The following is a 55,821-nucleotide window of genomic DNA, read 5'->3' as shown; positions in this document are numbered from 1 at the left end:
CCACATCGCCTTTGCCGTGTCGCGCGTGACCTTCCTGCAGGCGGTCGCCCGGCTTGACGAGCGCGCCATCAAGCACAGTGGCGTCAAGGACCGCGGTTTCATGGATTCGATCTATTTCGAGGATCCGCTTGGCCTGCTGATCGAACTTGCTTCCTACCGTTTCGAGCCGCCGGCCGGCTTTAGCCATGCCGACGTGTTGATGGAAGCGCACAAGCTCCGCGTCGCGCGTGGCGACTACAACATCGCCGAGGCGCATCTGGCCGACGCCATCCAGGCGCTGGTCGAGCGCTCGCGCGCGACATTGTCGGCCGACAGGACGCCGCGCAATCCATATTGATTTTTGAACAAGCAAAGGGAGGAACACATGGCAAAGACAGCGACGAAGGGTGCGAGGAAGCCGGCGGCCAAGGGCACACCAAAGGCTATGGCAAAACCAGCAGCAAAAGCTTCAGCCAAGCCGGCACCAAAAATATCGGCAAAGCCTTCGGCCAAGGCGACGTCAAAAGCAGCAACCGCCGGCAAAGCCGCGTCCAGGACCAAGGGGAAGTCGGCGAAGAAACCCGCCCTGATGATCAGCATGCTGAAGCCGAGCGTCAACAACATGACGGTTCGGGTGTTTGCCCGCGCCGCCGGGCTGGACCATGCCGAGGCCGACGCCTGGGGCAGCACGCGTTCGCCCGAATTCATGGCGCGCAACCCGGCCCATCTGACCCCGATGATCGAGGACAAGGGCCTGCCGCGCGGGGTGCTTTGGGAAAGCTGCGCCATCATGCAGTATCTCGCCAACAAGCACGGGCTGGAGAAATTCCACCCCAAGGCGCCTGCCAAGCGGGCGATGATCGACAGCGCCATGTTCTACCTGATCGGCACGCTCTATCCCTATGTGGCGCGCGCCACCTATCCGGCGCTCGGTTTCCCGCAATATGCCGGAGAGGTCGGCCACAGCGACGCTCATCCCGACAGGAAGGCCGAGGCGCAGAAGGCGGCGATCGCCGCCATCTCCGAACCGCTGGAGGTGTTCCACTCTTTCTTCAGGGATGGCAAGCCCTTCATCGGAGGCAAGAACCCGTCTATCGCCGACATCCGCCTGGCGGCGACACTCGAATTTCTCGCCGTCATCGACTATGCTCTGCCCGAATGGGCCAGCGACTACATGGCCGCGATGGAGAAGAAGCTCGGCAAGGCCTATGCAGACCCGGCCAGCGACGTGCGCAGCTACATTGCCCATGTGAAGTCACAGCCACGGGTGTGAGATCGCTTCGGCGCCGCAGGCCGGTTGAAGGCGGCCGGCCGCCAAGATGAACTGCAATGTCCTTCGCGGCTCCTTTGCCTGGAGGACAGAGGAGGGCACTGTCCCGCCAGCGTGTCGCGGACTGCCGGTCACTCCGGTGCTACCAAGCGACGCTTACTGCGTCGCTTGGTAAAGCTCCGCCGCCGCTGCCTTGAGCGCCCGCCTTCCGTCCGGCCTGAAATACATCATGTGTCCTCCGTCCAGCACATCGACGCGGATGGGCTTTGCACCGGCCAGCGTCGGTACCTGGTTCACCAGATAGCGAGACGCCAGATAGGGCGTGACGAGGTCGGTGTAGCCGTTGACGATGACGACGCCGAGTGCGGGATTGAGCGAGCGCGCCCGCTGCAGATCGTTCATCACGCCGGCATAGCCTTGCCGCGATGTGCCGTAGTCCCAATTGCGGCTGATCTCGCCATTGAGCAGCCGGTAGCTGACATCGGTGTGGTAGTTCAATTCGTCCCGGGCATAGCCGACAAAAGCCGAGGTCAATGCTGGAACGCTGCGGTCGAGCACCGGATCGGGTCCGGCGGTGCGAGCGCTTTCAGGAGCGATGTCGGCCGTGCCGATCATGGCGTCATAGGGGCTGAGTACCTTGCTTTTCGAGCGGGCGAACTCCCTCGCGAAAAGGCTGGTCGGTATACGCGCGAAATTCCGCTGCACGAGGTCGAGGGGCAGGCCGGTGATCTCGGCCACCCGCTGGCTCGCCAGCCGCCCGCCTTGCTCCAGCCCGCTGGCCAGCGCCGTGAGGTAGTCGCCAAGCGCATAGCGCTCGACCGCGGCCAACTGCGCCCGCAGCGCCTCGCCGGTAACGCCGTCGGCACTGAGCCGCACCGACGCCAGCGAGGGGAGTTCGAGAGCCCAGTGCAGCGGCTCGAATTCGTCGGGTTGCACCAGCATGAATTCCAGCGCCGGCGAGATCAGCACGATGCCGCTCGGGCTAAGGCCGACATCTTCCTGCAAAGTCCTGGCGAGCAGCGCCGCGCGAAACCCGCCATAGCTCTCTCCGGCCAGGAAAAGCGGCGAGCTGCTGCGGCCGTTCTGGGCCAGATAGAGCCGGATGAAGGCGCCGATCGAGCTGGCGTCCTGGTTGACGCCCCAGAAGTCGTGGGTGTTCTGCCCGGGAGCCTCGCGGCTGTAGCCGGTGCCGACCGGATCGACAAACACGAGGTCGGTCATGTCGAGCCAGCTGTCTGGATTGTCGACGATCTTTTGCGGCGGCGGCAGGAATTCGCCATCGGCTCCGGTCGTGATGATGCGCGGACCGAGCGCACCGAGATGCAGATAGGCGGAAGCCGCCCCGGGGCCGCCATTGAAGACGAAGGTAATGGGGCGTGGTGCCGTTTTTGCCGCGTCAGCCGGTGGCCGCAGCGTATAGGCGACATAAAAGATCTCCGCCGTGACGTCGGCCTTGCCTGAAAGCAGCGACAGCGTGCCGGTCTTGGCCTGATAGTCCAGCTTGCGTCCGGCAACCGTGATCGAATGGCTGGTGACCTGCGGCGGCGGCAGCAGCGACAGCACACCGCCGGTCGGCGCCGGCCTCTCCGGCGTTTCAGCCAGGACAGGCTGTGCGAAGGCAGCAAGCATCAGCAGGATGAGAGAGATCAGTTTCAACTTGAACGGCATGACGCCTCCGCGAGAACGCTTGTCGCATAGCTATAGCCGATGCGATCGAAGTCAAAGGAAAGGCTTGTCCGGCAACGAATCCGGGTCAGCGGGTTCCGTGCAAGCCTTCTCGACGCGCTATTGAGAGAGCATTGAATGAAAAAAACCGCCTGTACGGCGGGTCCGTGGCGCAACTCAGCACCATAACCAGAAATGTACCATAGCTGCCTTCACCCTGTCAAGAAAAAATTCCTATCAGGAGAAACCGTTGGCACACCCGACTGCCCATCGCCAGCCTTGTTGACCCGAGTCGGTCACCAGAAAATGGGACGACGGCACTCGCACGGCTCAGACGGTCTTTGAGACCTCGTCCGTCAATGTCCATTTGGGATAGTGATTGCGCGCCTGTGTCCCAACGCGATGATTATGTTTGCTTTCCGGTGTGATCGGGTCAAATCTCGGTGGGTTGACGCATGCCAGCGCCAGAAACGATCGTCGAAAGGGGCAGCGAAATGGACGCCACCGCACTGAAGGCCATGCAGGCGCCGCTGAAAGAGACCTATCGCGATGATGCTTCGCGCGCGCTCATCACGCTCAGGGCCAGAGGCAGTCTCGATGACCAGTCGATCGCCTGCAAGGTCGAGACGGGCAGGGCTCTCGCGATTGCCGGTCTGCATCCCGCAACCGGCGGCTCGGGGCTCGAGCTTTGCTCGGGCGACATGCTGCTGGAGGCACTTGTGGCCTGCGCCGGCGTGACGCTCAAGGCGGTGGCGACGGCGCTCGAATTCAAGCTCGGCGCCGCCACGGTCGAGGCCGAAGGCGACCTTGATTTTCGCGGCACGCTTGGCGTTGCCAAGGATGCGCCGGTCGGTTTTCGCGCCATCAGGCTGAATTTCAGTCTCGACACCGATGAGCCGCAGGAGCGCATCGATTCCTTGCTGAAGCTGACCGAACGCTACTGCGTGGTGTTCCAGACCATCAACCAGAAGCCGGAACTGACGGTCAGCGCACGGCGCTGACGCCGCATCGCGCCTTACTGCGCTGCCGGTTCCTCCGCGTCGCCCTCATCGGTGAAGGGTGACGCGCTCGGCACGCATTGCAGCGACCAGCCGGTCGGGGCCGGCTGCTTCTGGTATTCGGTGATGGCGGCGGTGCATTGTTCGCGCTTGTCGAACGTGCTGGGCAACACGACCATGCCGCCTTGCGGGCCGGCGATTACCAGGTACCAGACCAACGCTACGCTCGAAGCCATGGGAATTTCCTTGCTCTGCCCAGCCGGGCTTGTTGTGGGAATCTATGCGATCCTATCAACTCTGCGGAAATGACGAAAGCATGACCGCGACTCAGCTTTCCGCCGCCACATCACAGCCGCGTGATGTGGCGGGGCGGGCGAGGTCCGGTCAATTCGTTGCGAAACAATAGAACAGGCCGTCGCCGCCGGTGCCTTTCAGCGCCTCCTGGCCGCAGCCGCCGCGCGAAGCATGCGAAGAGTTCCAGGATTTGGCGGCAGCTGAATCGTCGAGCCCGGTGCGGTCGTGATGGCCCATCATGGCTGCCCCTTCCGTGCCGCTCATCGTCCAGTCACCGCAGGTCTGGTCGGCGATCCTGGTGCCGTCGGGTTTCGAGCCGGTCAGCATATCGTGGCGGTTCGGCGTGTCGCCGCGGCCGTTGACCATCTCGCCTTTCTCGGTGAGCGCCGTCTGCTTGGTGATGCCGTTGGCATCGCCGTGCAGCGAGGCGACGTCGTCGGCTATCTTTACGCCCTTGGCATTCACCCACGGTCCCTTGCCGATGCGGTCGCGCGCATCCTCGGTGCTGGTCGACAGATATGCGGCCCAGGTCTTGCCGGTGACGCCGGCTGCTTCCGCCAGCGAGGCGCAATGCGCGTCGGCGCCCTTCAGGCCGCCGAGGTCGGCCCCCTTGCCCGAGCCGACGCTGGTGACGAAGAAACTCATCTTGGCATCTTGTGACAAGGCTGTGCCGGCGGCCAAGGCGGAGATAGTGGCGGTGGCGGCGATGAGAATAAGTCTGCGCATGTCGGTCCTCCGGGTTTGAGCTTCGAATGTACATTCGAGGAACGCCGCCCGGAGCCGAATTCTTCCGACAAAAAAGATGCGGCTATTCCGGCTGTCGGTAGGCGACGAAACGGTTGTGCTTGGCCTGGAAGATCAGTCCTGTCTCTTTCAGGTCGGGGCTTGCCAGCGGCACGATGCGTTTGGCGATCTCGGAAGGATGCGGCAGCGTTTCCGGGTCCTCGCCGGGCACGGCTTGCGCGCGCATCACGGTACGGGTGGCGCCGGGGTCGGCGGCATTGACGCGCAACGGCAGGCTCTGCGTCTCATGTGCCCAGGAGCGCATCATCGTCTCGACCGCCGCCTTGGAAGCCGCGTAGGGCGCCCAGAAGGCGCGCGCCGAGTGAGCAGCGTTGGACGACAGGATGATGGCCCGGCCGGCGTCGGAGAGCCGCAGCAGTGGGTCGACCGAGCGGATCAGCCGCCAGGTCGAGGTGACGTTGATGGTCATCACCTTCTCGAAGGTTTTCGCCTCGACATGGCCGATCGGCGAGATCACGCCGAGCACGCCCGCATTGGCGACGAGAATGTCGAGCTTGCCCCACCGCTCATGGATGGCGCCGCCCAGGCGGTCGATGCCGGCCATGTCGGCAAGGTCGAGGGGCACCAGCGTCGCTTCGCCCTTGCCGGTTTTGGCGCGCTCGGCCTTGATCTGGTCGTCGAGTTCTTCCAGCCCGCCCACGGTGCGCGCCACGGCAATGACGTGGGCGCCGGCGGCAGCCAGTTCCCTGGCGATGAAGTAACCGATGCCGCGCGAGGCGCCGGTGACGACCGCAACGCGGCCGGAAAGGTCGAAGGTCATGCGATAGATTCCGGAAATATGGCTATGGCAACTGGCAGTGCGGCAATCCTATGCGCCGCTCGTCGCCAGCAGCGACAGCGTGCGCACATTGTCGTGGCCTTCGAAGTCGAGCAGGCGGGTCGGATACTGGCCGGTGAAGCAGGCGTCGCAGAATTGCGGCTGCTCGTTGTCGCGGTTGGCCTCGCCGACGGCGCGATAGAGTCCGTCGATCGACAGGAAGCCGAGCGAATCGACGCGGATGAATTCGGCCATCTCCTCGATCGACATACGTGATGCCAAAAGCTTCGATTTTTCCGGCGTATCGACGCCGTAGAAGCAGGAGGCGCTGGTCGGCGGCGAGGCGATGCGCATATGCACTTCCTTGGCGCCGGCGTCTCGCACCATCTGCACGATCTTCTGGCTGGTGGTGCCGCGCACGATGGAATCGTCGACCAGCACGACGCGCTTGCCCTCGATCATGCGGCGGTTGGCGTTGTGCTTCAGCTTGACGCCCATGTGGCGGATCGAATCGCCGGGCTGGATGAAGGTGCGGCCGACATAGTGGTTGCGGATGATGCCGAGCTCGAAGGGGATGCCCGCGGCTTGCGAAAAGCCGATTGCCGCCGGCGTGCCGGAATCCGGCACCGGCACGACGATGTCGGCCTCGACGGGATTTTCCTGCGCGAGTTCCGCGCCGATGCGCTTGCGCACCTCGTAGACGTTGCGGCCTTCGACCGAAGAGTCCGGGCGTGCGAAATAGACATATTCGAAAATGCAGAAGCGGGTCTTCTGCGGCTCGAACGGGAACAGGCTCTCGATGCCCTTGGAGGTAACGACGACCATCTCGCCTGGCTTCAGGTCGCGCACGAAACGCGCGCCGATGATGTCCAGCGCGCAGGTTTCGGAGGCCAGGATCCAGGCACCGTCGAGGTCACCCAGTACCAGCGGGCGGATGCCGAGCGGGTCACGGCAACCGATCATCTTCTTGGCCGTCATCGCCACCAGCGAAAAGGCGCCCTCGACCTGGCGCACCGCATCGATGAAGCGCGAGTTGAGATCGCGCTCCTTGCTGGTGGCGACGAGGTGCAGAAGCGTCTCGGTGTCGGAGGTCGAGGAGAAGATCGCGCCTTGCTTCTGCAGCGCGCGCTGCACGGTCATGGCGTTGGTCAGATTGCCGTTATGGGCCACGGCAAAACCGCCATCGGCCAGTTCGGCGAAGAAGGGCTGGATGTTGCGCATGCCGGCGCCGCCGGTCGTGGCGTAGCGCGTGTGGCCGATGGCGCGATTGCCTTGCAGGCTGTCGATGACGCGTTGCTTGGTGAAGGTGTCGCCGATCAGGCCGACATGGCGTTCGACATGAAACTGGGTGCCGTCGTAGGAGACGATGCCGGCCGCTTCCTGGCCGCGATGCTGCAGCGCGTGCAGGCCGAGCGTGACGATGGCCGCCGCGTCCTGCCGGCCGAAAATGCCGAACACGCCGCATTCGTCGTGGAAGTGATCGTCAGCTTCCGCGGAAAGCACGTGGTCTGCGTCTGCCATGGGGCTCAAGCTCCGCTAAAATCGCCATATAAGGCGACAGCGCCGTAAAAGCAACGCGCCCGGCGATGGTTCACGATCACCGCCAGTCTCGGGCGCCTGTTCTGCGGCGCCCGATCACTCATCAATTCGCCGGCGCCGCCGGGGCCGGATTGGCCGGCGCGTTGTCCGCGGGAGGCGTTCCGGCATCGCTGTCGTCAGGAGCCGGCGCATTGGCATCGTCCCCTCCCGCCGGGGCATCCGTCGCCGGTGCGTCCGGTGCGGCGGGCGTTTCGGCGGCCGGCTGATTCGGATTGAGCTTCTTGAGGATGGCGTTTTCCGGATCCTCAGGCAGCAGGCTTTCGAGCTTGGCGCCGATCTGCTCCAGCAGCGGCCGCGACTTGGCTTCCGTGACCCAGGCCGGTGCCTTGGCGCCGGCCAGCCAATTGAAGAACAGCAGGGCCACGGCGACCACCAGAATGCCGCGGGCGGCGCCATAGAGGAAGCCGAGCGTGCGGTCGAGCGCGCCGATGCGGGAATCGATGATCCAGTCGGCGAGCTTCATGGTGATGACGCTGACGACGATCAAAGCGATGATGAAGACGACGCCGGCGGAGGCCGCCATGGCGATCTTTTCATTGTCGATGTAGGGCTTCAGATAGGGCAGGACGGGCTTGTAGAAAAAGAATGCCGCCGCGGCCGCCGCCGCCCAGGACACGATGGACAGGACCTCGCGTGAAAAGCCGCGAACCATGGCGAGCATCGCCGAGACCAGGGTGAAGCCGACGAGAATTCCGTCAAGCAGCGTTATCGGCATCTTTGTCGCCCCACTCCCTGTCGCTCACCACCAGGTGAGCCCGTCATTCTTCGTCGTTGGCGCGGCTGCGCCGTGAGCCGGCTATGCGCGCCACGAGGTCGGCGAGCTCGGTGGGCTGGAAAGCGCCGGCCCCGATTCCTCCGGCAAGTTCCTCGCTGCCCAAGGGCAGAACCGCGCTTGCGAAACCCAGCTTTTCGGCCTCCTTGAGACGCTGCTGCGCATGCGCAACCGGCCTCACGGCGCCAGAAAGGCTGATTTCGCCGAAATAGACGCAATCGGCGGGAAGGGCAAGACCGGTGAGCGAGGAAACCAGTGCGGCCGCCACCGCCAAGTCGGCCGCGGGCTCGGAAATGCGGTAGCCGCCGGCTACGTTCAGATAGACGTCCTGTTGGCCGAAGCGCACGCCGCAATGCGCCTCGAGCACCGCCAGGATCATCGACAGCCGGGCGCCGTCCCAGCCAACGACGGCGCGGCGCGGCGTGCCGAGCGAGGAGGGCGCGACCAGCGCCTGGATTTCGACCAGCACCGGCCTTGTGCCTTCCATGCCGGCGAAAACCGCCGCTCCCGGCGATTTCGCATGGCGCTCGCCGAGGAACAGCTCGGAAGGATTGGCAACCTCGCGCAGGCCCTTGTCCGACATTTCGAAGACGCCGATCTCGTCGGTCGGGCCGAAACGGTTCTTGACGGTGCGCAGGATACGGTAGTGATGGCCGCCTTCGCCCTCGAAATAGAGCACGGCGTCGACCATGTGCTCGACGACGCGCGGGCCGGCGATCTGGCCTTCCTTGGTGACATGGCCGACGAGCACGATCGCAGCACCCGTGGATTTCGCATAGCGGATCATCGCCTGGGCGGCCGCACGCACCTGGGTGACGGTGCCGGGCGCCGAATCGGCGAGGTCGGTCCACAGCGTCTGGATCGAATCGAGGATCACCAGGTCCGGCCGCTTGCCGTCGGCGATCGTGGCAAGGATATCCTCGACATTGGTCTCGGCCGCAAGCTCGACCGGTGTGGAAGCGACGCCGAGGCGCTGCGCGCGCAGCCTGATCTGGGCGACCGCCTCCTCACCCGAGACATAGACGATGCGGTGGCCCCTCGAGGCAAGGGCAGCAGCAGCCTGGGTGAGCAGCGTCGACTTGCCGATACCGGGATCGCCGCCGACCAGCAGCGCCGAGCCGCGCACGAAGCCGCCGCCCGTGGCGCGGTCGAGCTCACCGATGCCCGACACGATGCGCGGCGCGTCCTCGATATCGCCGGAAAGCGTGGTCAGCACCACCGCGCGGCCCTTGCGTGCGTTGCGCGTATTGGCCGGCCCGGAACCGATGCCGCCGGACGTACCTTCCTCGACCAGCGTGTTCCATTCGCCGCAGGCGTCGCATTTTCCGGCCCAGCGCTGATGCACCGATCCGCAGTTCTGGCAGATGAACTGGACGCGGGATTTAGCCATTAGCGAGGCCTGCTTCGGGATCGCCGATGCTGGATAGGTGGGCGGGACAGAGGGGGTTTGACGGAGCGTGACGGTGAGTCAAAAAAGCTACTCAAACCTTTCCGCGATATGATGTTCCTCCGCCAGATCCGAGAAGCGGGTAAATTCGCCGTGGAAGGCTAGCGTGACCGTGCCCGTCGGTCCGTGACGCTGCTTGGCCACGATCACCTCGGCCTTGCCGCGCATCTCGTTCATCTCGTTTTCCCACTTGATGTACTCGTCGGTGCCGAGCTTCGGCTCGCGGTTCTTGAGGTAGTATTCCTCGCGGTAGACGAAGATCACGACGTCGGCGTCCTGCTCGATCGAGCCGGATTCGCGCAAGTCCGAGAGCTGCGGGCGCTTGTCGTCGCGGCTTTCAACCTGTCGCGAGAGCTGCGACAGCGCGATGATCGGCACCGCGAGCTCCTTGGCCAGTGCCTTGAGGCCGGTGGTGATCTCGGTGATTTCCTGCACCCGGTTCTGCGAGGCCCTGGCGCTGGAGCCCTGCATCAGCTGGATATAGTCGATGACGATGAGGTCGAGGCCGCGCTGGCGCTTCAGGCGCCGGGCGCGGGCCGAGAGCTGGGCGATCGAGATGCCGCCGGTCTGGTCGATGAACAGCGGAATCTTCTGCATGGTCTGCGAACAGGCGACCAGCTTTTCGAAGTCCATTTCGGTAATCTCGCCGCGGCGGATCTTCGAGGAGGAGATTTCCGTCTGTTCGGAGATGATACGGGTCGCGAGCTGTTCCGACGACATTTCGAGCGAGAAGAAGCCGACGACACCGCCATTCGCCGCCTTGAACGACCCGTCGGCCTGCTGCGCCGGCACATAGGCCTCGGCGACGTTGAAAGCGATGTTGGTGGCGAGCGACGTCTTGCCCATGCCCGGACGGCCGGCAAGGACGATCAGATCGGACGATTGCAGGCCGCCCATGCGGCGGTCGAGGTCGCGCATGCCGGTGGCCAGCCCCGACAGGTGGCCGTCGCGCATGTAGGCGGCATTGGCCATATCGACCGCGGTCTTGACCGCATCGGTGAAGCTCTCGAAGCCGCCGTCATAGCGTCCGGTTTCGGCCAGCTCGAACAGGCGCCGTTCGGCATCCTCGATCTGCTCGGACGGCGACATGTCGACCGGCGCGTCATAGGCGATGTTGACCATGTCCTCGCCAACGGTGATCAGGGCGCGACGCGTCGCAAGGTCATAGATGGCGCGACCGTAATCTGCGGCGTTGACGACCGTGACGGCTTCGACCGCCAGGCGCACGACATATTGTGCTACCGTCATGTCGCCGACCTTCTCGTCGGCCGGCAGGAAGGTCTTCAGCGTGATCGGCGTTGCCACCTTGCCCATGCGAATGAGCTCTGCCGCGATCTCGAAGATCTTGCGATGCAGGGGTTCGTAAAAGTGGCTGGCCTTCAGGAAGTCGGAGACGCGATAGAAGGCATCGTTGTTGACCAGGATCGCGCCGAGCAGCGCCTGTTCCGCCTCGATGTTGTTCGGCGCCTCGCGATAGAGCGGTTGCTCCGCCACGCCGAATTTCCGCGCTGCCTCTGCCATGATGTCCCCGATTTCGATCCCGGTCTCTCGATATCAGAATCGGAAAATTGAGTGCTGACTTATCTGCAACAGTTATCACCCAAGCAGATTTGATGCCCACTGTTCACAGAAACAAAAAACCGTCCACAGGACAGTATTCCCGTGCCCTGATTCCGATTGACTCGACAAGGTGCTGATTCTACGCGACGGTTTGGAACAAAGCAAGAACGATCGTCACCCGAATCCCTACGCTGTATCGAGCACATCGCCCCAGTCCGACCGTCGTGCCGCCTTGAACAGTTCACCGTCACGCTTGCTGAAAAGCGTCTCGCCCGCACTGCCGTCCGGCCGGCAAAGCTTGAGCGCCGCCTTGCCCGAGCCGGTTTTCGGTGGCGCGATCACCCGCGCCGCGCGGACTGGCGCCGGCTGCCTCGAAGCCGCGACATAGATGAACTTCTCGTCCTCCCATGGTACTTCGGCGTCCTTGGCCAGCCGGTGCAGGCGCGAGCGGGCGACGCGCCGCGAAAAGTGGCACCAGTCGGGCGGAATGAGCGGGCAGGGGGCTTCGTGCGGGCAAGGTGCCAGCACATGCGCGCCCGCTTCCATCAGTTGCCGACGAACCGCGAGAACACGCTGCCAGCCCGCCGGCGTGCCCGGCTCCACGATCAGCAGCGTGTCTGTCGTGAGCTGCCACAGCCGATCGACCATTTTGGACAGGGATGCCGGTGCGATCTCGTCCAGCACATAGGCGCAGGTGACCAGGTCCGCCGGCTGCAAACCGTCAAGGTCGATGGTCACGTCGCCGGCCTGCCAGGCGATCCGGGCAGCGATCGCATCGGCGGCAAGCGCCTCGCCGACCTTGCGCACCGCAGCACTGGCCTCCAGCAAAACGGCACGCTGAAGATCGGGCCACAGGTCCGCCGTGGCCCAAAGCACGGTGCCCGGGCCGGCGCCGACATCGAGCAGGGTTTTCGGCGCGAATTCCGGCTGGGCTTCGTTCACCGCGTCAAGGCTGGCGCGGACGGCGGCATAGGTCGCCGGCAGCCGCGTCGCCAGATAAGCCTTGACCGCCATATCCTGCGCCATATGCAGGCGACCGTCGCGCATCTCGGCGCGGTAACGGTCCGACAGGGTTTTCGCCGCCTGCCTGAGCACCGGCAGCGGCACGTTTTCGAGGGCACGGTCGACGGCCTGCCGAAGCGGGGCGGGCAGTTCCACGGCTCATGCCCCTCGTGGTGCGAGCAGGATGACAGAGGCACCCAGTATGCAGAGCGCCGCCCCCGCAAGGTCCCACCGGTCGGGACGCACGCTTTCCACCAGCCAAAGCCAGGCCAGTGACGCCGCGATGTAGATGCCGCCATAGGCGGCATAGGCGCGGCCGGCCGCGCCGGTGTCCACCAGGCCCAGAAGCCAGGCGAACACAAGCAACGAAACGAACCCTGGTAGCAGCCACAGCGGCGATTTCTCCAGCCGCCACCACGCCCACACCGAAAAACAGCCAGCGATCTCGGCGAGCGCCGCGGCTGCATAGAGGAGGTAGGTCATGAAAAAGGCCTCGCGACGATCACGAGGCCTTTTTCAGGGCACGAGCCGGGAATGGCAAGCGCCAATGCGGCAAAGCGGTCTGTTCCTACTCCGCCACCTTGCGGCGCCGGGCGGGCTTGGCGGGCTCTTCGACCGGAGCCGCTTCGCGATGGCCCATGTCGCGCATTTCGAGCGCCTTTTCACATTTGACCATATAGTCGCGCGCCATCGGCAGGGTGTCGTTCTTCCTGGCAAGCTGGATCTGGAAGATGACCAGATCCTGCCAGCGGAAGGCGGCTTCCGAGGCTGCCAGATAGAATTCCCACATGCGGCAGAAGCGTTCGTCATAGATCGCCTTGGCCTTGTCGCGGTTGACGGCGAAGCGCTGGCCCCAATGCTTCAACGTGTCGGCATAATGGAGCCGCAGGATTTCGATGTCCGTGACGACGAGGCCTGACTTCTCGATCGCCGGCATGACTTCGGAAAGCGCGGGAATGTAGCCGCCCGGGAAAATGTACTTGCGGATGAAGGCGCTGGTCGCCCACGGCACGCCGGAGCGGCCGATCGTGTGCAGGAGCATGACGCCATCAGGCTTCAGCAACGTCGCGCTCTTGTCGAAGAAGGTGCGGTAATGGTTGACCCCGACATGTTCGAACATGCCGACCGAAACGATGCGGTCGAAGCGTTCGTTGAGTTCGCGGTAATCCTTCAGCTCGAAATGAACGTGGTTTTCCAGGCCCTGGGCATGCGCCCGGTCGGTGGCGACACCGTGCTGCTCGGTCGACAGTGTCACGCCCTGTACGTCGACGTCGAAGGCCTTGGCGAGGTAGAGGCCTAGCCCGCCCCAGCCGGAGCCGATGTCGAGCACCGTCTGCCCGGCCTTCAGCCTGAGCTTGGCGGCAATGTGGCGCTTCTTGGCTGCCTGCGCCTCGTCCAGCGTCATGTCGGGCTGCTCGAAATAGGCGCAGGAATACTGCATGTCCTCATCGAGGAAGAGCCGGTAAAGGTCGCCCGACAGATCATAGTGGCGCTGCACGTTGCGGCGCGAACGCGACGCGGTGTTGATCTGCTGCAGGCGGCGGAAAGCGTGGCGCAGGCCTTCGATGGCTTTCGACCACGTCGCGTCGATGCCGCCGCTGCCCATGTTCTGGAAAGCGATGCGCATCAGGCCAAGAACGCCGCCCTCGAGGATGTCGAGTTCGCCATCCATGTAGGCTTCCGGCACGGCCAGCATCGGATCGAAGGTAATGGCGCGCTCGGCGTGCCTGGTTTTGATGTGCAGGTGCACCGGCTCGCCGCTGCCGTCACCGAACACGAATGTCGTGCCCTGTGGGCCGGTCACCTTGAGATTGCCTGTGCGCACCAGGCGGTCCAGAACGCGTTTCAACAGAATATTCATGACCCAAATGTCCCCTCTCGGTCAGACAGGCTGTCCTACTCTGCATCAATATATAGGGTTTCGAAAAGTTCCTTTTGGCACAAAAATGCCCAGGTGGTGAACCCGGGCATTGGTCCAGTCTGGCTTGAACTGCCAGTCTGATTGGAGCTGCCAGTCTGATTGAACTGATTGAGGCCGAAGCCGAATGCGGCGCGCCGGCAGGCGCGCCGCGCCGATGTCAGGCGTTCTCTTCGCCGCCCTCGAACTCGGCGTTCGGGTCGAAGAAGTTCTCCGGCCGGGCATTGTCGTTGATGTCCTCGCCATAGATGGCCTCGGCGGTGGTCAGCGTCTCGCCCTTGGCCTGCCGCTCGGCTTCGTCGGCCGTGCGGGCGATGTTGAGCGTGATCGTGACCTCGACTTCCGGATGCAGCGCGATCGCCACATTGGTCACGCCGATGGTCTTGATCGGCTGGTTGAGCTGGATCTGGTTGCGGTTGACCGAAAAGCCCTCTGCCGTCAGCAGGTCGGCGATATCGCGCGTCGACACCGAGCCGTAGAGCTGGCCGGTCTCGCCGGCCGAGCGAACGGCGATGAAGCTCTTGCCGTCGAGCTGTTCGGCGACCTGCGAGGCTTCGGACTTCCGCTCGAGGTTGCGGGCTTCGAGCTGCGCGCGCTGGCCTTCGAACTTCTTCTTGTTGGCTTCGTTGGCGCGCAGCGCCTTGCCCTGCGGCAACAGGAAATTGCGGGCAAAGCCGTCCTTGACCTTGACGGTGTCGCCCATTTGGCCGAGGCGGGAAACGCGTTCGAGAAGAATGACTTCCATGGTTTTGTTCCTTTTGGTTAGGGCGCCAATCACGGGATCGGTGCGAAATTCTTTGGAACAGGTCAGGAAGCAAAAGGGCGTTGCCGCCGGTGTCGCTGTCCTGCCTGTCGCGGCAGTTAGAGGCTTTTGGCCTCAACTCGGGATTTGATGCGCAACCCAGCGGCGCCCGTCGCCGTGGAAGAGAAGCGGGGGGGGGGGGGGGGGGGGGGGGGGGGGGGCCCCCCCCGCGTCAAGGATTAGCGAACCACGTAGGGCAGCAGGCCGAGGAAGCGGGCGCGCTTGATCGCCTTGGCGAGCTCGCGCTGCTTCTTCTGGCTGACGGCGGTGATGCGCGACGGCACGATCTTGCCGCGCTCGGAAATGTAGCGCTGCAGGAGGCGCACGTCCTTGTAATCGATCTTGGGCGCGTTGGCGCCCGAGAACGGGCAGGTCTTGCGGCGGCGATGGAACGGGCGCCGGGTCGGGATCTGGTTAATGTCGACCATTATTCTGCACCCCCTTCAAAGCCTTCGCGCGGACGGCGCGGACCACGATCGCCACCAGCGTCGCCGCCGAAGCTGCGTGGCGGACGATCGCCGCGATCACGGTCGCCGAACGAGCGCGGACCACGGTCGCCGCGGTCGCGGTCGCCGAAGCCGCCGCGTTCCGAGCGCTCTTCGCGCTTCTGCATCATGGCGGAGGGACCTTCCTCATGCGCATCGACCTTGATGGTCAGGAAACGCAGCACGTCCTCGGACAGGCCCATCTGGCGCTCCATTTCGTTGAGCGCTGCCGGCGGGCAGTCAAGATCCATCAGCGTGTAGTATGCCTTCCGGTTCTTGTTGACCCGGTAGGTGAGGGACTTCAGTCCCCAGTTCTCGACCCGGCCGACGGACCCGCCATTGGCGGAGATGACGCCCTTGTACTGTTCGACAAGCGCATCGACCTGCTGCTGCGAGAGGTCCTGCCGGGCAAGAAACACATGTTCGTAAAGAGCCATTATGTCTTTTCGCCTTTCTTCGTTTCTCTCCCGGTTCCCGGCGGCAAAAGCCTCTGCAACTTCTCTGACCCGCCAGGAGCGGGGAAGAAAGGAGCATGACGAGACGGTCGAGAGCGGAGACACGGGAGGCGGAAGCGCTTCTGGCTTCACGCGAAGGTTTTCGAAAACCTCCGGCCCTCCGTTCAGCCCCCAGCTGGGACCGGCAGATTGGCGGCGTCTATATAGCAATCCACGTGGAAGGCAAGAGCAGGCGGCAATCCCGGATGTCGCAGGGCCGGAAAACCGGCATATGCGGCGATAGGACTCCGTGGTTCCCGGAAACCAGGCCTTAACCACCATGACAGGTTGTATGGGGTTGCGGCCCCGGCATCAACCGCCGATTCATCATGTCTGGCGCAAAAAGCGGCATCCCGCTGTCAGCAACGGGCTAGGCATTTCCGGGGGTAAGGATGCTTCTCAAGAAATTCTGGCGCTCGAAAAGCGGCAACTTCGCGCTTTTGCTCGGGATCGGCTTGCCGGCCATCCTGTCGGCGGTGGCCTTCGCAGCCGATGTCTCCACCATCATGCGGGCCAAGAGCAACCTGCAGAATGCGCTCGACGCGGCAAATCTCGCCTCCTCGCATCTCGGCGATCTGGACATCACCCGCACCGACGCCTTCAACCGCTATTTCCAGGCCAACGTAGCCGGACATGGCGAACTCACAAATGCGCGGGCCACGTTGACGGTCGACAGGGGCGTCAACTTCGTCAAGACGAAGGCCGTCGCCTCGGCTGACGTCGATTTGAACTTCGCCTTCCTGCTCGGTGAGAGCAGGCACATCGTGGTCGATGCCTCGGCGGTCGAATCGAACAACCAGCTCGAAGTCGTGCTGGTTCTGGACAACACCGGCTCGATGGCCGGCGCCAAAATTGCTGCCCTCAAGACAGCGACGGACAATCTGCTCAAATATCTGGAAGCGGCGCAATCACCGACGCGGAAGGTCCGCGTGGCGCTGGTACCCTTCGTCACGGCTGTCAATGTCAACGGCGACGGGTTCGACCCGTCCTGGATCGACATGGACGGCAAGTCATCCACCAATGGAATCAATTTCCCCGTCATCAACGACAAGCGTCCCAATCATATGGCGCTGTTCAGGCAGTTGATGAAAGATCCGGCCTCTGCCGCCAAATTGACGGGGTGGAAGGACGGCAAGGGGGAGGATACGGGTTGGAAAGGCTGCGTCGAGGCGCGGCCTGGTGTCCTTAATATCGCCGATACGCCGCCTGATCCACGTTACCCTGACACTCTGTTCGTGCCTTATTTCGCGCCGGACAGTCCGGGAAAGGGGACGAGACCTTCCAGCGGCTATTCAAACGATGCCTATCACTACAACAATTCCTTTATCGACGACGCCCCTGATGAGGCCAAACTTGCTCGGAATGGCGGACTGAATATTCTCGGAATAGACCTGAGCGGCCTGCTTGGAAGTGCTGCCGGGCTTTTGCGGGGTGATCTTGAAACAGTCGCCAAATATGTGGCGCCGCAGAACACCGCCATTGCCACCGCGGTCACAAACGATCCAAACGCCTTGCAATTGACGGTGGGGCCAAACCGGTCCTGTCCCTCGCCAATCGTCCCCTTGACCGAAGACTTTACAAAACTTCGCAACGAGGCCGCCAAGATGCTTGCATGGGCGGGGTCCGGCACCAATGTTTCCGAGGGCCTGGCCTGGGGCCAGCGAGTGTTGTCGCCGAGTGCGCCATATGCCGAGGGGACGCCTTGGAAGACGCCTGGGGTGAGCAAGATCGTCATGTTGCTCACCGACGGCGAGAATGTCGTCTACGGCGCCAGCAACGAGACGACCAAGTCCGACTATACGTCCTATGGTTTTCTCGCGGGCTCAGACTATGGCGCTGCCGGTCGGCTTGGATCGGACAACCAGACGACCGCCGCGCGCAATGTCGACGGATGGACCAAAAGCGTCTGCACGCAGCTGAAGAAGCAGGGCGCCGAAATCTACACGATGGTGCTGCAATCCGACACCGCCGCCAACCGCACGCTCTACAGCGCCTGCGCCTCGGATCCCAGCGACTACTATGCCGTCAACGATCCAAACAAATTGCCGAACGTGTTCCAGCAGATCGCCAACAAATTCTCGAAATTGCAACTGACGAATTGAACGCTCGACCCCGCTGGGCGGCATCCTGGAAGGATGCCGCGAATTTCAGCTCATATGGGCGACGACCTTGTCCACCGTTTCGGGGAAGAAGTCGGGCGCCGCGTGGCGTTTGCCGAACATCATGTCGTATTGCAGCAGCCGGAAGTCGCGGATCGCCGGGTCGATCTGCTTTTGCCGCGCCCAATCGGGCGTGGCTTCTCCCGCCGGCGTCAGCAGCAGATTGCGGTCGACTACGCGGTAGCGTTCGCGCATCTCGCCCAGGAAGCCGGTATAGTAGGGGTGGGTGATGCCGGCCGTTTTCAGGATGTGATAGGGCAGGAAGGCGGGGCTGACGGCGCCCATGTCCTTGGCAGGGCCTGTGCGGTTTGACCAGATGACCAGTGGCGTCTGATGATGCTCCAGCGCCGCCTCGGCGGAAGCCTCCTTGCGCGGCGCGACATTGTCCTTCATGAACCCGGTCTCCACATAGACAGGCCCAAGCGGCGGCAGATGGTCGCCGAAGAAGGCGATGACGGTGGGGCGAGAGCGTTTCTTTGCCCATTCGATCAGGCGTTCGAGACCGCGGTCCGCGTCGGCCGAGCCCTCGGTGTAACTCAGCAGCGATTCACGCGCCCATTGGCTGATCGGCGCCTGCACGGTGTGGGTCGGGTTGTAGTAGCGGTTCGGCTCGTAAGGGCCGTGGTTCTGCAGGCTGACGGCAAAGAAGAACACCGGGGCATCGCTGGCATCGGCCTCGCTGATGATCTCGTCCGTCATCGCCGCGTCGGATGCCAGCGGCCCGCGCTTTTGCATCGGCGGCAGCGTCTCTTCCGATCTGAAGTCGTCGAAGCCGAAATCGGCATAGACCGCGCCGCGGTTCCAGAACCAGTTGGTGCCCGGATGGATCGCGCGCGCCCTGTAGCCCTCCCTCTTCAGGAAGGTCGCCAGCGATGGCGTCGGCGTGCGCACATATTGCTGGTAGGGGATGCTGCCGGCCGGCAGGAAGGCGTTGGAGAAGCCGGTCAGTGCCTCGAACTCGATATTGGCGGTCATGCCGCCGAATTCGGGTGAGAACATGGAGCCCGAACGCAGCGCCCGCACATTGGGGATCGGATCGGGCGTGATGGTGACCCCGGGCAGCTTGGTCGGATCCCAGAAGGATTCGCTCATGACGACGATGATGTCGGGCTTTTCCTGTGGCACCGAGGCGGTCACCTGCGGCCTGTCGATGGCCGCGATCGCCTTTTCCGAATAGCCTGGCGGCGCCGAGACATGCGCCATCGGCACGTTGAGCGCGAAGGCGAGCGCAAAGCCGTTGGAGGCGTAATTTTCCTTCTGGTCCCACATAATCGGGATGATCTGCAGCCGGTCCCGGGTCCACGAGAAGGTGGCATAGTCCATGATCGAGACGAAGAAGGCGAGCAGCGGCACCGCCAGCGTCAGCCGGGCGAGACGGCCCTTGCGGCTGAGTATCGGCACCTTTCGACGCCAGACCCGCCAGCCATAAATGAGCAGCGACAGGCCGGCGACGATGCCGACAACCATGGCAAGCGCAGTCATCGGGCGGTCACGCACCAGAAGCGGCAGCAGCGCCACGATCTGGCGGGAGTAGAGGAAATCGGTCGGGTAGAGGGGATCGCCGAGATAATGCGATTTCTGGTGACCGATGAAAGCCAGGGAGAGCGTCAGCGGCGCGACGATCATCAGGCTTTGATAGCTGCGGCCGAAAACGGCATCGAGGCCGACCAGAACCAGTGCGAACACCACGATCGTGGTCCAGCCCGGCTTGAGCGGCTGCAGGAAGAAGGAAACCGTGCCGGCGAAGTCGCCGCGCACGATCAATTCGATGGCGAACACCAGGACGGCCGCGATCAGCAGGCTGGTCAGCCCATAGCGTATGGTCGGCCACTTCCGTCCCGGCAGGTAGCCGGTGGAAGGATCGTCTTCCAGAAACTGTGGCGCGGCTTTGCCTGCGCCTTTCGAAATCCTAGCCACTTTAACTTCCCCACCCAGCGACAGACCCGTCACTCGATTGTCATGGAATTGTCACGCAAAGCTAGCGCCTGTGGCGGAAATAAGAAGAGCCAGCAAACGATTCGTGAGCGGTTTTCATCAGGAGTGATCGCCAAAAAGCCTTTTGGAACAGGCACTCGGCCGGCAAAGCTGCCAAGGGGCCGGGTCGAACCGGGCTTGACTTGGCAGGCCGCGTTGCGTCACAGGCAGGAAAATTCGTGTATCAGGCAAGCAGAACCGAGCTTTGGGAGCCCACACATGGCCGTTGCATTCACCTTTCCGGGACAAGGCAGCCAGGCTGTCGGCATGGGCAAGGACCTCGCCGATGCCTTCCCCGAGGCGCGTAGGGTTTTTAGCGAAGTCGACGACGCGCTCGGCGAAAACCTGTCGAAGCTGATCTGGGAAGGGCCGGAAGAGACGCTGACGCTCACCGCCAACGCGCAGCCGGCGCTGATGGCCGTATCGCTGGCCGCGATCAGGGCCTTGGAAGCGCGCGGCTTCTCGCTGAAGGACAAGATTACCTACGTCGCTGGCCATTCGCTGGGCGAATATTCGGCGCTTGCCGCCACCGGCTTCGTCTCGGTTGCCGATGCCGCCAGGCTGCTGCGCATCCGCGGCAATGCCATGCAAGCGGCGGTGCCCGCCGGCGAAGGCGCCATGGCGGCGATCATCGGACTGGAGCAGGCCGATGTCGAAGCCGCCTGCGCCGAGGCTGCCAAAGGATCGGTCTGCCAGATCGCCAACGACAATGGCGGTGGCCAGCTGGTGATTTCCGGCGCCAAGGCAGCGGTCGAACTGGCTGCCAAACTGTGCACGGAAAAAGGCGCCAAGCGAGCGCTGATGCTGCAGGTCTCCGCGCCCTTCCATTCGGCGCTGATGGCGCCCGCCGCCGAGATCATGCGCGAGGCGCTGGCCGGGGTAACCAAGAACGCGCCTGTCGTGCCGCTCGTCTCCAATGTCACGGTCACTCCGACCAGCGATCCCGAAATCATTGCGCGCCGTCTGTTCGAACAGGTGATCGGCCGCGTGCGCTGGCGCGAGACGGTGGAGTGGTTCGGCGCGAACGGCGTCACCACGCTCTATGAAGTCGGCGCGGGAAAAGTGCTTTCAGGGCTGGCCCGGCGCATCAACCGCGAAATCGCCACGGCATCGGTCGGTTCCGCGGCCGAGGTCGAAACCGCACTGGCGGCGCTCGGGTGAGGCGCCGCGTGTGAATTTGATGGCGCGGCTTGTATCGCTGAAGATATTCTGGTGATGGCAATCGGATACCCGCGAGACGTATACAGATAAGGTTGCTCGCTGAGCTTCCGAAACCAAAGAGGAAAACACATGTTCGAACTGACCGGCCGCAAGGCACTTGTCACCGGCGCGTCGGGAGGCATCGGCGAGGCGATCGCCAGGGTGCTGCATGCGCAAGGCGCCATCGTCGGCCTGCACGGCACGCGCGTCGAGAGACTGGAGGCGCTGGCCGCCGACCTGGGCGACCGGGTGAAGCTGTTTCCGGCCGACCTGTCGAACCGCGACGAGGTCAAGGCGCTCGGCCAGAAAGCGGAGGCCGATCTCGAGGGCGTCGACATCCTGGTCAACAATGCCGGCATCACCAAGGACGGGCTGTTCGTGCGGATGTCGGACGCCGACTGGGACAGCGTGCTCGAAGTCAATCTGACAGCCGTGTTCAGGCTGACGCGTGAGCTGACCCATCCGATGATGCGCCGTCGCCACGGCCGCATCATCAACATTACCTCGGTGGTCGGCGTCACCGGCAATCCCGGCCAGACCAACTACTGCGCCTCCAAGGCCGGCATGATCGGCTTTTCCAAATCGCTGGCGCAGGAGATCGCCACCCGCAGCATAACCGTCAACTGTGTCGCCCCGGGCTTCATCGAATCGGCGATGACCGACAAGCTCAACGACAAGCAGAAGGAGGCGATCATGGCCGCTATCCCGACGCGCCGCATGGGCACCAGCGCCGAAGTGGCGTCCGCCGTCGCTTATCTTGCCTCCAACGAGGCCGGCTACGTCACCGGCCAAACCATCCATGTGAACGGCGGCATGGCGATGATCTGATCGGGTCGGCCAAAGCATGCATTTCGGGCCGGGCCCGGGCATTCGCGGTGGCTTTGAGACGGCGACAGGCAACGCCTGGGCGGGCTGTGAAAAGCGACCATTTCGGCTTGGACGCCCACGATTTTTCGTGTAATGCGGCCCGCAACCCGGCGGTTCGGGCAAAAACCGGTCTGCGGCCATTGCGTTTCCGGCGGGACCATCTTTCAGCTTGATTAGCGGCATTCCGCCCGCTAACGAAGACAGACAACCAAAAGACGAGGATGCCCCAAATGAGTGACACCGCAGAGCGCGTCAAGAAGATTGTCATCGAGCACCTGGGCGTCGATGCCGACAAGGTGACGGAGCAGGCGAGCTTCATCGATGATCTGGGCGCCGACAGTCTCGACACGGTCGAACTCGTCATGGCGTTTGAAGAAGAATTCGGCGTCGAGATCCCCGATGACGCGGCTGAAACCATCCTGACGGTGGGCGATGCCGTGAAGTACATCGACAAGGCTTCGGCCTGACGCTTTCCGCAGTCATCACCGGGGAGGACCTGCGATGAGGCGTGTCGTCGTCACGGGCCTTGGGTTGCTGTCGCCGTTCGGCATGGGCTTCGAGCACAGCTGGAAGGAACTTCTGACCGGCCGCAGCGCCGCCAAGCGCATCACCGAGTTCGAGGTGGAGGATCTTGCCTGCAAGATCGCCCATGTCGTTCCGCGTGGTGACGGCAGCAACGCCACCTTCAATCCCGAGGCGGTGCTCGAGCCGAAGGAACTGCGCAAGATCGGCGACTTCATCCTGTACGGGATCGCAGCCGCCGACGAGGCGCTGAAGGATTCCGGCTGGCAGCCGAAGACCCATGCCGAGCAGTGCGCCACCGGTGTCCTGATCGGTTCGGGCATTGGCGGCATCGAAGGCATCGCCGAGAACGCGATGATCCTGAAGGAGCGCGGCCCGCGCCGCATCAGCCCCTTCTTCATCCCCGGCCAGATCATCAATCTCGTCTCCGGCCAGGTTTCGATCCGGCATGGGCTGAAAGGTCCCAACCATGCCGTCGTCACCGCTTGCTCGACCGGCGCGCATGCAATCGGCGATGCTGCCCGGCTGATCATCTGGGGCGATGCCGACGTCATGGTCGCCGGCGGCGCGGAAGCGCCGGTGACGCGACTGTCGATCGCTGGCTTCGCTGCCTGCCGTGCGCTGTCGACCGAGCGCAACGACGCGCCGCAAACGGCTTCGCGGCCCTATGACCGCGATCGCGACGGCTTCGTCATGGGCGAGGGCGCCGGCGTCGTCGTGCTTGAGGAACTCGAGCATGCCAAGGCGCGCGGCGCGAAGATCTATGCGGAAGTGACCGGCTACGGCCTGACCGGCGACGCCTATCACATCACCGCACCGGCTGAAGATGGCGACGGCGCATTCCGTTGCATGACGGCGGCGTTGAACCGGGCAAAGCTGACGCCCGCCGATGTCGATTACATCAACGCGCACGGCACTTCGACCATGGCCGACACGATCGAGCTCGGCGCTGTCGAGCGGCTGGTCGGCAATGCCGCATCGAAGATTTCGATGTCGTCGACCAAGTCGTCGATCGGCCATCTCCTCGGCGCGGCAGGGGCTGCCGAAGCGATCTTTTCGATCCTCGCCATCCGCGACAACATCGCGCCGGCGACCATCAACCTTGACAATCCGGAGCGTGAGACCGCGATCGACCTGGTGCCGAACAAGCCGCGTGCCCGCCAGATCGACGTGGCGTTGTCCAATTCCTTCGGCTTCGGCGGCACCAACGCTTCACTGGTCTTCCAGCGCTACAATGGCTGACCGTCCGCCTGCCGGACGGCGCTTCGGCGTGTCGTCAATTTTGCCATATTCGCCCCTACTCTGCCGCAGGGGATTCGTTGAGAGATCAAACGGTAGGGCGAAATGAACACAAATCCGGCCGGAAACGGAGAGTTCGGGCAAGGGCAGGCGACATCGGGACCGATCGTACCGAAGACAGCCGCCGAAGCCTTGCGGCCGGAGGCCGGCACGCCGCCGCCGAAGCGCTCGCGTGCTTCGCGCAGTCAGGTCGTCGTGTTCATGAACTTCGTCATCTCCTTGGTGATGCTGATGGTTCTGGCGGCGGGTATCGCGCTTTACTTCGGCAAGCAGGAATTCACCGAGCCCGGCCCATCGGCCAATGGCGACACCTTCCTGGTCAAGCCGAACACCGGCGTCCAGGATATCGCCGACCAGCTCGAGCGGCGCGGCCTGATCAGCGACGCCCGCATATTCCGTCTTGGCGTTAGGGCCTTCGGCAATGATTCGGCGCTGAAGGCCGGCGAATACGAGATCAAGCCCCGGGCGTCCATGCGCGACATCATGGAATTGCTGAAGAGCGGCAAGTCGGTCATGTACTCGCTGACCATTCCCGAAGGTCTGACAGTCGAGCAGGCGCTGGCGCGCATCGCAGGCGAGCCCGCCTTGAGCGGCGACATGCCGGCCACCGTGCCTCCAGAGGGCAGTCTCGCCACCGATACGCTGCGCTTCACGCGCGGCGCCACGCGCCAGCAGATGATCGACAAGCTGCTGGCCGACCAGAAGAAGCTGGTCGAGGAGGTCTGGCAGCGGCGCGCCGCCGACCTGCCGCTCGCCAGCATTGACGAGTTCGTCACGCTGGCCTCGATAGTCGAGAAGGAAACAGGCAAGGGCGATGAGCGCTCGCGCGTCGCCGCGGTCTTCCTGAACCGGCTGGCCAAGGGCATGCGCCTGCAATCCGATCCGACCATCATCTACGGCCTGTTCGGCGGCAAGGGCAAACCCGCCGACCGGCCGATCTATCAGTCGGACATCCAGAAGCCGACGCCCTACAACACCTATGTGATCAACGGCCTGCCGCCGACGCCGATCGCCAATCCCGGCCGCGCGGCGCTGGAGGCGGTAGCCAATCCATCAAAGACCGACGACCTCTATTTCGTTGCCGACGGCACTGGCGGACACGTCTTCGCCGCCACGCTTAACGAGCACAATGAAAACGTCGCGCGCTATCGAGCCCAGCAGAAGAAGCAGGTCGACGACGCGGCCAAGGCTGATGCCAAGGTGGAGGGGCAGACCGACGCGCCCATTGACGGCGACGCGGGGGCGGCCCAGTAGCGGCGCACGGTTTTTCCAGCTCGTCCACGCTGGTTGAAGGCAGGAGCGTTTGGATTTATCGGGGCGCCTCGTAAGCCGATTGGCAGGCGGGCATTCGGCTTTCTGAAGGTGCGCGAGGCCGGATCACGCAGTATCCGTAATACGCGCCAGGGGGTATGCAGGCACCATGAATTTGCAGAGCATGACCGGGTTTGCGCGTGCTGTCGCCGAGCATGACGGCACCTCGATTGCCTGGGAGGTCAAATCCGTCAACGGCAAGAGCGTCGAGGTGCGGCTGCGGCTGCCGCAGGGCTTCGAGCGGCTGGAGCCGGCCATCAGGCAGACGCTTCAGAAACGTTTCGCGCGCGGCAATTTTCAGGCGACGCTGACCATCACGCGCGCCGCCGGAATGCAGTCCCAGCCCGTTGTCAACGAGGCCTTCCTCAAGGACCTGGCCGGGCTCGCCAAGCGGATCGAGGAACAATTTGGTGTTGCTCCTGCGACCGCCGACGGATTGTTGTCGCTGCGCGGCGTGCTCGATATTCCCGAGACCACCGAAACCGAGGATGTGCGCACGGCGCTCGAGAACGCCGTCATGGCGGCACTCGAGGTGGCGCTGGAGGGGCTGGAGCGGTCCCGCCAGGGTGAGGGCGCGGCACTTCGCACGCTTCTGCTGGGCCACATCGACGCCATCGAGGCGCTGACGCTGGGCGCTGAAGCGGATCCGTCGCGCGAACCGGCGGCCATCCGCGAGCGCCTCGCCGAACAGGTGCGGCTCTTGATGGATGCTTCGGCCAACCTCGATGTCGGCCGCTTGCACCAGGAAGCCGCCTTCCTCGCCACCAAGGCCGATATTCGCGAGGAGATCGACCGCTTGAAGACGCATGTGACGTCCGGTCGTGCATTGCTTTCCGGCGGCGGCGCCATCGGACGCAAGCTCGATTTTCTGGCACAGGAATTTAACCGCGAATCGAATACGCTGTGCTCAAAGTCGAACGCTGCCGCGGTCACCGCCATTGGACTGGAACTGAAGGCCGTGGTCGATCAGTTCCGTGAACAGGTCCAGAATCTGGAGTAGCCGATGGTCGCCAGGGATTTAGGGTCCCGCATTCGCCGCCGGGGCCTGATGCTCGTGCTGTCGTCGCCGTCGGGCGCGGGCAAGTCGACGATTGCGCGCAACCTTCTGGAAAGCGATTCCAGCCTCGAATTGTCGGTCTCCGTCACCACCAGGCCTCGCCGCGGCTCGGAGATCGAAGGCGTTCACTATCATTTCCGCACCATGCGCGAGTTCGAGCGGCTGCGCGATTCCGACGCCCTGCTCGAATGGGCGGAGGTGCATGGCAATTGCTACGCGACACCGCGCGAGCCGGCGGAACTTGCGCTCGCTCAAGGGCGCGACATGCTGTTCGACATCGATTGGCAAGGTGCCCAGCAGCTCAAGGAAAAGATGCGCGCCGACATTGTCTCGATCTTCATCCTGCCGCCGTCGATGAAGGAGTTGAAGGCAAGGCTGAAGCGCCGCGCCGAGGACCAGGAAGCGGTGATCGAGACGCGGCTGAAGAACGCGCGCAACGAGATCGAGCACTGGAAGGAGTATGATTTCGTCATCGTCAACGATGATCTCGATCGCGCCTTCGCCGAAGTGCGCGGCATCGTTGTCGCCGAGCGGCTGCGGCGCGATCGTCGGCCCGGCTTGTTCGATTTCGTCTCGGGACTTTTGGACGAGAAGACGAGCTAGCACTTTGCTTTGCCCACGAAGATGGGCCGGCGGACAAGCCGAAGGCCGGCAGCACCAAACGATGTGCCCGGGCAGGCGCCTGTCCTGCAAGATGCGCTTTTCGGCGCCATAAATCAGACAATTGACGAAGAGGGCCACGCCCCTAGTTTCTCCCGCACGAACGCGTGCGCGGCGCCGGTAACGGCCGGGGCGGCAGCGTTTCAGCGTACCGCCATGAGGGAGAGCAGATCTTGAAACGCTTCTGGCTGGGCGTTCTTGCCATCGTCATTGTCTGCGGCGCCGGATTTTTCGCCTATGCCTGGAAGCCGGCAATCGGTCCTGTCGAGCCGCCGCAACGATCGTCGTTCGACCCGGCGTTGATCGAGAAAGGCGCTGTGCTGGCCTCGGTCGGCAATTGCACCTCCTGCCACACCAGGCCCGGTGAAAAGTCCTATGCCGGCGGGCTCGCCGTGCCGACGCCGTTCGGCACCATCTATTCGACCAACATCACGCCAGATCCGCAGACCGGCATAGGCCGCTGGTCGCAGGCAGCCTTCAACCGCGCCATGCGCGAAGGCGTCGACCGCGAGGGCAGGCATCTCTACCCGGCCTTCCCATTCGATCATTTCACGCGTGTCTCCGATGAGGACAACCGCGCGCTCTACGCCTATCTGATGACGCGCCAGCCGGTGAACAACCCGCCGCCTCCGAACGAGTTGCCTTTCCCGCTCGATATGCGCCTGGTGCTGGCCGGCTGGAAGCTGCTGTTCTTCGACAGGGGCGCCTATCAAAACGATGCTTCACAAAGCGCGCAGTGGAACCGCGGCGCCTATCTGGTCGATGGGCTCGGTCATTGCGGCGCCTGCCACACGCCGCGCAATCGGTTCGGCGCGGAAGAGAAGGGGTCGCACATGGCCGGCGGCGAGGCCGAAGGCTGGACGGCCTTTGCGCTCGAGGGCACTTCACCGGCGCCGATACCGTGGACGCATGACAGCCTGTTTGCCTATCTCAGGCAAGGCTGGCATGCCGACCACGGCGTCGCCAATGGCCCGATGGGCGAAGTGACGGGCAATCTCGGCCGGCTTCCCGATGCCGACATCGACGCCATGGCCACTTACGTCATGTCGCTCATGGGCGAACCATCCGCCGAACGGACGGCCGCCGCGCAGGCCATCCGCGGCCGCGCCGCGGCCGACCCGGCGTCGACCGCCGGCGTGGCGCCGACATCCGCAGATACGCCGGCGGCGCGTGGAGCCGTCATCTATCAGGCGGCATGCGCCACCTGCCACGACGGCAGCCGTCCGCCGCCTTTCGGCGGTATCAATTTCCATCTGTCGAGCGCGGTCAACGCGCCAGATCCGCAGAACGTCATCAACACCGTGCTGTTTGGCCTGCCGGCGGCGAGTGGGCGCCCGAGCGCCATCATGCCGGGATTCGCGGCGACGCTGAAGGACGACCAGGTGAATAACCTGCTGGCCTATCTGCGCGATGCCTTTGCCGGCAAGCCGGCCTGGCAGGATGCGGCCGCCAGGATCGCCGACACCAGGAGCGGAAAATACCAAGTCAGCGTCCGGCCCTCGGACGGCATCGAGCGCGGCCCGGACAATGTAGGAGCGAAGGACAGATGATCAATCTCAACGTCAACGGCATCTCCCACCACGTCGACGTCGATCCCGCGACGCCGCTGCTTTACGTGCTGCGCAACGATTTGAAGCTGAACGGCGCCAAGTTCGGCTGCGGCCTTGGCCAATGCGGCGCCTGCACGGTGATGGTGGACGGCAAGCCCGTCTTCTCCTGCCTGACGCCAGCGATGCTGGTGGAGGGCCGCGAGGTCAAGACCGTCGAGGGCTTGGGCACGATCGAGAACCCGGGTCCGATGCAGAAAGCGTTCATCGAGGAGCAGGCGGCGCAATGCGGTTATTGCATCGCCGGCATGATGATGCGGGCGCAAGCGCTGCTCGAGGCCAAACCCGATGCCGGTGAGGCCGATATCAGGCAGGCGCTGGAGCCCAACCTCTGCCGCTGTGGCACGCATATGCGCATCCTGCGGGCAGTGAGTCGCGCGCGCGACCTGATGAAATCGAAATCGGCCGGCCTCGCGCCGGCCGCGGCCGCAGGGAGGGCATGATGAACGCGCCGACCTTTCCCGACCTGACACGACGCGGCTTTCTCGCCGGGACCGGCGCGCTGGTCGTGTCCTTCACCATTCCCGTGCAGGCTCAGGAGGCGGCGCCCTCGGCACAGACGCCCGCGACGCCGGCTCCGGCCAAGAAACTGCCGGGCAGCCTTGCCGATACCCCCTCGCTCGACGCCTGGATCAGGTTGGATGCCGACGGTTCGATCACCGTCTTCACCGGCAAGGCCGAGCTCGGCCAAGGCACCAGGACGTCGCTGCGCCAGATCGCCGCCGAAGAACTGGAGGTCGAGCCGGCGGCCATCAAGCTCATCACCGCCGATACCGCGCTGACGCCGAACGAGGGCTATACCGCCGGCAGCCAGACGATCCAGAACAGCGGCACCGCCATACGCTACGCCTCGGCGCAGGTGCGCCAGATCCTGGTCGCCAAGGCCAGCGAGAAGCTCGGTGTTCCGGCCGACCAGCTCAAGGCGGCAAGCGGCAGGATCGCCGGGCCGGACGGGAAGTCCGTGGGCTATGGCGAACTCGTGGTAGCGGATTTGCTGCATGTGGACGCATCGGCCGACACGGCGCTGAAATCGCCGGACAGCTATCACGCGATCGGCAAGCCGTTCGCCCGCGTCGATATTCCGGCAAAGGTGACGGGCGGCGAGGCCTACGTCCAGGACATGCGGCTTCCCGGCATGGTGCATGCCCGCGTCGTTCGCCCACCAAGCTATTTGGCCAAGCTCGTCAGCGTCGACGAGGCCGCCATCAAGACGATGCCGGGCGTGGTGGCGGTGATCCGCGACGGCGACTTCCTGGCCGTGGTGGCCAGGCAGGAATTCCAGGCGGTCCAGGCCATGCGCGCCATGGCCGCCAAGGCGAAGTGGCAGGAGCAGCCGGCCTTGCCGGACCAGGACAATATCCCCGCCTTCCTCGAACGCTCGGTCGCCGAGGTCGGCACCGTGACTTCGGTCGGCGCGGACACGGCAGCCGGCGCAAAGACGCTGCAGGCGCAGTTCACCCGCGCCTACCAGATGCATGGGTCGATCGGCCCCTCCGCTGCCGTTGCCCTGTCGGACAAGGGTCTCATCACGGTGTGGACGCACACTCAAGGCGTTTATCCAGACCGCAAGGCGATCGCCGAGATGCTCGGCGTCGGACCGGAAAAGGTGCGCTGCATCCACACCGAGGGATCAGGCTGCTACGGCCACAATGGCGCCGACGACGCGGCGGCCGACGCCGCGCTGATCGCGCAGGCGCTGCCCGGCACGCCGGTGCGCGTGCAGTGGATGCGCGATCAGGAGCATTTGTGGGAGCCCTATGGCCCTGGCATGCTGACGCGCGCCAGCGCAACGCTCGACGCCGGCGGCAAGATCGTCAACTGGCACTATGATCTGTGGAGCAACAGTCACGGCACGCGGCCGGGAACGGCAGGTTCGCTGATCGCCGGCCGGCTGGTGGCGAAGCATTTCCCGCCCGATCCGGCCAAGCTGCAGATCTCGCCGCTCGGCAATGGCGACCGCAACGCCATCCCGCTATACGATGTGCCGAACCAGCGGGTGAACTGGCATTTCGTCGCCGACATGCCGGTGCGCGTCTCGTCCCTGCGCGGTCTCGGCGCCTACTGCAACGTCTTCTCGATCGAAAGCTTCATGGACGAGCTGGCCCTCGCGGCCGGCGCCGACCCCGTGGAATACCGGCTGAGGCACATGAAGGACCCGCGCGCCAGGAAGGTGATCGAGGTTGCGGCTCAAAAATTCGGCTGGAGCAATGATCCTATGCCGGAGGGCCGCGGTCGGGGGTTCGCCTTCGCCAAGTACAAGAACCACGCCGCCTATCTCGCAGTCGCGCTTGATGCGGAGGTCGATCGCGACAGCGGCGCGATCGCTATCTCGCATGTGGTCTCGGCGGTCGACTGCGGCGAAGCGGTGGCGCCGGATTCGATCATCAACCAGACCGAAGGCGGTATCTTGCAGTCGCTGAGCTGGACGCTTTACGAGGCCGTCCATTTCGACGACACCCGCATCCTGAGCGCGGATTGGTCGGCCTATCCGATCCTGCGCTTCAGCGCCGTTCCGGACAGCGTGGAAGTGCATGTCGTCGACAATCCCGGCACGCCCTATCTCGGCGTCGCGGAAGCAGCGCAGGGCCCGACAGCCGGCGCGATCGCCAACGCCTTCCGCCATGCGGCGGGAAAACGCATCTATGACCTGCCCTACACGCGCGAGCGCGTGAAAGCGGTGTTGGGCGTCTAGTTCGAAGCGTGCGCTCGACAAGGATCGGATTGCGCGGCGCTTCCACGGCCGGCGGCGCTACACCGCATTGGTCAGCCGCACGAACTCCTCGACATCGAGCGTCTCGGCGCGCCGGGTCGGGTCGATCCCGGCGCGTTCGAGCAGGGCTTCGCCGCCGAGGCTCTTAACGCTCTGCCGCAGCATCTTTCGGCGCTGGCCGAAGGCGGCTTCCGTGACGCGGCCGAGTTTTTTCACGTCGGCATGTAGCGGTGTCACACGCGGCTCGAGATGCACGACGGAAGAGGTCACCTTGGGGGGCGGTGTGAACGCCTGGGACGGCACGTCGAACGCTATCCTGGCCTGCGTGCGCCACCCCGCCAGCACGCCGAGCCTGCCATAGGCTTCGCTGCCAGGCGCGGCGACGATACGCTGGGCCACCTCGCGCTGGAACATCAGGGTCATCGAGGCATAGAAGGGAGGCCACTCCGCGACGGTCAGCCAGCGGACCAGCAGTTCCGTGCCGATATTGTAGGGCAGGTTGGCCACGATCCTGATCGGCCCGCCGTCACCGGCGGTCGCGGCAAGCGTCGGGAAGTCGATCTTCAGAGCGTCGCCGGAAACGACCTCCAGCCGACCGGGATAATGGGCCGATATCTCGGCGAGGGCCGCCAGGCAGCGTTCGTCGCGCTCGATGGCGACGACCTTGCGCGCGCCGTTGAAAAGCAGGGCCCTTGTCAACCCGCCAGGGCCGGGGCCGACCTCGATTACGGTCGTCTCCGCCAGGCTGCCGGCGGCGCGCGCTATCTTGCCGGTCAGGTTGAGGTCGAACAGAAAATTCTGGCCCAGTGCCTTCTTTGCCTGCAAACCGTGGCGCTCGATGACCTCGCGCAGCGGCGGCAGCCCATCCATGCTCATGAGTTGAGCCTCATTGCGTGACAAATTTGGCGTCGGTGTCGGCCAGCTGCCGTGCAAGCCGCAGCGCCGCCATCAGGCTGTCGGGCCGGGCGATGCCCTTGCCGGCGATATCGAAGGCGGTGCCGTGGTCGGGCGACGTGCGGATGAAGGGCAGGCCGAGCGTGACGTTGACCGCTTCGTCGAAGGCCAGCGCCTTGGCCGGTATCAGCGCCTGGTCGTGATACATGCACAGCGCCACGTCGTAGCCGGCCCGGGCCCGGGCATGGAACAAGGTATCCGCGGGCAACGGCCCGAACGCGTCGATGCCTTCGGCTCGCAGGATCTCGATTGCCGGTCGGATGATGCGCTGGTCCTCCAGGCCCATGGAGCCATCCTCGCCCGCATGCGGGTTGAGGCCGGCGATGGCGAGCCGTGGGTTGGCGATGCCAAAGCGGTCCCTGAGGTCGGCGGCGGTGACCCGCGTCGTAGCGAGGATCAGGTCTGTGGTCAGCGCCTTCGGCACTTCGGCCAGCGCGATGTGAATGGTGACGGGAACGGTGCGCAGGTCGGGGCCTGCCAGCATCATCACCGGCATCGCTTCCACGCCGCTGTGGCGCGCCGCCAGATACGCCAGATATTCGGTGTGGCCGGGAAAGCGGAAGCCGGCGTCGTAGAGCGGCTTCTTGGCGATCGGGCAGGTGACGACGGCCGCGGCGTCGCCGGCGAGGCTAGCGGCCACCGCCCGATCGATCGCTTCGATGATGCCCGCCGCATTGGCCGGGTCCGGCTGGCCGGGGCTGTCGATGAAGCGGGCAGCCAGCGTAACGACCGGCAGAGCGCGGCCAAAGACCTCGGTTGCCTGCGCTGGCGTCGTTTCCTCGATAGGCAGCGAAACGCCGAGACGGCGCGCCCGCGAGGCGATTAGCGCGGGATCGGCGAGGAGATAGAAGGGCGGAAGGGCTGCGGCTGTACGCGCCAGAAACGCGGCAATCGCGATTTCCGGCCCGATGCCGGATGGATCGCCGACGCTCAACGCCAGCGCGCGCATCGCCCTTTCCACCTCAGCGCTTGACGATGCGGGCTTTTGCCTTCAGCTCGTCGACATATTTCTTGCTGAGATCGTCGGCTGCCTTGTCGTTGGAGCCTTCGCTCTGGAACACCATCTGGGCGACCTTGTCGTCGGACACCTCGCGCGACGAACAGATGCCGATGAACTCGACACCGCGCTCCGTTTGGCGGGTAGGCGTGGCGCCGCCAACCTTGGTGGCCTTGATCTGCTCGGCCCAGTCCGGCGGCAGTTGCGGCGCCAGCACCCGGCCGAGATCGCGAACCGTGACGTCGATCAGGCCCTTGGCGAACTGCCGCGTCGTGTTGCAGCCATTGAAGCGGGCACGCATGGCGTCGGCTTCGCGCTTGCGCTTGCCCAGCGTCGCGCTGCGTTCGGCCGCCGGCACGACGAAGATGACCTGCTGGAGCATGTATTCAGTGGCGCTCGGCTTGGAGCCGCCCTTGTCGAGCATGCGCCTGACCGCGTCCTGCTCGGTCACGCTGCCGCCCTCGCCGGAACGGTACCGCGCGCTCAAGGCCTGATTCCAGGCCATCTGGGCGCGGATGAACTCTTTGAAATGGCCCTTGCTGACGCCGGACTTTTCCATGACGCCGTCGAGCTGGCTGAGCTGCATCTTGTTGCTCGAGGCAAAGCGCTGGTACGCGGCCTCGACCTGCGCGTCGCTGATGTGAATCCCAAGCCGTCTGGCTTCGGCCATGCGCAAGGTCTGATCGATCATTTCCTGGCCGGCGTCGCCCTTCTTGCGCTGCAGCTTGAGGAAGGCGGCGCGATGCGCGATGTCGCCGCTGGTGATCGGTATGTCGTTGACGACGTACTTGATCTCGCTGGCGAAAGCCGGCGGCGTGATGACGGTCATCGACACGGATGTCGCCACCACAAGCAGCGCCAACCCTGCTGAAAAGAGGTATTTCCTCATCGCAAACATCCCAATTCTATCCCGGTCCCGCCCAACTTCATCCTTCTTCGGGGTTTGTGAAGTCCCTGCCAGCCCTATGCGGCGAAACGATGTCGCGGACTACTGGGTGGTGTCGAAGGCGCTGCTCGACGATCCGAAATCGCCGAGGGTGCGGAACGACAGGTTGAAGCCGATGCTCTGCGTCACCTCCCTGGTGTTCAGGTCGCGCGACTGCGAGTACGTCATCAGATAGGTGAAGCAGGAATCATTGTAGGCGAAACCGACCCCGTCCTTGACCAGCAGGCTTTCCTCGAGGTCATAGGTTCCCGTCCCGAACACGCGCCAGTTCTCGGCAAGATGCGTGGACGCGCCGAGCGTGACCTCGTGGCGGTCGGTGGTGAAGCCATAGAGCGGCTGAGCCTGGATGAAGGCGTATTTGGCGCTCAGCGACACCGGTAGGCCGGAATAGGCGGCCTTTACCTCGGCGCGGCGAACCTCGAAGCTCTGCTCGTCGAAACGGCCGCTGACCGAGGCGGCGAACCCGTTCGGGCTGCTGACGCCAAACAGGCCGACATAGTCCGACTTGGTGTTTTCGAGGCCCGAATAGGCGCCGACATTGACCAGGTCCGGCGCGTCGAAGGAGTTCTCGCCGCCGATCTGGTAGGACTGGCCGAAGATGGCGTTGGTGCCCCAGCCGTTGATGTAGGAACCGGAATAGCGAAGGCCCACATTGGCGCGCGAGCCGCCTTCGATGCGGTCATAGCCGGAGAACTTGTCGCGCTCGAACAGGGTGCTCGCGTCGAAAACCATGCTCTGCGCATCTTCGTTCGGGACGGCAAGGCCGCCGACATATTGTTCGTTCGGGCGCAGGAAGACCTGCGCCATCGGCTCGAACACATGACTGGAGCCGCTGGCCATCGAAAACAGCAGCGGCCAGCTCATCTCGAGTCCGGCGGTTGCCATATAGCGGGCGAAAGACGAGCGCATGTCATCCTGCTCGCCCAAATTCGTCGCCATCTGGTTGACGGCTGCGAGTGAAGCTGATGACGCGTTGACATAGTCGACGTCGCCCTGCAGCGCCAGCAAGGGTGTCAGCACCAACCCGTCATCGGTGACAAATGACCGCTTCCATTCGGCTTGGGCGGTGAGCCGGCCGGATTCGCCCTCGATGCCGCGCACACGTTGGGTGCCTGAAGGGGGGAAGTAGGGAGTGAAATAGGTCTCGTCGAGGTCATCGCGGCGGATGACGCGCGAATTGACGTTGAACGACAGCTGGCCGCCTGCGACCGATGTATCCGGAATGTAGGCATAGTCAAGCGAGGGCAGCACCCAGGGCTGCTGGCCGCTTCGCGCAGCGATGCTGCTGTCGAGCGTGTTTTCCTGCACCTCGAAATGCATGGCGCGCAGGTCGAAATAATTACGGCCGTCGAGCCCCGTCAGGTAAACCGACGACTGGTGAACGTACCCGTTGTATTTGTCGATGGCGTAGGTATTCGAGAAGTTCTTGTCGGTCTGCAGCAGCACGTCCCAGCCGAAATTCCAGCGCGAATTGATGGCGAACTGGCCTTGTGTGCCCATCATGCCGCGGAATTTGTTGGGATCGCCAGCCTTGCCCGAATCGATATTGCGGCCGGCGGCGTCGATGAAGGCGTCGGGGTCTCGCTGCTGAATCCCCGCGATCTTCAGGCTGTATTCGCCATTGTTGAAGCGCTGGCGCCACTCGGCCTCACCGAGAAAGCCCTGCTTGGTAAAGCCGGTGCCGGTGACGGTCAGGTCGTAGGTCGGCGAGAGCGCGAAATAATAGGGGACCTTCACCCCCACGCCCAGATCGCTTTTGAAGACGATGCCGGGGATCAGGAAGCCGCTCTTGCGCTTCACCGTCGGGTCGGCGATCTCGAACGCCGGCAGGTAGGCTAGCGGGAAGCCGAAGAATTCGAAATTCGCGTTCTCGAAGCGGACCGTCTTCTTTTCGCCGTTCCAGATGATCTTCCTGGCCTTCACACGCCAGGTCGGCGCCTTGTCGGGCTTGTCCTCGCACGGTTCGCAGGCAGTGTAGACGCCATTGTGGAAGGTGGTCAGCACGCCGCCCATGCGTTCGGCGCTTTCGGCGGCGAAATAGGCCTTGTCGATGGTTTCGACGCGGAGCGCGTTGACGAAACCGTCGGCGAAGTCGTCGGTGATGTCGATATGATCCGAATTGATCTTGGTGCCGTCGCTGTTGATCACCTCGACATTGCCGCTTGCGACCATGCGCTTGGTGTTGCGGTTGTACTCGACCTTCTGCGCGACAAGTCGGTTGCCGCCATAGTCGATCTGCACGCCGCCGACGGCGGTCACGGTCTGATTGTCGTTGTTATAGACCAGCGTATCGGCCGCCAGCAGCATCTGCGAGCCGGACGGCACCTTGGTCGCCATGTCGCCGACATCCTGCGCGATCGCAGGCAGCGGAACCGCGCATGCAAACAGGCATGCCAAGGCGGTCGCCGCATAAAGGCGCGCCAAACCGGCCTGCCTGTTACTGGGCAAAAAGGCCTCCCTCACTAGCCGTCTTCCTTGTATAGCAGGAAAGTCACCCCGAAGAACATAGCTACCACGACCGGCACCCAGGCAGCTACGACAGTCGGCACGAACCCCGCCACGCCGAATGCCTTCACCAGCACCGAAACGACATAAAGCAGAAACCCGGCAACGACGCCACCCAGAATCATCGTTGCCGATTGCCCCATCCTCGCAAATCGCATTGAAACTGTTGCCGCAATTAGCGTCATGGCGACGAGCAGGAACGGCAACGCCACCAGCGAATCGAACTGCATGGCAAAGGCATTTGCCTTGAGGCCGAAGGAACGGGCAACCTCGATTTTTCCCGGCAGATCGTAGAATGGAATGGTCTCCGGGCGCGCCAGCCGCTCCTGCACGAATTCGGGCTTCAGATTGGTCGGCACGCGATCGTTTGCCGCAGGCTGGATGGTGCCGTTCCTGAAGGTCTTGACGTCCTGCAATTCCCAGTAGCCGTCCCGCAGGTAGGCGCGCGCGGCATCCTTGCGCTCGACGATATCGCCTTGCGGGTCGAGGATGAAAAAGACAGCGTCAGCCATCTCCAGGCCCTGGTTGAGGATGGCGCGCGCTCCGATGATGGTGTCTCCGGAGCTGGTTTTCTGCCGGATCCAGGGCGCGGCGTCGGCCGACACCGTATTCGACTTGCCCGAGCGCAACTGGGTTTCGATCTGTTCGGACCAGGAAAAGGCGTGCGCTGCGAGCGGGTTGATGAGACCGACCGACAGGACGCCGAACAACAGCGCTCCGATGCAGCACGGCAGAAGGAACTGCCAGGCCGAAACGCCGGCTGAGCGCGCTATGACCAGTTCATACCTGCGGTTGAGCGAGACCAGCGTCGCCATCGCCGAGAAGAGACCGACAAACGGCACGGTCTGCAGCATGATCATCGGCATCCTGAGTCCGGAAATGGCCAGCGCCGTTCCATAGGTGAAGCCGGGCAGGCCGGTCGTGCGGCCGGAAAGCTCGGTGAAATCGATCAGGAACACCAGCGCAAGCAGGCCGATGAAGAACCACACGGTGATCGTGACATAGCGGAAGAAGAAGTAGCGTCCCAGCGTCCAGCCCATCAGCTGACCCCCTGGCCCGAGGCGCTGCGCCTGGAGAGGCGCAGCTTGACGGCATTCCAGGCGTCAGCCATCCGGCTTGCGAGATTCGTCAGCCAATCTGCCCAGGCCACTGGCAGTTCCATCGTCCGGTTGGATGCGATGAACCAGATTGCCACCGCCGACGACACGATGGGCACGCCGTAGACCATATACGCATATTGCGGGACCTCGTCGGCCTTGCTGGCGGCGAAGAAGCCCAGCCAGCGCACGAACAGCGATATCGCGATGGCCGTGATCAGCGGATTGACGCGCGCCTCGCGATGCGAGCGTGCGTCTCCGGCGACCGCCAGTGCGATCAGCGCGAAGACCATGGAATAGAGCCATTCCGAGAATCGCTGGTCGACCTCCGCCCGGTATTCGTTCGGGCGCTGCTGGTAGACCTTGTCGTTGGCACTCGGGTTGAGCAGGTACTGGGTCGTCTGGTCTTTTGGCATCAGCGTCACCTCCGACGCTGCCGCCATGAAGGCCGACATGTCGAAGGCATAGGAGGTGAAGCGGATAACCGAGAGGTCGCCGGTCAGCGTCTTTCGATGGATGACACCGTCATTCATCATCAGCACCTTTTCGCCGCCGCGTTCGACGATGCTGCCGGTCTTGGCATAATAGACGAGGTTGACGCCTTCCTCGCGCGAATCCGCGACGAAGATGCCGCCCAGCCGGTTGTCGGGAAGCCGCTCGCCGATCTGCAGGAACAGCCCATCATCGATCTTGCGGAATGTGCCCTCCTGGATGATCAGCGACAGAAGATCCGCGCGTGACTCCGCCACCAGCATCCGGTTCTTCTGGCGCGCGTAAGGGTCGATGCCGTTGTCGACGGCGAAGGAAAAGACGCTGGCCGCGGCCGCGAGAATCATGATCGGCCGCACGATGGTCCAGCGCGAGGCGCCCGCTGCGTTGACGACGGCGAGCTCCGAATCCGAATTCATGACGCTGAGCGTCTGGGCAACCGCCACCACGAGCGCGAAGGGCACCACGATCGGAATGATCGAGGGAAGAATGAGGGCCGCAACCTCGAAGAAGGTCAGCGCCGACTGGCCGCTGTCGGTGACGAGGTCGATCTTGGCCAGCACCTGCGTCGTCCAGACAATGGCCAGCGTCCAGGCCAGCGCTGCAATAAAGACCACGAAAGCGCGGCGCATGATGTAGCGTTCAACGACCTTCATGAAGGCTTTTCTCAATTTTCTCGAACGGCATCATGCCACCGGATAAGGGTAGCCGTCCGGCGACGCCCGCACAACTGGCTGCGTCGGGCTCTGTCAGGCAGACGATCCGTTTCCCGTCCCACATCGCGCGCCACGTTGGGCCGGAGTGTCGGCGGGATTGGATAAGAAAGGGCGAACATCGATGGTTAACAACAGGTTGCGGCCAAAAAGCGGAGCCGTGCCGCGACGAATCGCCGTCGATTCATGTGCCATATGGGGAGCCCGTTTGGCAAAGTCTTGCCAAATGCCGGAAAACGACCAAATGTCGCGGATCGCTCCCAACCGCTTCGCGCGAGCCGCGCATTCCCCGAAAGCAGGACATGATGAACCAGAGACCCTCGATCGCCTTCGCAAAATTCGCCGCGCCGCAGACCGCCGCGAACAGAAGGGGGACGGTCTTCGTGCTGGCGGCGGATGATGGTGGCCTGAGCGAAACCGCCGCGGCGTATGATCCCGGCAAGACGCTGGAACGGGCCTTCCCTGTGGCCGAATTCACGGCCAAGTTCGCCAGCGTGGTGGAAGTGCTGACGCCACAGGCAAGCTCGCTCGACAGGCTGGTCGCGATCGGCGCCGGCAAGGTATCCGGGCTCGACGAATACGCCTGGACGAAGCTTGGAGGCACCATCGCGGGGTCGCTACGCAAGGCGACGGACGTGGCGGTGGTGCTCGACGTGGTCGGCGCCTCGTCAAGCGGTGCGCAGGCGGCCAGCCTTGCCGCGGGTATTCTTCTGCGCAGCTATTCCTTCGATAAGTACAAGACCAGGAAAGACAAGGACGATGGCCAAGGCGACAAGGCCGAGCCGAAAAAGCCGGCCAAGATAACCATCCACACCGCCGATCCGGCGGGTGCGAAGAAGGCCTTCGCCGAGACCGAGGCGGTGATCGACGGCGTGCTTTTGGCACGTGACCTCGTCAACGAGCCGGCAAACGTCCTGGGACCGGTCGAGTTTGCCGCCCGCGCCAAGGAACTGGAGGCCCTCGGCGTCAAGGTCGAGATCCTGGCCGAGAAGGAACTGAAGAAACTCGGCATGGGGTCGCTGCTCGGTGTTGCGCAAGGCTCGCCGCGCGGCGCCCGCATGGCCGTCATGCAGTGGAACGGCGGCAAGGCCAAGGACAGCCCGGTCGCCTTCATCGGCAAGGGCGTCACTTTCGACACTGGCGGCAATTCGATGAAACCGGCATCCGGCATGGAGGACATGAAGGGCGACATGGGCGGGGCCGCGGCTGTGACCGGGCTGATGCATGCGCTCGCCGGCCGCAAGGCGAAGGCCAATGTCGTCGGCATCATCGGGCTTGTGGAAAATGCCGTCGACGGCCATGCGCAGCGTCCCGGCGACATCGTCACCTCGATGTCGGGCCAGACCATCGAAGTGCTCAACACCGATGCGGAGGGGCGCCTGGTGCTGGCCGACGCGCTCTGGTACTGCAATGACCGCTTCCAGCCGAAGTTCATGGTCAATCTGGCGACGTTGACCGGCGCGATCATGGTCGCGCTCGGCCAGCACTATGCCGGCCTGTTCTCCAACAATGACGAACTGGCGGAACGCCTGGCGACAGCCGGGCAGTCGACGCAGGAGCGACTGTGGCGCATGCCGCTCGGTCCTGAATATGACAAGCTGATCGATTCCAAGAATGCCGATATGAAGAACATCGGCGGCCGCTATGGCGGCGCCATCATCGCCGCGCAGTTCTTGCAGCGCTTCGTCAAGGACACGCCCTGGGCGCATCTCGACATCGCAGGCACCGCCATGGGGGCGCTGTCGAACGAAATCAACCAGTCCTGGGGTTCCGGCTTTGGCGTGCGGCTGCTCGACCGGCTCGTGCGCGACCACTACGAGAGCTGATCGGGACCCATGGCCGACGTGCTGTTTTATCACCTGACCGAATCGACGCTGGAGGATGCGCTGCCCGGCCTCCTTGAGCGCAGCGTCGATCGCGGCTGGCGCGCCGTGGTGCAGACAGGCACCGAGGAGCGGCGCGACGCGCTCGACCAGCATCTGTGGACGTTCCGTGACGATTCTTTCCTCGCGCACGCCACTGATCGCGAAGCCCATCCCGCTGAACAGCCGATCCTTTTGACCACCGGCGAAGGCAACCCGAACGCGGCGCAGATACGCTTCCTGGTGGACGGCGCTGCGCCGCCGGACCTTGGCGGCTACGAGCGCGCCGTGTTCCTGTTCGACGGCCACGATGCGGCCCAGGTCGAGGCCGCCCGCGGGCACTGGAAGACGATGAAAGACGCCGGCCACGCGGTGACGTATTGGCAGCAGACGCCCGACCGCCGCTGGGAACGCAAGGCCTGAGGGACGTCAGCGGCGGCTGATCGCTACCCTGCTGGTATGTGGGGTCGCGATCATCGAGCCGGAAGAAACCTGTCGCTCGTACATGAGCAGCCTTATTTCTTCCCCTGCGGATGGATCGTCTCGCCGCGTTTGAGCATCTCGACAAAAGTCTCGATCTTCTTCCTGCGCCCGGCTTCGGTCTTCATGTTGTGGATACGGAAGGCGAGCGCGAAGCGGTTCTGCGCGCTGAGTTTTTCGAGCATTTGCCGAGCCTCTGGCTCGGCATTGATCGCGGCCTGCAGGTCATCGGGAATTTTCATGTCCTTGCCGCTGGCATAGGCACGCGCCCAGCGGCCATCGGCCTTGGCGGCTTCGACCTCGGCGAGCCCATGCCGCGTCATCCGGCCGTCGTCGATCAGCCGGGCGACATTGTCGATGTTGATCTGGCTCCAGATGCTTTTCTTCGTCCTCGGCGTGTAACGCTGCAGGAAGCTCTTGTCGTCGAGCCCCTTGCGCACCGCGTCGATCCAGCCCCAGCACAGCACGACCTCGATCGCCTCCTTTGCCGAGATCGACTTCAGTCCCGAGCCGGTCTTGTGGATTTTGATCCAGACCTCGGTTTCCCTGTCATGATGCTCGCCGAGCCAGGTATAAAAGCTCTCGGCGTCCTCGAATTCGTGCACCTTGTCGGGGTCGACCTTGACCGGCGCCATTTGCGGCCTCGTCCATGCTTTGCGATTGCACCTTTCAATGCGGCATTTCCCGCTGGATGACAATCGAAGGCGAAGATCATGGCGCTGCCCGATGACGGCGGTTCTGCGGTGGCCCGCAGGCGCGGACCACCGCAGGGTTGTTTCACTGCCCGCCCATTTCCTTCTTGAACGTGTCGAAATCGACCTGCATGCCATTGAAGATGGTGCTCCAATGGCGGGTCAGCGCCGCCATCGCCACCGCCTCCTGGATTTCCTCATCGGTAGCGCCGGCGCGCTTGGCGTTTTGCGTGTCCGACCAGATGCAGTAGTTGCACGGGATCTGCGCCGCCACCGCAAGCGAGATCAGCGATTTGACCTTTGGCGGCAGCGCCGTCTTGTCGCTGAGTTCGATGGCCTTGACCTCGGCCCAGGCGCCGGGCAGACCGGCTTTGGGAAGTTGCTTCACAAAGCTCGGCACGCCGCCCATGGTCGACTGGATGTCCTTTATGGTTGCATCGTAGTCGTCGGCATAGGCAGGGGCCGCGGCGAGGACGCAGGCCACGGCGGTTAGAGCCAACGCACGATGGAGGGAAGAATGCACGAATTTGGCAATGCGATGGTGTGACATGTTTTCCTCCTCTGGTCTTTGTTAGCCTTACTGTGTAAGGTGAAGTGAAAAATGAACCTTACGCTGTAAGTTGTCAAGCGCGGCCATGGACTCATCGATCAAAAAAAAGCGAGCACGCGGACGGCTATCCCGCGAGATGATCGAGGATGCCGCTTTCGAGGTGATCGAGAAGGAGGGCCTTTCCGGTTTTTCGATGCGCAAGCTCGCCGCCGTGCTCGGCTGCGAGGCGATGAGCATTTATCATCACTTCCCCTCGCAAGCGCACCTCTATGAGGCGTTGGTCGATCGCCAGGTCAGCGGGATGGTTATCCCCGACGACAGCATGCCGTGGCGCGACAGGATTCGGATGGTCATGCATGAGTTTCGCCGTGTTGCGAGGGAGCACCCGGCCTTTGCGCCATTCCTTGTCGTCTACCGGATGAATTCGCCGCCTTGCCTTGCGATGCTGAACGGCGTCATCGGCCTGTTCGAGGCTGGCGGTTTCGGCCCGGAACTCAGCGCCAGGCTGTTTCGCACCGCCAGCTATTATCTCATGGGCGCGATCCTCGACGAGACCGCGGGCTACGCCAGGGGCCCGTCGGCGGTGACCACCGTCGACGACGAGCAACTGGCGAAGGATTTCCCCAGTGTCATGGCGGCCGGGACCTATTTCGGCACCGGCGGTTTCGACAAGACATTCGAACTCGGCCTCGACATGCTATTGGACGAAATGGAGCGCCTGCGCGACAGCGCCAATGGAGGCTAATTGTCCGGCAACGTCCGACTACAAAGGTGATTCCCTGAATGCGCTTTCTGTTCCTGTTGATCCTGCTCGCCGGCATCGGCGTCGGCGCCATCTATCCATGGGCGATGACTAATTTCTCCGGTCACCAGATCGGCAGCTGGCGGGTCTATGAGGGTGGCCGCTTCAGGCAGGTCACAGTGCCGCTTGCCGCGCGCGATGCGCCGGTCAGGGTGCTGGTCGACTTGACCGCGAGGGCCGAGCGCATCGTTTCGCAGCAGCGCACGGTGCTGACGCTGACAGCCGCCTCCGGCGGCCGCACGGTGCTTGCCTCGACGCTTCAGTTCAATCATTCCGACAATCCGCGTCAGGCGAGCCCGCAACTGCCCGACAAGATCTTCCGCGATGAGGCTGGCGTGATCCGGACCGTCGGCCCCGGCCCCTATGTCTTCACCGTCGGTCCCGGCGACGCCGACGACATCCCGATACGCGCGGTCGATCTTGTCTTGCGCTCCGGTGTGGGCGAGACCGACAGCCGTGCGCGACCGGTTGGCTTCGCGCTGATGGCGATCGGCCTGGTCGGCTTCCTGCTGTCCTTGCGTTCTGCCGGCGGGCGGCCGCAAAATCCGAATTCACAGCCACCGCCGCCACGTTGGGGCAGGGGTTCCACATGAACTATCGCCACGCCTATCACGCCGGAAATTTTGCCGACGTCGTCAAGCACGTCGTGCTGACGCGGCTGCTTGAATATCTGAAGCAGAAGGACAAGGCGTTCCGCGTTATCGACACTCATGCAGGCATCGGCCGCTACGATCTGTCCTCGCTCGAGGCGCAGAAGACCGGCGAATGGCAAGGCGGCATCGGCCGGCTGGTCGATGCTGCGCCCGAAGCCCAGGCCGCAATGCTGCTCGCGCCCTATCTCGACGCGGTGCGTGCGTGCAACGCAGACGGTCCATTGAAAAAGTATCCGGGCTCGCCGCTGGTCGCGCGGCACCTTCTGCGTAAGCAGGACCGGCTATCGGCGATCGAGCTGCACCCGAAGGATGTCGCGAAGCTGAAGACGGAATTCGCCGGCGATTTCCAGACAAGGGTGATCGAGCTCGACGGCTGGCTGGCGCTCGGCGCACACCTGCCGCCGAAGGAAAAGCGCGGACTGGTGCTGATCGATCCGCCATTCGAGGAAGAGGGCGAGTTCGGCCGCCTCGTCGACGGGCTGGCGAAGGCGCACAAGCGCTGGCCGGGCGGCATCTATGCGCTGTGGTATCCGATCAAGGACCGCAAGGCGGTGATTGGCTTCCGCAAGGCACTGAAGGAAACCGGCGTTCCGAAATTGCTCGACATCGAATTCGAAATCCGGCCCGCGTCGCAAGAGCCCAGCCTCGACGGCAGCGGCCTGGTCGTGGCCAACCCGCCTTTCACGCTGGAAGGTGAATTGCGCATTCTCCTGCCGGCCCTGCACAAATTGCTGGTCTTGGAAAAGCCGGCGCACTGGACGCTGAACTGGCTGGCAGGGGAGTAGCAGCGGGATGCAGGCTGCGAGCGGCGTCCTTACAGATGCGCCAAGACAAACAGTTAAAGCGGGTCTGCGGCCGGCCCGGCTCCGCTCCGCTGGAATTGGTGGCCGGCTTCTGCCTCGCCATCGGCGCCGCGGTGCCCTATGCCGCCGGCGCGCTCATCCTGTTCACGGTGGCGGCGAACCTGCTCGTCCTGCCCTTCTGGCGCCATCACGGGCCGGAAAGGCAGGCGCTGAGGTCCGCCTTCCTGGTCAACATCGCCGTTATCGGCGGGCTGCTGCTGGCGGCGCGCCCCGGCTGATGGCCGGCGGCCAAAGTCGGCGGCCACGCCCTGGAAACCATTGTCAATGCAATCGCTTGACCGCCGCCCGGCGAATCCCGCACAGTGCGCGCAATCGACCTTGAGAGGCTGCCATGACTCGCTTCGCCCGCTCCGCCCTTGCCGCCCTGATCTCGCTCTGCACGCCATTTGGCACATCGCTTGGCTTCACCCAGGCGGCGCAAGCCGCCGATCTTGCCGTCTATTCGGACGAGGACAGCGGCATTTGCGGCGAAGCCTGGGTGCTGAACAAGATCACCAGCCGCTTCTCCTATCAGGTGCGGCACGTCCCGCACCTGCCGGATGTCGCGATCACCGATTTCCACCGCATCCACCAGCACCGCTACTTGCCGGCCAGCGAGGAATGGCCGATCGGCCGGCGCTATTGCGGCGCCACGGTCGCCCTGTCAGATGGCCGCGACCGCGCCATCTGGTACCTGATCGAGGAAGGCCAGGGCTTTGCCTCGATCGGCGATAATGTCGAATTCTGCGTCTCGGGCTTCGACCGCTGGATGGTCTACAACGGCCGCTGCCGCATCCTGCGCTAGCGGGCGGTTTCCAGTCTCGATTTCGTTAGAGCCTGCGGCTCAAGCCGCGGGCCTTTTCTGCGACTCGGGGTATCGGCCCTGACGAAAATATGTGCCGCGCGGCACGCGCCGACAATGTTTGCCAATCGCAGTGCTATTTCCTGCCTCGCGTCGCCTCGGCTTCACCGATGATCTTTCGAAGAAAGGCAACGTGACCGCGAAAAGCGCGGCGCCCGATCGTCGTTGCTTTGATCCGTGTCCGCGGCCGCCGCCCGACGAAAAGCTTTTCAACATCGACGTAGCCCGCTTTGGCCAGCGTATCGAGATGCGCGCCGAGATTTCCGTCGGTGGTTTCGATCATGGCTTTCAGTTGCGTGAACTCCAGCGCCTCGCGTCTTTCCAGCGTGTTCAGGGCGGCCATGATCCTGAGCCGTGTACCCTGATGGATGATGTCGTCGGCACTCATCAATGGCTCCAATGCTGCGGACCTTGAGCTGTCACCCTACGGCTCTGCAGCCTCGGGCAGTACTAACCATTCGCCTTTGTGAACGACATCGAACACACTTGCCAGAATACTCTGGCATACAGAGTAATCTGTCAATTCAGTGATGAAGCCAGGCTTGACAAGGTGATCTCCAGATCGGCGCATCGCATTGCACTTGTAATCCGAAGGGACCGGTCGCCTGCAAAAGATGATCATTCTCTATAAGCCGCAGCTCATGATATTCGCGGCCGAAGATCAATGCGCGAAGCTGCTTGCTGATCTTTGCAGCTTCATGGCAGGCGCGCCCACGCAGCGCATCGAGAATGTCGATGCCAAATTGCTGGCGATATCGGAAGATAACGCCATATTTTTGCGATGATGAGTGTGATCATGTGTCGATCGCAACGAAAATTTAAGCTGAGAAAATCATATCATTGCTTCGCTGGCTAGCGAGGCGCGAGTCAGATAAGCATGACACGCCGGGCCATTAACGGTCGTCGGCATAACGCAAGGGGCATCGCATGGCTAAGCAGTCATCAAAAGCGCCGGCATCCAAGGCACCGGCAAAGAAAGCACCTGTAAAAGCGGCGGCGGCGAAAGCCGCGACCGCGGTCAAGAAAGCAGCACCCGCTGCCAAGCCGAAGGCGGCAGCGCCGAAGGCAAAGGCGGCACCGGCCAAGAAGCCGGCAGCCAAGGCCGCCGCGAAACCGGCGGCGAAGAAGGCAGCGCCCGCCAAGGCCAGCGCCGCATCCGCAAAGAAGGCTGCACCGGCCAAGAAGGCCGCTCCGGCAAAGAAAGCCGCTCCGGCCAGGAAGCCGGCTGCCAAGGCCGCGGCCAAGCCCGCTGCCAAGAAGGCAGCCCCTGCCAAGGCTCCGGCCAAGGCTGCCGCGGCGAAGTCTTCGGCACCGGTGAAGAAGGCGGCGCCAGCCGCCAAGAAAGCAGCGCCGGCGAAGGCCGCGAAGAAGTAGTCACGTTTCTTCGCGCCGGGGACCGTGTCGGCAGAAATGAGGGCAGGTGCCGTTGAGGCCTCGCCCTCTGCTCTGGCATTGGGGCGCAACGAGAGGGGCGGACGCCAGATATCTTTCGCAGCTCCCAGGACTTCGCCGCAGGGCGAAGTCCGGTGGGCTTTTGTTGCCCGCGCCATCACGCGGCGATGGGACGATCGTTGGTCTTGTCGGCCTGTCGGAGTTTGCCGCCGTCACCATGTGGCGCATCCTGATCAAGGCGTACAAGAGACCAAGGCATGCAGGAGTGGTCGCCGGCTGCTGGCGGCTGGTTTTTCCGCTTCTGGCTGTTGCGCGGGGAAGGGCGCCCGGTCAACAGTGACGGGCTGCCAACAGGAACCCGATCATGCCGAAGCTGCTTTACGCCTCCACGTCCCCCTATAGTTCCAAGGTACGAATGGCGGCCCTTTATGCCGGCATCGCGGTCGACCTGGCGCCTGTCAAGACCGAAGACAAGCCGGCCGAACTGATCGGCGCCAATCCGCTGGGCAAGATCCCCGTGCTGGTGCTCGACGACGGCCGCTCGATCCACGACAGCCGAGCCATCACCCAGCAGCTCAACCGGATGTCGAAGAGCGCGCTGTTTCCGCGCAATCCCGACAAGCGGCTGGAAGCGGAAGTGCTGGAAGCGTTGGCGGACGGCATCTGCGACTGTGCGCTGTCGATGGTTTATGAGCGCCGCACGCGGCCCGAGGAGATGGTCTACCAGCCCTGGCTCGATCGCCAGTGGGCGAAGATCACCGCCGCGCTCGATCTACTCAACGCCAATCCGCCGAAACTGCCGAAGAAGATCACCGCCGGCCAGATGGCGCTGCGCGCCTGCCTTGGCTACCTGGCGCTGCGTTTCGCCGGGAAATGGGAAAAAGGCCGCAACCGGCTGGTCCGCTGGGCCGCGCGCTTCGATGAGAAATTCCCTGACCTGAAACCCTGCGTTCCCGCGTGAGCGGCCGACAATAAAAAAGCCGGGCGCGAGGCCCGGCTTCTTCGTGTCGTGGCTTGAACGACTTAGAACTTCATACCGACGCCGAAGGTGACGCGGTTGTCGGTGGCCTTGACCTTGCCGATGCCATCGAAGTCCTTGCTGCCGAAGTCGGTGTAGCGGTATTCGACGCGGCCGAACACATTGTCGGTCAGCTTGATGTCGGTACCAAGACCGGCGGTCCAGCCGATCATGGTGGCGCGGTCGCTGGCGCCGAGGACGCTGTCCTCCACCTTCAGGCTCCTGCCGGCTAGACCACCGGTGCCGTAGAGCAGGATTTCCGGGGTCACAGCGTAGCCGAGACGGGCACGCAGCGAGCCTTCGAAGCCGGCCTTGGAGTCGATGCCATTGTCGTCGCCCTTGACGCCGTTGTAGCCGAGTTCGGCTTCACCGCCGTAGACGAAGTTCTCCTGCTGCCACTGATAGCCGCCGAAGACGCTGCCGATGAAACCCTTGGTATCGGTCTCAACGTCGAAATCCTTTTCCTTGGTACGGCCACTGAAGCCATAGCCAAGATTAAGACCGGCATAGGGGCCGGCCCAGGACGCGACGGGCAGTTCGGCGACCGGGGCAGGTGCCGGCGGCTCTTCCTGGACCACATCGGCGGCATAGGCAGTTCCACCGAGGGCGAAGAGCCCGAGCGCTACGGCCAGCGGCCGTGCGAATTTGAGATTGGCTTGCATTGTTGTTACTCCTTAAGCCACAGGACACAGGCTTGTTCTTACGATCGCCCATCAACCCGTCCGGGGGGTGAAACGGATCTGGCGTTCGTCGGTTCCAAATGTCGTGTCGAAATGCGGCTGAAGCGAACCTGAACTTGGGTCATTCCCCGGCGCGAATGAGGCAGAAACTTGACGTTGCATCTTCGCAACAGCGAAATGTCAGCAGATGGGCCGTGCTGCGCCGTACGCGGCTTGGTGCAAGGAGTCCGGCCCCCTATATTGTTTCGAGGCTGGCTCCTTTGCGGGCCGGCTAGAGATGCCGAACCGGCCGTTTCGCCACAATGCTGCCGCAGGTGCGAACGCCATTTAACGGGTGGCAGGCCATAATTTGCCGGCGCCCTCCTTCACGCCGAAACCGAGGATTGACAACAGATGAGCAAAGCCACCGCGGCGCTGGTGACGGGCGGGGCAAAACGGATCGGTAGCGCGATTGTCGAGGATCTCGCCGCCCACGGTTTTGCCGTCGCCATTCACTGCAACCGCTCGCGCGACGACGCGGATGCGCTTGCCCGGCGGATCAACCGCGCCGGCGGCCACGCCGCCGTGGTCGCCGCCGATCTGACCGACATGGCCGAGGTCGGCGACCTGGTCGGCCGCGCCGAAGCCGCGCTCGGGCCGATCTCGCTGCTGGTCAACAACGCTTCGCTGTTCGAGGACGATTCGGTTCTTGACTTCGACTGGGAGGCCTGGGACCGCCACTTCGCCATTCATGTGAAGACCCCGGCGCTGTTGGCGCAGAACTTTGCCCGGGCCCTGCCGGACAGGCGAGAGGGGCTGATCGTCAACATGATCGACCAGCGTGTCTGGCGGCCGACGCCGCGCTACTTCTCCTATGCGCTGTCGAAGTCCGCCTTGTGGACGGCAACCCAGATGATGGCGCAGGCGCTCGGCCCGCGCATCCGCGTCAACGCCATCGGTCCTGGCCCGACCTTGAAGAACGCGCACCAGAACGACAGTGACTTTGCCGCGCAACTCGCCGGTCTCATTTTGAAACGCGGCCCGCAATTGCCGGAATTCGGCGCCACAATCCGCTATCTCTGGGAAGCCCGCTCGGTTACCGGGCAGATGATCGCGCTTGATGGCGGCCAGCATCTTGCATGGCGCACACCTGATGTGACAGGCATGACGGAATGAGTCCCGCAGAGCAGAAACACAAGATGCGTGGCGGCGCCGACGATCTGCCTCCCGAAATCGACGTCGAGGACGAGGCGGCGGAGGAGATCGTCGAACCGGCCGGCCCGGACGTCGCCTTCACCGCCATCGACTGGACGCCGCATGCCGGCGATGCCGACGGTATGGTCGGCGCCGAAGTGATCCAGACGCTGGTCAAGCGGCTGCCCAATGCGCCGGGCGTCTACCGCATGATGAATGCCAATGGCGACGTGCTCTATGTCGGCAAGGCCCGCAGCCTGAAGAAGCGCGTCACCAATTACGCGCAAGGCCGCTTCCACACCAACCGCATCGGCCGCATGGTGCGCGAGACCGCGACGATGGAGTTCGTCGTCACCCGCACCGAGATCGAGGCGCTGCTGTTGGAGGCCAACCTCATCAAGCGGCTGCGGCCACGTTTCAACGTGCTGATGCGCGACGACAAGTCGTTTCCCTACATTCTCTTGACGGGCGACCATGTCTCGCCCGGCATCTACAAGCATCGCGGCGCGCGTTCGCGCAAAGGTGATTATTTCGGCCCCTTCGCTTCCGCGGGCGCGGTCGGCCGCACCATCAATTCCTTGCAGCGCGCCTTCCTCCTGAGGAGTTGCACCAACTCCTTCTACGAGAACCGCACGCGGCCTTGCCTGCTCTATCAGATCAAGCGCTGCGCCGGTCCGTGCACCGGCGAGATTTCGCATAGCGACTATGCCGAGCTGGTCGCCGAGGCGAAGGATTTTCTTTCCGGCCGCAGCCAGAAGGTGAAGACCGAGATTTCGGCCGCCATGCAGCAGGCCTCGCAAGACCTCGATTTCGAGCGCGCCGCCATCTATCGAGACCGGCTGGCGGCACTCTCGCACGTGCAGAGCCACCAGGGTATCAATCCGCAGACCGTCGACGAGGCCGATGTCTTCGCAATTCATCAGGAGGGCGGCCAGGTCTGCATCCAGGTGTTCTTCTTCCGCACCGGCCAGAACTGGGGCAACCGCGCCTATTTCCCGAAGGCCGATCCGGCGCTGGAAGGCGCAGAGGTGCTGGGCTCGTTCCTGGCGCAGTTCTATGACGACAAGCCGACGCCGCGGGCCATTCTGCTGTCGCACGCCGTGGAGGACCAGGAACTGTTGGCCGAGGCGCTCTCGACCCGCGCCGGCCGCAAGGTGTTGATCTCGGTGCCGCAGCGCGGCGAGAAGAAGGACCTGACCGACAACGCGTTGCAAAATGCCCGCGAGGCGCTCGGCCGTCGGCTGGCCGAAACCTCGACGCAGGCCAGGTTGCTCGCCGGCTTCGCCGAGACCTTCGGGCTCGAAAAGCCGCCGGTGCGCATCGAGGTCTACGACAATTCGCACATCATGGGCACCAACGCCGTCGGCGCCATGGTCGTCGCCGGGCCGGAAGGTTTTGTGAAGAACCAGTACCGGAAATTCAATATCCGCTCGACCGAGATCACGCCCGGCGACGATTTCGGCATGATGCGCGAAGTGATGGAGCGGCGGTTTTCACGATTGCTCAAGGAGCATGGCGATGTGACACCCAATGATGCCGCGGCAGGCGAGGCGGACAGCGATGAGGGCGACATGTCGGGCGGCTTCCCTGCCTGGCCCGACGTCATCCTGATCGATGGCGGCCAGGGCCAGATGAGCGCCGTGCGCAAGATCCTCGCCGATCTCGGCATCGAGGACCGGGTCGTGGCCATCGGCATCGCCAAGGGCCAGGACCGCGACGCGGGCCGCGAGCGCTTCTTCGTCAAGGGCAGGGACTCGTTTTCGCTGCCGGTACGCGACCCGGTGCTCTATTTTGTCCAGCGCCTACGCGACGAGGTTCACCGTTTCGCCATCGGCTCGCACCGGGCCCGCCGCAAGAAGGAGATGGTCAAGAGCCCGCTCGACGAGATCGGCGGCATCGGCCCCAGCCGCAAACGGGCGCTGCTGATGCATTTCGGCACCGCCAAGGCGGTCGGTCGCGCGGCAATCGAGGACCTGGTAAAGGTCGACGGCATTTCCGAGCAGGTGGCCAGACTGGTTTACAACCATTTTCACGAGAACTGATGCATGTCGCCCGAAAGCGACCGTCGGCTCCCGGGCGAAGCAAGGAGCGGCGCGGCGTAGCCCGCGAGATGACAAGATTGGCCTATTTTTGCTGGCCAATCGATTTTGGCCTGTTGACCCCCTACATCAGCTTCTGATTTGAGTACGCAGGCAGAAAGAGTTCCCCCGGATATGGCTCAGCGCGCGTTTAACCTCCCGAACATCCTCACCTACGCCCGCATTATCGCGGTGCCGCTGGTGGTGCTGTGCTTCTTCCTCGAGGGGCATCTGAAGTCGAGCGACTTCGCCCGCTGGTCGGCGCTGATCATTTTCCTGCTGGCGTCCATCACCGACTATTTCGACGGCTATTTCGCCCGCGCCTGGAAGCAGACCTCGAACATCGGCAAGATGCTCGACCCCATTGCCGACAAGCTGCTGGTCGCGACATGCCTGCTGCTGCTTGCCGCTGACACCGACCGCCATGCCGGCATTGCCGGCTGGTCGCTGTGGGCGGCGATCATCATCCTGTGCCGCGAAATCCTGGTTTCGGGCCTGCGCGAATATCTGGCGGCGCTCAAGGTCTCCGTGCCGGTGACGCAGCTTGCCAAATGGAAGACCACGATCCAGATGGTCGCCATCGCCTTCCTGCTCGCCGGTCCGGCCGGCGACAAGATTTTTCCGCTGACCACACAGACCGGCCTGGTGCTGTTGTGGATCGCCGCCCTGGTTACGCTTTACACCGGCTATGACTATTTCCGTGCCGGCCTCAAGCACATCATGGACGAATAGGATGACGAAGCTCATCTACTTCGCCTGGGTGCGGGAGCGAATCGGCAAGCCGGACGAAGACGTGGACTTGCCGCATGGCGTCGAGACGGTCGCGGACCTCTTGCGCTGGCTGAAGTCGCGCGGCGAGGAATACGAGCATGCGCTGCAATATCCCGACGTGATCCGCGTCGCTATCAACCAGGAACATGTCGAGCACGGCGAAAAGATATCTGGCGCGCGCGAGATCGCGCTGTTTCCGCCGATGACCGGGGGCTGAGATGGCCGGCGCGGTCGTACCTGTCGTGCGCGTCGAGGCGCAGGATTTTGACGTCGCCGCCGAAATCGCCAGACTGACGCAAGGCCGCGCCGACATCGGCGCTGTGGTCACCTTCTCGGGCCTGTGCCGTGACGAGCAGGGGACGCTCTCGGCCCTTGAGCTCGAGCATTATCCGGGTATGGCAGAGGCCGAAATCGCCCGCATCGCGGCCGAAGCGGTTCAGCGCTGGCCGCTGCAGGGCATCACCGCCATCCACCGTCATGGCAAGATCCGGCCAGGCGAGAACATCGTGCTGGTGGTGGCGGCCTCCGTGCATCGGCAAGCCGCGTTCGAGGCGGCGAATTTCCTCATGGATTATCTGAAGTCGCAGGCTCCCTTCTGGAAAAAGGAGCATCATGCCGACGGCTCCGAGGGCGGCTGGGTCGAGGCCAAGGAGAAAGACGAGCAGGCGGCAGGGCGCTGGAAAAGGCCACCGTCCGAATAATTTTGCATCAGCCACGCATTGACCGCAATCCTTTGGCCAATTCGTTGTTGGTCAGCCTGGGCTGTGGCCAGCCCGGGGAAGGGAGATGGTCGTGCTGGACAGGATAGCGGAGTTCTTCGTCTTCGGTTTCGTGCCTCTGGTCGTCGGTATACTGGCCGTGCCGGAACTCTCCGTGGCCGCCGAAAAAGCCCTGAAAGGCGAGGTGACCTACCGCGAGCGCATCGCTTTGCCGCCCAATGCCGTGCTCTCGGTCCAGCTTGCCGATGTCTCGTTGGCCGACGCGCCCGCCAAAATCGTCGGCGAACAGAAGCTGACGCCGGCAGGCCAGGTGCCGATCAGCTTTGCGGTCAAATTCGATCCGTCCCGGATCCAGCGGCGGATGACCTATGCGTTGCAGGCCCGCATCACCGTCGGCGACAGGCTCCTGTTCATCTCGGATGAGCGCCATCAAGTCGATCCGCTGACCGATGCGCCGCAAACAATCATGCTCAAGATGGTGACGCCAAGTCCCGAGCCCACTGCTTCCGTTCTCGATCAGCTTTGGCTTCTCGATTATGTCGACGGCGTAGCCATCACCGCATCGCAAGCGACATTCCGGGTGAGTGAAGCAGGCAAGGCCGACGGCAACGGTCCCTGCAACAGCTATTTTGCCACCGCCAACCTCGATGGCCAGAAGATCGCGATCAGCGACATCGGCTCGACCTACAAGGCCTGCGCGCCCGAGGTGATGGCGGAGGAAAAAGCGCTGTTCGAGGCTCTGGCAAAGGCGGCTTCGTATAAAGTCGATGCCGGCAAGTTGACCATCGCCGACGGGAACGGCCGCGAGATCCTGCGTTTCAGCGCCGCGAGCTGATGCCGTGAAACCCTGTCGGCGGAGGTCAGCCGCCCATTTTTTCGAACACGGCGCCATAGTGGTAGGGCGGCACCTCGACCAGCTCGATGAATTTGAGGCCGGCCGCCTCGACGGCCGTAATGGTCTGTTCCGGCGATATCCTCAATTCGGTCTTCGGTCCGCGGGGCTCGCCGAGCACCGTGGTTTGTTCACGCGGCTGCTGATGCCAGTTGACGACAACAAAGCGTCCGGCAGGGACGAGCGCTTCGCTAACGGCTCGCGCCAGCCGTGGCCGGTCCGGCACGCCGTGGAAGGCGTTTGCCATGAAGATGAAATCGACGGGGCGGGATATCAGGCTCGCGAGTTCATAGGCATCGCCCGCTACGAGATCGAAATTCCTCGTGCCGTTTTCATTGAGCCGGCGACGGGTGACGTCGAGCAGGTCGGTATCGATATCGATGCCGACGACATGGCGGGCGACCCTGGCGATGGGCAACGTAAACCAGCCGTCGCCACAGCAGAGGTCGGCCACCTCCATGCCCGGCTTCAGTCCCGTTGACGAAAGCACGGCACCGGGGTCGGGCCACAGCACCTCCCACCAGCCGCTCGATGGCATCTCGGTGCCCTGGAAGAAGCCGGGAATGGTGCTGGTCATGCTTCGCCGGCTCCCTGTGCCTGACCGACTTTAGCGCGGGCAAGGGTTCAACGGCAGTGCCGGATCGATCCGTTTCAATGAAAAAGGCCGGCAATCCGCCGGCCTTTTTCGGTCACAATGCCAGGGTCGGCTCAGCCGACGATCTCGGTGTCGGAGAACCAGTACTTGATCTCCTGCGCGGCGGTTTCCGGCGCGTCTGAACCGTGCACCGAATTCTCGCCGATCGACAGCGCATGCACCTTGCGGATGGTGCCTTCGGCGGCGTTGGCCGGGTTGGTGGCGCCCATCACCTCACGGTTCCTGGCAATGGCGTTCTCGCCTTCCAGCACCTGCACGATCGTCGGCGCCGACGACATGAATTCCACCAGCTCGCCGAAGAACGGACGATCCTTGTGGACGGCGTAAAAACCTTCCGCCTCACGGCGGCTCATCCAAACGCGGCGCGAAGCGATGACGCGCAGACCGGCATCTTCCAGCATCTTGGTGATGGCGCCGGTGAGATTGCGCCGCGTTGCGTCCGGCTTGATCATGGAAAAGGTGCGTTCGAGCGCCATTGGGTCGTCCTTGTCTGGTTGGATTGGGAGTGGCGGGCTCTATACAAGCCGGCCGGCTCATTGCCAAGAGGAAGTCGACAGAGGTGTCGTAAGCACATGAGTTGTCCGGATTAGGTAGCACGTGAGTTGTCCGGTTTTATCGCCAGCGGATGGAGGCTGGGGATGAAGCGGACGGCATGGCTACAGGACCGGAGAATGCAAAAGTTTCGGGACGTATTGAGCCGCTGGAATGGTGGCGATCTTTCGATGATGGAGGCAGGGGAGTTGCTTGGCATGTCGGAGCGGCAATTCCGACGCTACCGCGACCGGTA

Annotated in this window: 57 protein-coding genes (1 of these 57 only partly in view); 30 read left to right on the top strand and 27 right to left on the bottom strand. The window is 63.6% G+C overall.

Annotated features, from left to right (window positions below; translation table 11 throughout):
* Together LB541_RS00285 and LB541_RS00280 are read left to right on the top strand one after the other, a co-directional pair.
* On the top strand, window positions 1-337 hold the 3' portion of the coding sequence (locus tag LB541_RS00285) for a VOC family protein (protein ID WP_224617565.1). The gene continues 245 nt to the left of window position 1, outside the view; 337 of the gene's 582 nt are visible here — the last part of the coding sequence; the start codon falls outside the window, past its left edge; it ends in the stop codon at window positions 335-337.
* A 27-nt stretch (window positions 338-364) separates the two neighbouring features.
* Window positions 365-1,252 (top strand): glutathione S-transferase family protein, encoded by an 888-nt coding sequence (locus LB541_RS00280; protein ID WP_224617564.1) that lies wholly within the window; start codon window positions 365-367, stop codon window positions 1,250-1,252.
* Window positions 1,253-1,405: 153 nt separating this feature from the next.
* Here LB541_RS00280 and LB541_RS00275 read toward each other — a convergent pair whose 3' ends face one another.
* Complete coding sequence (locus LB541_RS00275) at window positions 1,406-2,917, bottom strand: S10 family peptidase (RefSeq protein ID WP_140520660.1); 1,512 nt, start codon at window positions 2,915-2,917, stop codon at window positions 1,406-1,408.
* Window positions 2,918-3,408: 491 nt separating this feature from the next.
* Here LB541_RS00275 and LB541_RS00270 point away from each other — a divergent pair, with 491 nt between their 5' ends.
* The gene (locus tag LB541_RS00270; RefSeq protein ID WP_140494488.1) at window positions 3,409-3,915 is read left to right on the top strand and encodes an OsmC family protein; all 507 of its coding nucleotides are present in this window, start codon (window positions 3,409-3,411) and stop codon (window positions 3,913-3,915) included.
* 14 nt (window positions 3,916-3,929) lie between these two features.
* Here LB541_RS00270 and LB541_RS00265 read toward each other — a convergent pair whose 3' ends face one another.
* The 13 genes from LB541_RS00265 to rpsF form a co-directional block, all read right to left on the bottom strand.
* Window positions 3,930-4,148: a hypothetical protein gene (locus LB541_RS00265; protein ID WP_140494486.1), complete on the bottom strand. Its 219-nt coding sequence runs from the start codon at window positions 4,146-4,148 to the stop codon at window positions 3,930-3,932.
* Between the two features lie 148 nt (window positions 4,149-4,296).
* A complete protein-coding gene (locus LB541_RS00260) occupies window positions 4,297-4,932 on the bottom strand; it encodes a hypothetical protein (protein ID WP_140673171.1) in 636 nt (211 codons plus the stop codon).
* A gap of 82 nt (window positions 4,933-5,014) precedes the next feature.
* Window positions 5,015-5,770 carry an SDR family NAD(P)-dependent oxidoreductase gene (locus LB541_RS00255; protein ID WP_224617563.1) on the bottom strand — a complete coding sequence of 252 codons (756 nt, stop codon included), beginning with the start codon at window positions 5,768-5,770 and terminating at the stop codon, window positions 5,015-5,017.
* Window positions 5,771-5,818: 48 nt separating this feature from the next.
* A complete protein-coding gene (gene purF / locus LB541_RS00250; RefSeq protein ID WP_140494480.1) occupies window positions 5,819-7,288 on the bottom strand; it encodes an amidophosphoribosyltransferase in 1,470 nt (489 codons plus the stop codon).
* A gap of 121 nt (window positions 7,289-7,409) precedes the next feature.
* Window positions 7,410-8,081 carry a CvpA family protein gene (locus LB541_RS00245; RefSeq protein ID WP_140494478.1) on the bottom strand — a complete coding sequence of 224 codons (672 nt, stop codon included), beginning with the start codon at window positions 8,079-8,081 and terminating at the stop codon, window positions 7,410-7,412.
* 43 nt (window positions 8,082-8,124) lie between these two features.
* Window positions 8,125-9,528 carry a DNA repair protein RadA gene (gene radA, locus LB541_RS00240; RefSeq protein ID WP_224617558.1) on the bottom strand — a complete coding sequence of 468 codons (1,404 nt, stop codon included), beginning with the start codon at window positions 9,526-9,528 and terminating at the stop codon, window positions 8,125-8,127.
* A gap of 87 nt (window positions 9,529-9,615) precedes the next feature.
* Window positions 9,616-11,106: a replicative DNA helicase gene (locus LB541_RS00235; protein WP_140494474.1), complete on the bottom strand. Its 1,491-nt coding sequence runs from the start codon at window positions 11,104-11,106 to the stop codon at window positions 9,616-9,618.
* Between the two features lie 225 nt (window positions 11,107-11,331).
* Window positions 11,332-12,303 (bottom strand): small ribosomal subunit Rsm22 family protein, encoded by a 972-nt coding sequence (locus LB541_RS00230; protein ID WP_224617547.1) that lies wholly within the window; start codon window positions 12,301-12,303, stop codon window positions 11,332-11,334.
* Window positions 12,304-12,306: 3 nt separating this feature from the next.
* Window positions 12,307-12,630 (bottom strand): YnfA family protein, encoded by a 324-nt coding sequence (locus tag LB541_RS00225; RefSeq protein WP_224617545.1) that lies wholly within the window; start codon window positions 12,628-12,630, stop codon window positions 12,307-12,309.
* Window positions 12,631-12,715: 85 nt separating this feature from the next.
* Window positions 12,716-14,008, bottom strand: a complete 1,293-nt coding sequence (locus LB541_RS00220; RefSeq protein WP_140565048.1) for an SAM-dependent methyltransferase — start codon at window positions 14,006-14,008, stop codon at window positions 12,716-12,718.
* Between the two features lie 217 nt (window positions 14,009-14,225).
* The gene (rplI, locus tag LB541_RS00215) at window positions 14,226-14,810 is read right to left on the bottom strand and encodes a 50S ribosomal protein L9 (RefSeq protein ID WP_140494465.1); all 585 of its coding nucleotides are present in this window, start codon (window positions 14,808-14,810) and stop codon (window positions 14,226-14,228) included.
* A gap of 236 nt (window positions 14,811-15,046) precedes the next feature.
* Entirely contained in the window at window positions 15,047-15,295 is a 249-nt protein-coding gene (gene rpsR / locus LB541_RS00210) for a 30S ribosomal protein S18 (RefSeq protein WP_006203718.1), read from the bottom strand.
* Window positions 15,295-15,789, bottom strand: coding sequence for a 30S ribosomal protein S6 (rpsF, locus tag LB541_RS00205; protein WP_140494463.1), 495 nt, complete (start codon window positions 15,787-15,789; stop codon window positions 15,295-15,297). The genes rpsR and rpsF overlap by 1 nt, the downstream gene beginning before the upstream one ends.
* A gap of 449 nt (window positions 15,790-16,238) precedes the next feature.
* Between rpsF and LB541_RS00200 the strand changes: the two genes are divergently transcribed.
* Window positions 16,239-17,948 (top strand): pilus assembly protein, encoded by a 1,710-nt coding sequence (locus LB541_RS00200; protein WP_140897216.1) that lies wholly within the window; start codon window positions 16,239-16,241, stop codon window positions 17,946-17,948.
* Between the two features lie 45 nt (window positions 17,949-17,993).
* Here LB541_RS00200 and LB541_RS00195 read toward each other — a convergent pair whose 3' ends face one another.
* Window positions 17,994-19,922, bottom strand: coding sequence for an LTA synthase family protein (locus tag LB541_RS00195; protein ID WP_224617543.1), 1,929 nt, complete (start codon window positions 19,920-19,922; stop codon window positions 17,994-17,996).
* A 276-nt stretch (window positions 19,923-20,198) separates the two neighbouring features.
* Here LB541_RS00195 and fabD point away from each other — a divergent pair, with 276 nt between their 5' ends.
* The 10 genes from fabD (at window position 20,199) to LB541_RS00145 (ending at window position 31,194) form a co-directional block, all read left to right on the top strand.
* A complete protein-coding gene (gene fabD / locus LB541_RS00190) occupies window positions 20,199-21,140 on the top strand; it encodes an ACP S-malonyltransferase (RefSeq protein ID WP_224617542.1) in 942 nt (313 codons plus the stop codon).
* 129 nt (window positions 21,141-21,269) lie between these two features.
* A complete protein-coding gene (gene fabG, locus LB541_RS00185) occupies window positions 21,270-22,007 on the top strand; it encodes a 3-oxoacyl-[acyl-carrier-protein] reductase (RefSeq protein ID WP_140494457.1) in 738 nt (245 codons plus the stop codon).
* Window positions 22,008-22,276: 269 nt separating this feature from the next.
* On the top strand, window positions 22,277-22,513 hold the full coding sequence (locus LB541_RS00180) for an acyl carrier protein (protein WP_006203723.1): 237 nt from the start codon (window positions 22,277-22,279) through the stop codon (window positions 22,511-22,513).
* A 34-nt stretch (window positions 22,514-22,547) separates the two neighbouring features.
* The gene (gene fabF / locus LB541_RS00175; protein WP_140494455.1) at window positions 22,548-23,810 is read left to right on the top strand and encodes a beta-ketoacyl-ACP synthase II; all 1,263 of its coding nucleotides are present in this window, start codon (window positions 22,548-22,550) and stop codon (window positions 23,808-23,810) included.
* A gap of 102 nt (window positions 23,811-23,912) precedes the next feature.
* Entirely contained in the window at window positions 23,913-25,121 is a 1,209-nt protein-coding gene (gene mltG, locus LB541_RS00170) for an endolytic transglycosylase MltG (RefSeq protein ID WP_140494453.1), read from the top strand.
* A 166-nt stretch (window positions 25,122-25,287) separates the two neighbouring features.
* Complete coding sequence (locus tag LB541_RS00165; RefSeq protein WP_140517848.1) at window positions 25,288-26,178, top strand: YicC/YloC family endoribonuclease; 891 nt, start codon at window positions 25,288-25,290, stop codon at window positions 26,176-26,178.
* A gap of 3 nt (window positions 26,179-26,181) precedes the next feature.
* Entirely contained in the window at window positions 26,182-26,838 is a 657-nt protein-coding gene (gmk, locus tag LB541_RS00160; RefSeq protein WP_140494448.1) for a guanylate kinase, read from the top strand.
* A gap of 230 nt (window positions 26,839-27,068) precedes the next feature.
* Window positions 27,069-28,445: a c-type cytochrome gene (locus LB541_RS00155; RefSeq protein ID WP_224617538.1), complete on the top strand. Its 1,377-nt coding sequence runs from the start codon at window positions 27,069-27,071 to the stop codon at window positions 28,443-28,445.
* Window positions 28,442-28,945, top strand: coding sequence for a (2Fe-2S)-binding protein (locus LB541_RS00150; RefSeq protein ID WP_140555748.1), 504 nt, complete (start codon window positions 28,442-28,444; stop codon window positions 28,943-28,945). The genes LB541_RS00155 and LB541_RS00150 overlap by 4 nt, the downstream gene beginning before the upstream one ends.
* Window positions 28,945-31,194 carry a xanthine dehydrogenase family protein molybdopterin-binding subunit gene (locus LB541_RS00145; RefSeq protein ID WP_224617536.1) on the top strand — a complete coding sequence of 750 codons (2,250 nt, stop codon included), beginning with the start codon at window positions 28,945-28,947 and terminating at the stop codon, window positions 31,192-31,194. Before LB541_RS00150 ends, LB541_RS00145 begins: the two co-directional genes overlap by 1 nt.
* Window positions 31,195-31,251: 57 nt before the next feature.
* Here LB541_RS00145 and rsmA read toward each other — a convergent pair whose 3' ends face one another.
* From rsmA to lptF, 6 genes are all read right to left on the bottom strand, one after another.
* Window positions 31,252-32,088, bottom strand: coding sequence for a 16S rRNA (adenine(1518)-N(6)/adenine(1519)-N(6))-dimethyltransferase RsmA (rsmA, locus tag LB541_RS00140; RefSeq protein WP_140633434.1), 837 nt, complete (start codon window positions 32,086-32,088; stop codon window positions 31,252-31,254).
* A gap of 10 nt (window positions 32,089-32,098) precedes the next feature.
* A complete protein-coding gene (pdxA, locus tag LB541_RS00135) occupies window positions 32,099-33,115 on the bottom strand; it encodes a 4-hydroxythreonine-4-phosphate dehydrogenase PdxA (protein ID WP_181172057.1) in 1,017 nt (338 codons plus the stop codon).
* A gap of 13 nt (window positions 33,116-33,128) precedes the next feature.
* Complete coding sequence (locus LB541_RS00130; RefSeq protein ID WP_181165136.1) at window positions 33,129-34,061, bottom strand: SurA N-terminal domain-containing protein; 933 nt, start codon at window positions 34,059-34,061, stop codon at window positions 33,129-33,131.
* Between the two features lie 90 nt (window positions 34,062-34,151).
* Window positions 34,152-36,572, bottom strand: coding sequence for an LPS-assembly protein LptD (locus LB541_RS00125; RefSeq protein WP_181172056.1), 2,421 nt, complete (start codon window positions 36,570-36,572; stop codon window positions 34,152-34,154).
* Window positions 36,572-37,657, bottom strand: coding sequence for an LPS export ABC transporter permease LptG (lptG, locus tag LB541_RS00120; protein WP_181165175.1), 1,086 nt, complete (start codon window positions 37,655-37,657; stop codon window positions 36,572-36,574). Before lptG ends, LB541_RS00125 begins: the two co-directional genes overlap by 1 nt.
* Window positions 37,654-38,856 (bottom strand): LPS export ABC transporter permease LptF, encoded by a 1,203-nt coding sequence (gene lptF, locus LB541_RS00115; RefSeq protein ID WP_140494430.1) that lies wholly within the window; start codon window positions 38,854-38,856, stop codon window positions 37,654-37,656. Before lptF ends, lptG begins: the two co-directional genes overlap by 4 nt.
* A gap of 362 nt (window positions 38,857-39,218) precedes the next feature.
* On the opposite strand from lptF, the gene LB541_RS00110 reads away from it, so the two are divergent.
* Window positions 39,219-40,739 carry a leucyl aminopeptidase gene (locus LB541_RS00110; RefSeq protein WP_140666190.1) on the top strand — a complete coding sequence of 507 codons (1,521 nt, stop codon included), beginning with the start codon at window positions 39,219-39,221 and terminating at the stop codon, window positions 40,737-40,739.
* 9 nt (window positions 40,740-40,748) lie between these two features.
* Entirely contained in the window at window positions 40,749-41,198 is a 450-nt protein-coding gene (locus LB541_RS00105) for a DNA polymerase III subunit chi (protein WP_140494426.1), read from the top strand.
* Window positions 41,199-41,290: 92 nt separating this feature from the next.
* Here the strand turns inward: LB541_RS00105 and LB541_RS00100 are convergent, their stop codons facing one another.
* Window positions 41,291-41,890 (bottom strand): YdeI/OmpD-associated family protein, encoded by a 600-nt coding sequence (locus LB541_RS00100; RefSeq protein ID WP_224617524.1) that lies wholly within the window; start codon window positions 41,888-41,890, stop codon window positions 41,291-41,293.
* 142 nt (window positions 41,891-42,032) lie between these two features.
* Window positions 42,033-42,497, bottom strand: coding sequence for a carboxymuconolactone decarboxylase family protein (locus LB541_RS00095; RefSeq protein ID WP_140565061.1), 465 nt, complete (start codon window positions 42,495-42,497; stop codon window positions 42,033-42,035).
* 136 nt (window positions 42,498-42,633) lie between these two features.
* Between LB541_RS00095 and LB541_RS00090 the strand changes: the two genes are divergently transcribed.
* The 5 genes from LB541_RS00090 to LB541_RS00070 all read left to right on the top strand — a co-directional run bounded on the left by LB541_RS00090 (window position 42,634) and on the right by LB541_RS00070 (window position 45,599).
* Window positions 42,634-43,242: a TetR/AcrR family transcriptional regulator gene (locus tag LB541_RS00090; protein ID WP_224617520.1), complete on the top strand. Its 609-nt coding sequence runs from the start codon at window positions 42,634-42,636 to the stop codon at window positions 43,240-43,242.
* 38 nt (window positions 43,243-43,280) lie between these two features.
* Entirely contained in the window at window positions 43,281-43,892 is a 612-nt protein-coding gene (locus LB541_RS00085; RefSeq protein ID WP_224617519.1) for a hypothetical protein, read from the top strand.
* Entirely contained in the window at window positions 43,889-44,737 is an 849-nt protein-coding gene (locus tag LB541_RS00080; RefSeq protein ID WP_140494416.1) for a 23S rRNA (adenine(2030)-N(6))-methyltransferase RlmJ, read from the top strand. Before LB541_RS00085 ends, LB541_RS00080 begins: the two co-directional genes overlap by 4 nt.
* Before the next feature lie 35 nt (window positions 44,738-44,772).
* On the top strand, window positions 44,773-45,033 hold the full coding sequence (locus tag LB541_RS00075) for a DoxX family protein (protein ID WP_181165134.1): 261 nt from the start codon (window positions 44,773-44,775) through the stop codon (window positions 45,031-45,033).
* A gap of 113 nt (window positions 45,034-45,146) precedes the next feature.
* Window positions 45,147-45,599, top strand: a complete 453-nt coding sequence (locus tag LB541_RS00070; protein WP_140494414.1) for a hypothetical protein — start codon at window positions 45,147-45,149, stop codon at window positions 45,597-45,599.
* A gap of 133 nt (window positions 45,600-45,732) precedes the next feature.
* Here the strand turns inward: LB541_RS00070 and LB541_RS00065 are convergent, their stop codons facing one another.
* Window positions 45,733-46,044, bottom strand: a complete 312-nt coding sequence (locus LB541_RS00065) for a transcriptional regulator (RefSeq protein ID WP_140494412.1) — start codon at window positions 46,042-46,044, stop codon at window positions 45,733-45,735.
* A 226-nt stretch (window positions 46,045-46,270) separates the two neighbouring features.
* On the opposite strand from LB541_RS00065, the gene LB541_RS00060 reads away from it, so the two are divergent.
* The 3 genes from LB541_RS00060 (at window position 46,271) to LB541_RS00050 (ending at window position 48,009) form a co-directional block, all read left to right on the top strand.
* The gene (locus LB541_RS00060) at window positions 46,271-46,441 is read left to right on the top strand and encodes a hypothetical protein (RefSeq protein WP_181167200.1); all 171 of its coding nucleotides are present in this window, start codon (window positions 46,271-46,273) and stop codon (window positions 46,439-46,441) included.
* A 142-nt stretch (window positions 46,442-46,583) separates the two neighbouring features.
* A complete protein-coding gene (locus LB541_RS00055; protein WP_140520634.1) occupies window positions 46,584-47,030 on the top strand; it encodes a histone in 447 nt (148 codons plus the stop codon).
* Window positions 47,031-47,412: 382 nt separating this feature from the next.
* Complete coding sequence (locus LB541_RS00050; protein ID WP_140494408.1) at window positions 47,413-48,009, top strand: glutathione S-transferase family protein; 597 nt, start codon at window positions 47,413-47,415, stop codon at window positions 48,007-48,009.
* A gap of 62 nt (window positions 48,010-48,071) precedes the next feature.
* Here LB541_RS00050 and LB541_RS00045 read toward each other — a convergent pair whose 3' ends face one another.
* The gene (locus tag LB541_RS00045; protein WP_140494406.1) at window positions 48,072-48,728 is read right to left on the bottom strand and encodes an outer membrane protein; all 657 of its coding nucleotides are present in this window, start codon (window positions 48,726-48,728) and stop codon (window positions 48,072-48,074) included.
* A gap of 411 nt (window positions 48,729-49,139) precedes the next feature.
* Here LB541_RS00045 and LB541_RS00040 point away from each other — a divergent pair, with 411 nt between their 5' ends.
* The 6 genes from LB541_RS00040 (at window position 49,140) to LB541_RS00015 (ending at window position 54,322) form a co-directional block, all read left to right on the top strand.
* Complete coding sequence (locus LB541_RS00040; protein WP_224617518.1) at window positions 49,140-49,901, top strand: SDR family oxidoreductase; 762 nt, start codon at window positions 49,140-49,142, stop codon at window positions 49,899-49,901.
* Window positions 49,898-51,961 (top strand): excinuclease ABC subunit UvrC, encoded by a 2,064-nt coding sequence (uvrC, locus tag LB541_RS00035; RefSeq protein WP_224617516.1) that lies wholly within the window; start codon window positions 49,898-49,900, stop codon window positions 51,959-51,961. The genes LB541_RS00040 and uvrC overlap by 4 nt, the downstream gene beginning before the upstream one ends.
* A 171-nt stretch (window positions 51,962-52,132) precedes the next feature.
* Entirely contained in the window at window positions 52,133-52,729 is a 597-nt protein-coding gene (pgsA, locus tag LB541_RS00030; protein ID WP_140494400.1) for a CDP-diacylglycerol--glycerol-3-phosphate 3-phosphatidyltransferase, read from the top strand.
* A gap of 1 nt (window position 52,730) precedes the next feature.
* Window positions 52,731-52,985 carry a molybdopterin converting factor subunit 1 gene (gene moaD / locus LB541_RS00025; protein WP_140517864.1) on the top strand — a complete coding sequence of 85 codons (255 nt, stop codon included), beginning with the start codon at window positions 52,731-52,733 and terminating at the stop codon, window positions 52,983-52,985.
* Between the two features lies 1 nt (window position 52,986).
* Entirely contained in the window at window positions 52,987-53,469 is a 483-nt protein-coding gene (locus LB541_RS00020) for a molybdenum cofactor biosynthesis protein MoaE (protein WP_140517865.1), read from the top strand.
* Between the two features lie 91 nt (window positions 53,470-53,560).
* Entirely contained in the window at window positions 53,561-54,322 is a 762-nt protein-coding gene (locus LB541_RS00015; protein ID WP_140494392.1) for a YbaY family lipoprotein, read from the top strand.
* A 25-nt stretch (window positions 54,323-54,347) separates the two neighbouring features.
* Here the strand turns inward: LB541_RS00015 and LB541_RS00010 are convergent, their stop codons facing one another.
* Window positions 54,348-54,956 carry a class I SAM-dependent methyltransferase gene (locus LB541_RS00010; RefSeq protein ID WP_140517867.1) on the bottom strand — a complete coding sequence of 203 codons (609 nt, stop codon included), beginning with the start codon at window positions 54,954-54,956 and terminating at the stop codon, window positions 54,348-54,350.
* Window positions 54,957-55,087: 131 nt separating this feature from the next.
* Entirely contained in the window at window positions 55,088-55,510 is a 423-nt protein-coding gene (gene ndk, locus LB541_RS00005; protein WP_010915217.1) for a nucleoside-diphosphate kinase, read from the bottom strand.
* Window positions 55,511-55,821: the final 311 nt, after the last annotated feature.

The organism is Mesorhizobium sp. BR1-1-15 (assembly GCF_020165475.1).
Taxonomy (GTDB): domain Bacteria; phylum Pseudomonadota; class Alphaproteobacteria; order Rhizobiales; family Rhizobiaceae; genus Mesorhizobium.
The sequence above is the reverse complement of the archived record's forward strand: the minus strand, read 5'-3'. Positions and strand labels throughout refer to the sequence as shown.

Excerpts from the sequence above, each read along its gene's own strand:
- LB541_RS00280 (WP_224617564.1), top strand. The coding sequence starts at position 365 with ATGGCAAAGACAGCGACGAAGGGTGCGAGGAAGCCGGCGGCCAAGGGC.
- LB541_RS00275 (WP_140520660.1), bottom strand. The coding sequence starts at position 2,917 with ATGCCGTTCAAGTTGAAACTGATCTCTCTCATCCTGCTGATGCTTGCT.
- LB541_RS00270 (WP_140494488.1), top strand. The coding sequence starts at position 3,409 with ATGGACGCCACCGCACTGAAGGCCATGCAGGCGCCGCTGAAAGAGACC.
- LB541_RS00265 (WP_140494486.1), bottom strand. The coding sequence starts at position 4,148 with ATGGCTTCGAGCGTAGCGTTGGTCTGGTACCTGGTAATCGCCGGCCCG.
- LB541_RS00260 (WP_140673171.1), bottom strand. The coding sequence starts at position 4,932 with ATGCGCAGACTTATTCTCATCGCCGCCACCGCCACTATCTCCGCCTTG.
- LB541_RS00255 (WP_224617563.1), bottom strand. The coding sequence starts at position 5,770 with ATGACCTTCGACCTTTCCGGCCGCGTTGCGGTCGTCACCGGCGCCTCG.
- purF (WP_140494480.1), bottom strand. The coding sequence starts at position 7,288 with ATGGCAGACGCAGACCACGTGCTTTCCGCGGAAGCTGACGATCACTTC.
- LB541_RS00245 (WP_140494478.1), bottom strand. The coding sequence starts at position 8,081 with ATGCCGATAACGCTGCTTGACGGAATTCTCGTCGGCTTCACCCTGGTC.
- radA (WP_224617558.1), bottom strand. The coding sequence starts at position 9,528 with ATGGCTAAATCCCGCGTCCAGTTCATCTGCCAGAACTGCGGATCGGTG.
- LB541_RS00235 (WP_140494474.1), bottom strand. The coding sequence starts at position 11,106 with ATGGCAGAGGCAGCGCGGAAATTCGGCGTGGCGGAGCAACCGCTCTAT.
- LB541_RS00225 (WP_224617545.1), bottom strand. The coding sequence starts at position 12,630 with ATGACCTACCTCCTCTATGCAGCCGCGGCGCTCGCCGAGATCGCTGGC.
- LB541_RS00220 (WP_140565048.1), bottom strand. The coding sequence starts at position 14,008 with ATGAATATTCTGTTGAAACGCGTTCTGGACCGCCTGGTGCGCACAGGC.
- rplI (WP_140494465.1), bottom strand. The coding sequence starts at position 14,810 with ATGGAAGTCATTCTTCTCGAACGCGTTTCCCGCCTCGGCCAAATGGGC.
- rpsR (WP_006203718.1), bottom strand. The coding sequence starts at position 15,295 with ATGGTCGACATTAACCAGATCCCGACCCGGCGCCCGTTCCATCGCCGC.
- rpsF (WP_140494463.1), bottom strand. The coding sequence starts at position 15,789 with ATGGCTCTTTACGAACATGTGTTTCTTGCCCGGCAGGACCTCTCGCAG.
- LB541_RS00200 (WP_140897216.1), top strand. The coding sequence starts at position 16,239 with ATGCTTCTCAAGAAATTCTGGCGCTCGAAAAGCGGCAACTTCGCGCTT.
- fabD (WP_224617542.1), top strand. The coding sequence starts at position 20,199 with ATGGCCGTTGCATTCACCTTTCCGGGACAAGGCAGCCAGGCTGTCGGC.
- fabG (WP_140494457.1), top strand. The coding sequence starts at position 21,270 with ATGTTCGAACTGACCGGCCGCAAGGCACTTGTCACCGGCGCGTCGGGA.
- LB541_RS00180 (WP_006203723.1), top strand. The coding sequence starts at position 22,277 with ATGAGTGACACCGCAGAGCGCGTCAAGAAGATTGTCATCGAGCACCTG.
- fabF (WP_140494455.1), top strand. The coding sequence starts at position 22,548 with ATGAGGCGTGTCGTCGTCACGGGCCTTGGGTTGCTGTCGCCGTTCGGC.
- mltG (WP_140494453.1), top strand. The coding sequence starts at position 23,913 with ATGAACACAAATCCGGCCGGAAACGGAGAGTTCGGGCAAGGGCAGGCG.
- LB541_RS00165 (WP_140517848.1), top strand. The coding sequence starts at position 25,288 with ATGAATTTGCAGAGCATGACCGGGTTTGCGCGTGCTGTCGCCGAGCAT.
- gmk (WP_140494448.1), top strand. The coding sequence starts at position 26,182 with ATGGTCGCCAGGGATTTAGGGTCCCGCATTCGCCGCCGGGGCCTGATG.
- LB541_RS00150 (WP_140555748.1), top strand. The coding sequence starts at position 28,442 with ATGATCAATCTCAACGTCAACGGCATCTCCCACCACGTCGACGTCGAT.
- LB541_RS00145 (WP_224617536.1), top strand. The coding sequence starts at position 28,945 with ATGAACGCGCCGACCTTTCCCGACCTGACACGACGCGGCTTTCTCGCC.
- rsmA (WP_140633434.1), bottom strand. The coding sequence starts at position 32,088 with ATGAGCATGGATGGGCTGCCGCCGCTGCGCGAGGTCATCGAGCGCCAC.
- pdxA (WP_181172057.1), bottom strand. The coding sequence starts at position 33,115 with ATGCGCGCGCTGGCGTTGAGCGTCGGCGATCCATCCGGCATCGGGCCG.
- LB541_RS00130 (WP_181165136.1), bottom strand. The coding sequence starts at position 34,061 with ATGTTTGCGATGAGGAAATACCTCTTTTCAGCAGGGTTGGCGCTGCTT.
- lptF (WP_140494430.1), bottom strand. The coding sequence starts at position 38,856 with ATGAAGGTCGTTGAACGCTACATCATGCGCCGCGCTTTCGTGGTCTTT.
- LB541_RS00110 (WP_140666190.1), top strand. The coding sequence starts at position 39,219 with ATGAACCAGAGACCCTCGATCGCCTTCGCAAAATTCGCCGCGCCGCAG.
- LB541_RS00105 (WP_140494426.1), top strand. The coding sequence starts at position 40,749 with ATGGCCGACGTGCTGTTTTATCACCTGACCGAATCGACGCTGGAGGAT.
- LB541_RS00100 (WP_224617524.1), bottom strand. The coding sequence starts at position 41,890 with ATGGCGCCGGTCAAGGTCGACCCCGACAAGGTGCACGAATTCGAGGAC.
- LB541_RS00095 (WP_140565061.1), bottom strand. The coding sequence starts at position 42,497 with ATGTCACACCATCGCATTGCCAAATTCGTGCATTCTTCCCTCCATCGT.
- LB541_RS00090 (WP_224617520.1), top strand. The coding sequence starts at position 42,634 with ATGATCGAGGATGCCGCTTTCGAGGTGATCGAGAAGGAGGGCCTTTCC.
- LB541_RS00085 (WP_224617519.1), top strand. The coding sequence starts at position 43,281 with ATGCGCTTTCTGTTCCTGTTGATCCTGCTCGCCGGCATCGGCGTCGGC.
- LB541_RS00080 (WP_140494416.1), top strand. The coding sequence starts at position 43,889 with ATGAACTATCGCCACGCCTATCACGCCGGAAATTTTGCCGACGTCGTC.
- LB541_RS00075 (WP_181165134.1), top strand. The coding sequence starts at position 44,773 with ATGCGCCAAGACAAACAGTTAAAGCGGGTCTGCGGCCGGCCCGGCTCC.
- LB541_RS00070 (WP_140494414.1), top strand. The coding sequence starts at position 45,147 with ATGACTCGCTTCGCCCGCTCCGCCCTTGCCGCCCTGATCTCGCTCTGC.
- LB541_RS00065 (WP_140494412.1), bottom strand. The coding sequence starts at position 46,044 with ATGAGTGCCGACGACATCATCCATCAGGGTACACGGCTCAGGATCATG.
- LB541_RS00060 (WP_181167200.1), top strand. The coding sequence starts at position 46,271 with ATGATCATTCTCTATAAGCCGCAGCTCATGATATTCGCGGCCGAAGAT.
- LB541_RS00055 (WP_140520634.1), top strand. The coding sequence starts at position 46,584 with ATGGCTAAGCAGTCATCAAAAGCGCCGGCATCCAAGGCACCGGCAAAG.
- LB541_RS00050 (WP_140494408.1), top strand. The coding sequence starts at position 47,413 with ATGCCGAAGCTGCTTTACGCCTCCACGTCCCCCTATAGTTCCAAGGTA.
- LB541_RS00045 (WP_140494406.1), bottom strand. The coding sequence starts at position 48,728 with ATGCAAGCCAATCTCAAATTCGCACGGCCGCTGGCCGTAGCGCTCGGG.
- LB541_RS00040 (WP_224617518.1), top strand. The coding sequence starts at position 49,140 with ATGAGCAAAGCCACCGCGGCGCTGGTGACGGGCGGGGCAAAACGGATC.
- uvrC (WP_224617516.1), top strand. The coding sequence starts at position 49,898 with ATGAGTCCCGCAGAGCAGAAACACAAGATGCGTGGCGGCGCCGACGAT.
- pgsA (WP_140494400.1), top strand. The coding sequence starts at position 52,133 with ATGGCTCAGCGCGCGTTTAACCTCCCGAACATCCTCACCTACGCCCGC.
- moaD (WP_140517864.1), top strand. The coding sequence starts at position 52,731 with ATGACGAAGCTCATCTACTTCGCCTGGGTGCGGGAGCGAATCGGCAAG.
- LB541_RS00020 (WP_140517865.1), top strand. The coding sequence starts at position 52,987 with ATGGCCGGCGCGGTCGTACCTGTCGTGCGCGTCGAGGCGCAGGATTTT.
- LB541_RS00010 (WP_140517867.1), bottom strand. The coding sequence starts at position 54,956 with ATGACCAGCACCATTCCCGGCTTCTTCCAGGGCACCGAGATGCCATCG.
- ndk (WP_010915217.1), bottom strand. The coding sequence starts at position 55,510 with ATGGCGCTCGAACGCACCTTTTCCATGATCAAGCCGGACGCAACGCGG.